Annotated in this window: 54 protein-coding genes and 1 pseudogene; 15 read left to right on the top strand and 40 right to left on the bottom strand. The window is 70.6% G+C overall.

The annotated features are described in order from the left end of the window. Positions 1-77: 77 nt before the first annotated feature. Genes AC3EO4_RS40635 through AC3EO4_RS40625 form a run of 3 tightly spaced genes read right to left on the bottom strand, consistent with a single transcriptional unit; the run spans position 78 to position 3,591 of the window. Complete coding sequence (locus tag AC3EO4_RS40635) at positions 78-839, bottom strand: alpha/beta hydrolase (RefSeq protein ID WP_379576021.1); 762 nt, start codon at positions 837-839, stop codon at positions 78-80. Between the two features lie 9 nt (positions 840-848). After that, positions 849-1,124, bottom strand: a complete 276-nt coding sequence (locus AC3EO4_RS40630; RefSeq protein WP_379576022.1) for a hypothetical protein — start codon at positions 1,122-1,124, stop codon at positions 849-851. 55 nt (positions 1,125-1,179) lie between these two features. Further along, complete coding sequence (locus tag AC3EO4_RS40625; RefSeq protein ID WP_431900815.1) at positions 1,180-3,591, bottom strand: ATP-binding protein; 2,412 nt, start codon at positions 3,589-3,591, stop codon at positions 1,180-1,182. A gap of 279 nt (positions 3,592-3,870) precedes the next feature. On the opposite strand from AC3EO4_RS40625, the gene AC3EO4_RS40620 reads away from it, so the two are divergent. Continuing rightward, complete coding sequence (locus tag AC3EO4_RS40620) at positions 3,871-4,458, top strand: TetR/AcrR family transcriptional regulator (RefSeq protein ID WP_379576024.1); 588 nt, start codon at positions 3,871-3,873, stop codon at positions 4,456-4,458. Here the strand turns inward: AC3EO4_RS40620 and AC3EO4_RS40615 are convergent. Continuing rightward, complete coding sequence (locus AC3EO4_RS40615; protein WP_431900812.1) at positions 4,439-5,302, bottom strand: hypothetical protein; 864 nt, start codon at positions 5,300-5,302, stop codon at positions 4,439-4,441. The two genes, AC3EO4_RS40620 and AC3EO4_RS40615, sit on opposite strands and share 20 nt — an antisense overlap. 117 nt (positions 5,303-5,419) lie before the next feature. On the opposite strand from AC3EO4_RS40615, the gene typA reads away from it, so the two are divergent. Next, positions 5,420-7,273, top strand: coding sequence for a translational GTPase TypA (gene typA, locus AC3EO4_RS40610; RefSeq protein ID WP_379576026.1), 1,854 nt, complete (start codon positions 5,420-5,422; stop codon positions 7,271-7,273). A 309-nt stretch (positions 7,274-7,582) separates the two neighbouring features. Further along, positions 7,583-10,138: a hypothetical protein gene (locus AC3EO4_RS40605; RefSeq protein ID WP_488186375.1), complete on the top strand. Its 2,556-nt coding sequence runs from the start codon at positions 7,583-7,585 to the stop codon at positions 10,136-10,138. On the opposite strand, the gene AC3EO4_RS40600 is transcribed toward AC3EO4_RS40605, so the two are convergent. The 7 genes from AC3EO4_RS40600 to AC3EO4_RS40570 all read right to left on the bottom strand — a co-directional run bounded on the left by AC3EO4_RS40600 (position 10,101) and on the right by AC3EO4_RS40570 (position 16,951). Beyond that, positions 10,101-10,871, bottom strand: a complete 771-nt coding sequence (locus AC3EO4_RS40600; RefSeq protein WP_431900806.1) for an FkbM family methyltransferase — start codon at positions 10,869-10,871, stop codon at positions 10,101-10,103. The genes AC3EO4_RS40605 and AC3EO4_RS40600 overlap by 38 nt on opposite strands. Before the next feature lie 108 nt (positions 10,872-10,979). Beyond that, positions 10,980-11,639 carry a response regulator gene (locus AC3EO4_RS40595; RefSeq protein WP_431900803.1) on the bottom strand — a complete coding sequence of 220 codons (660 nt, stop codon included), beginning with the start codon at positions 11,637-11,639 and terminating at the stop codon, positions 10,980-10,982. Positions 11,640-11,670: 31 nt separating this feature from the next. Beyond that, a complete protein-coding gene (locus tag AC3EO4_RS40590; protein WP_431900800.1) occupies positions 11,671-12,942 on the bottom strand; it encodes a sensor histidine kinase in 1,272 nt (423 codons plus the stop codon). A 5-nt stretch (positions 12,943-12,947) separates the two neighbouring features. Further along, on the bottom strand, positions 12,948-13,598 hold the full coding sequence (locus AC3EO4_RS40585; RefSeq protein WP_431900798.1) for a DUF2461 domain-containing protein: 651 nt from the start codon (positions 13,596-13,598) through the stop codon (positions 12,948-12,950). Between the two features lie 29 nt (positions 13,599-13,627). Next, positions 13,628-15,124, bottom strand: coding sequence for a helicase HerA-like domain-containing protein (locus AC3EO4_RS40580; protein ID WP_431900795.1), 1,497 nt, complete (start codon positions 15,122-15,124; stop codon positions 13,628-13,630). Beyond that, entirely contained in the window at positions 15,121-15,909 is a 789-nt protein-coding gene (locus AC3EO4_RS40575) for a polysaccharide deacetylase family protein (protein ID WP_379576033.1), read from the bottom strand. Before AC3EO4_RS40575 ends, AC3EO4_RS40580 begins: the two co-directional genes overlap by 4 nt. Positions 15,910-16,378: 469 nt before the next feature. Next, entirely contained in the window at positions 16,379-16,951 is a 573-nt protein-coding gene (locus tag AC3EO4_RS40570; protein ID WP_431900793.1) for a helix-turn-helix domain-containing protein, read from the bottom strand. A 47-nt stretch (positions 16,952-16,998) separates the two neighbouring features. Here AC3EO4_RS40570 and AC3EO4_RS40565 point away from each other — a divergent pair, with 47 nt between their 5' ends. Together AC3EO4_RS40565 and AC3EO4_RS40560 are read left to right on the top strand one after the other, a co-directional pair. Beyond that, the gene (locus AC3EO4_RS40565; RefSeq protein ID WP_379576035.1) at positions 16,999-17,832 is read left to right on the top strand and encodes an EamA family transporter; all 834 of its coding nucleotides are present in this window, start codon (positions 16,999-17,001) and stop codon (positions 17,830-17,832) included. 29 nt (positions 17,833-17,861) lie between these two features. Next, a complete protein-coding gene (locus AC3EO4_RS40560; RefSeq protein WP_431900790.1) occupies positions 17,862-18,746 on the top strand; it encodes an anti-sigma factor RsbA family regulatory protein in 885 nt (294 codons plus the stop codon). Here AC3EO4_RS40560 and AC3EO4_RS40555 read toward each other — a convergent pair. Continuing rightward, entirely contained in the window at positions 18,743-19,339 is a 597-nt protein-coding gene (locus AC3EO4_RS40555; protein ID WP_379576037.1) for a sigma-70 family RNA polymerase sigma factor, read from the bottom strand. The genes AC3EO4_RS40560 and AC3EO4_RS40555 overlap by 4 nt on opposite strands. 237 nt (positions 19,340-19,576) lie before the next feature. On the opposite strand from AC3EO4_RS40555, the gene AC3EO4_RS40550 reads away from it, so the two are divergent. After that, entirely contained in the window at positions 19,577-20,647 is a 1,071-nt protein-coding gene (locus AC3EO4_RS40550) for a PLP-dependent cysteine synthase family protein (protein WP_431900785.1), read from the top strand. Between the two features lie 61 nt (positions 20,648-20,708). Here AC3EO4_RS40550 and AC3EO4_RS40545 read toward each other — a convergent pair whose 3' ends face one another. Next, positions 20,709-21,701 carry an ABC transporter substrate-binding protein gene (locus tag AC3EO4_RS40545; RefSeq protein ID WP_431900783.1) on the bottom strand — a complete coding sequence of 331 codons (993 nt, stop codon included), beginning with the start codon at positions 21,699-21,701 and terminating at the stop codon, positions 20,709-20,711. Between the two features lie 47 nt (positions 21,702-21,748). Between AC3EO4_RS40545 and AC3EO4_RS40540 the strand changes: the two genes are divergently transcribed. After that, positions 21,749-22,795 (top strand): FecCD family ABC transporter permease, encoded by a 1,047-nt coding sequence (locus AC3EO4_RS40540; protein ID WP_431900780.1) that lies wholly within the window; start codon positions 21,749-21,751, stop codon positions 22,793-22,795. Further along, a complete protein-coding gene (locus AC3EO4_RS40535; RefSeq protein WP_379576041.1) occupies positions 22,792-23,835 on the top strand; it encodes a FecCD family ABC transporter permease in 1,044 nt (347 codons plus the stop codon). Before AC3EO4_RS40540 ends, AC3EO4_RS40535 begins: the two co-directional genes overlap by 4 nt. A 119-nt stretch (positions 23,836-23,954) precedes the next feature. Here AC3EO4_RS40535 and AC3EO4_RS40530 read toward each other — a convergent pair whose 3' ends face one another. Beyond that, on the bottom strand, positions 23,955-24,128 hold the full coding sequence (locus AC3EO4_RS40530; RefSeq protein WP_431900948.1) for a zinc ribbon domain-containing protein: 174 nt from the start codon (positions 24,126-24,128) through the stop codon (positions 23,955-23,957). 12 nt (positions 24,129-24,140) lie between these two features. Next, positions 24,141-24,758: pseudogene (locus tag AC3EO4_RS40525) on the bottom strand (RNA-guided endonuclease InsQ/TnpB family protein); the annotation flags it as partial. Between the two features lie 122 nt (positions 24,759-24,880). Between AC3EO4_RS40525 and AC3EO4_RS40520 the strand changes: the two are divergent. Further along, entirely contained in the window at positions 24,881-25,699 is an 819-nt protein-coding gene (locus AC3EO4_RS40520; protein ID WP_431900777.1) for an ABC transporter ATP-binding protein, read from the top strand. On the opposite strand, the gene AC3EO4_RS40515 is transcribed toward AC3EO4_RS40520, so the two are convergent. The 7 genes from AC3EO4_RS40515 to AC3EO4_RS40485 all read right to left on the bottom strand — a co-directional run bounded on the left by AC3EO4_RS40515 (position 25,665) and on the right by AC3EO4_RS40485 (position 35,511). After that, a complete protein-coding gene (locus AC3EO4_RS40515; RefSeq protein ID WP_431900775.1) occupies positions 25,665-26,864 on the bottom strand; it encodes an MFS transporter in 1,200 nt (399 codons plus the stop codon). The two genes, AC3EO4_RS40520 and AC3EO4_RS40515, sit on opposite strands and share 35 nt — an antisense overlap. A 3-nt stretch (positions 26,865-26,867) precedes the next feature. Further along, complete coding sequence (locus tag AC3EO4_RS40510) at positions 26,868-28,520, bottom strand: tetratricopeptide repeat protein (RefSeq protein WP_431900773.1); 1,653 nt, start codon at positions 28,518-28,520, stop codon at positions 26,868-26,870. A gap of 360 nt (positions 28,521-28,880) precedes the next feature. Further along, complete coding sequence (ftsY, locus tag AC3EO4_RS40505) at positions 28,881-30,053, bottom strand: signal recognition particle-docking protein FtsY (RefSeq protein WP_431900771.1); 1,173 nt, start codon at positions 30,051-30,053, stop codon at positions 28,881-28,883. A 64-nt stretch (positions 30,054-30,117) separates the two neighbouring features. Then, positions 30,118-33,798, bottom strand: a complete 3,681-nt coding sequence (smc, locus tag AC3EO4_RS40500; protein WP_431900768.1) for a chromosome segregation protein SMC — start codon at positions 33,796-33,798, stop codon at positions 30,118-30,120. A gap of 177 nt (positions 33,799-33,975) precedes the next feature. Beyond that, positions 33,976-34,170, bottom strand: a complete 195-nt coding sequence (locus AC3EO4_RS40495) for a hypothetical protein (RefSeq protein ID WP_183656443.1) — start codon at positions 34,168-34,170, stop codon at positions 33,976-33,978. A 191-nt stretch (positions 34,171-34,361) separates the two neighbouring features. Continuing rightward, positions 34,362-34,640, bottom strand: coding sequence for an acylphosphatase (locus AC3EO4_RS40490; RefSeq protein WP_379576047.1), 279 nt, complete (start codon positions 34,638-34,640; stop codon positions 34,362-34,364). Further along, positions 34,633-35,511, bottom strand: coding sequence for a LysR family transcriptional regulator (locus tag AC3EO4_RS40485; protein ID WP_431900766.1), 879 nt, complete (start codon positions 35,509-35,511; stop codon positions 34,633-34,635). The genes AC3EO4_RS40490 and AC3EO4_RS40485 overlap by 8 nt, the downstream gene beginning before the upstream one ends. Positions 35,512-35,590: 79 nt before the next feature. On the opposite strand from AC3EO4_RS40485, the gene AC3EO4_RS40480 reads away from it, so the two are divergent. Then, positions 35,591-36,751: an MFS transporter gene (locus AC3EO4_RS40480; protein WP_431900763.1), complete on the top strand. Its 1,161-nt coding sequence runs from the start codon at positions 35,591-35,593 to the stop codon at positions 36,749-36,751. Here the strand turns inward: AC3EO4_RS40480 and mutM are convergent. The 8 genes from mutM to AC3EO4_RS40440 form a co-directional block, all read right to left on the bottom strand. After that, entirely contained in the window at positions 36,699-37,526 is an 828-nt protein-coding gene (gene mutM / locus AC3EO4_RS40475) for a bifunctional DNA-formamidopyrimidine glycosylase/DNA-(apurinic or apyrimidinic site) lyase (protein WP_379576050.1), read from the bottom strand. The genes AC3EO4_RS40480 and mutM overlap by 53 nt on opposite strands. 1 nt (position 37,527) lies before the next feature. After that, positions 37,528-38,247, bottom strand: a complete 720-nt coding sequence (rnc, locus tag AC3EO4_RS40470; RefSeq protein ID WP_379576328.1) for a ribonuclease III — start codon at positions 38,245-38,247, stop codon at positions 37,528-37,530. 254 nt (positions 38,248-38,501) lie between these two features. Further along, the gene (gene rpmF / locus AC3EO4_RS40465; protein ID WP_183656428.1) at positions 38,502-38,681 is read right to left on the bottom strand and encodes a 50S ribosomal protein L32; all 180 of its coding nucleotides are present in this window, start codon (positions 38,679-38,681) and stop codon (positions 38,502-38,504) included. Position 38,682: 1 nt separating this feature from the next. Next, positions 38,683-39,252, bottom strand: a complete 570-nt coding sequence (locus AC3EO4_RS40460; RefSeq protein ID WP_379576329.1) for a YceD family protein — start codon at positions 39,250-39,252, stop codon at positions 38,683-38,685. A gap of 53 nt (positions 39,253-39,305) precedes the next feature. Continuing rightward, on the bottom strand, positions 39,306-39,782 hold the full coding sequence (gene coaD, locus AC3EO4_RS40455) for a pantetheine-phosphate adenylyltransferase (RefSeq protein ID WP_379576051.1): 477 nt from the start codon (positions 39,780-39,782) through the stop codon (positions 39,306-39,308). A 14-nt stretch (positions 39,783-39,796) separates the two neighbouring features. After that, a complete protein-coding gene (gene rsmD / locus AC3EO4_RS40450) occupies positions 39,797-40,360 on the bottom strand; it encodes a 16S rRNA (guanine(966)-N(2))-methyltransferase RsmD (protein ID WP_379576052.1) in 564 nt (187 codons plus the stop codon). 423 nt (positions 40,361-40,783) lie between these two features. Beyond that, positions 40,784-42,958: an ATP-dependent DNA helicase RecG gene (recG, locus tag AC3EO4_RS40445; protein WP_431900757.1), complete on the bottom strand. Its 2,175-nt coding sequence runs from the start codon at positions 42,956-42,958 to the stop codon at positions 40,784-40,786. Between the two features lie 34 nt (positions 42,959-42,992). Continuing rightward, positions 42,993-44,549 (bottom strand): DAK2 domain-containing protein, encoded by a 1,557-nt coding sequence (locus AC3EO4_RS40440; protein ID WP_431900754.1) that lies wholly within the window; start codon positions 44,547-44,549, stop codon positions 42,993-42,995. 194 nt (positions 44,550-44,743) lie between these two features. On the opposite strand from AC3EO4_RS40440, the gene rpmB reads away from it, so the two are divergent. Then, a complete protein-coding gene (rpmB, locus tag AC3EO4_RS40435; RefSeq protein WP_354909561.1) occupies positions 44,744-44,929 on the top strand; it encodes a 50S ribosomal protein L28 in 186 nt (61 codons plus the stop codon). Positions 44,930-45,198: 269 nt separating this feature from the next. Here the strand turns inward: rpmB and thiD are convergent, their stop codons facing one another. The 3 genes from thiD to AC3EO4_RS40420 form a co-directional block, all read right to left on the bottom strand. Continuing rightward, positions 45,199-45,987 (bottom strand): bifunctional hydroxymethylpyrimidine kinase/phosphomethylpyrimidine kinase, encoded by a 789-nt coding sequence (thiD, locus tag AC3EO4_RS40430; protein WP_379576055.1) that lies wholly within the window; start codon positions 45,985-45,987, stop codon positions 45,199-45,201. A 17-nt stretch (positions 45,988-46,004) separates the two neighbouring features. Next, positions 46,005-47,783 (bottom strand): hypothetical protein, encoded by a 1,779-nt coding sequence (locus AC3EO4_RS40425; protein WP_431900751.1) that lies wholly within the window; start codon positions 47,781-47,783, stop codon positions 46,005-46,007. A 101-nt stretch (positions 47,784-47,884) separates the two neighbouring features. Next, complete coding sequence (locus tag AC3EO4_RS40420; RefSeq protein WP_379576057.1) at positions 47,885-48,853, bottom strand: thiamine-phosphate kinase; 969 nt, start codon at positions 48,851-48,853, stop codon at positions 47,885-47,887. Positions 48,854-48,976: 123 nt separating this feature from the next. On the opposite strand from AC3EO4_RS40420, the gene AC3EO4_RS40415 reads away from it, so the two are divergent. Then, entirely contained in the window at positions 48,977-49,210 is a 234-nt protein-coding gene (locus AC3EO4_RS40415) for an Lrp/AsnC family transcriptional regulator (RefSeq protein WP_354909576.1), read from the top strand. Then, positions 49,207-49,629 (top strand): DUF3515 family protein, encoded by a 423-nt coding sequence (locus AC3EO4_RS40410; RefSeq protein ID WP_379576058.1) that lies wholly within the window; start codon positions 49,207-49,209, stop codon positions 49,627-49,629. Before AC3EO4_RS40415 ends, AC3EO4_RS40410 begins: the two co-directional genes overlap by 4 nt. A 71-nt stretch (positions 49,630-49,700) precedes the next feature. Here the strand turns inward: AC3EO4_RS40410 and AC3EO4_RS40405 are convergent, their stop codons facing one another. From AC3EO4_RS40405 to AC3EO4_RS40390, 4 genes are read right to left on the bottom strand one after another with little or no spacing between them, the layout of a single operon-like run. Further along, the gene (locus tag AC3EO4_RS40405) at positions 49,701-50,795 is read right to left on the bottom strand and encodes a D-alanine--D-alanine ligase family protein (protein WP_379576059.1); all 1,095 of its coding nucleotides are present in this window, start codon (positions 50,793-50,795) and stop codon (positions 49,701-49,703) included. An 11-nt stretch (positions 50,796-50,806) separates the two neighbouring features. Then, the gene (locus AC3EO4_RS40400; RefSeq protein ID WP_379576060.1) at positions 50,807-51,748 is read right to left on the bottom strand and encodes a PLP-dependent transferase; all 942 of its coding nucleotides are present in this window, start codon (positions 51,746-51,748) and stop codon (positions 50,807-50,809) included. Then, positions 51,745-52,755: an NAD(P)H-dependent glycerol-3-phosphate dehydrogenase gene (locus tag AC3EO4_RS40395; RefSeq protein ID WP_379576061.1), complete on the bottom strand. Its 1,011-nt coding sequence runs from the start codon at positions 52,753-52,755 to the stop codon at positions 51,745-51,747. Before AC3EO4_RS40395 ends, AC3EO4_RS40400 begins: the two co-directional genes overlap by 4 nt. Before the next feature lie 5 nt (positions 52,756-52,760). After that, on the bottom strand, positions 52,761-53,495 hold the full coding sequence (locus AC3EO4_RS40390; protein ID WP_431900745.1) for a lysophospholipid acyltransferase family protein: 735 nt from the start codon (positions 53,493-53,495) through the stop codon (positions 52,761-52,763). Positions 53,496-53,551: 56 nt separating this feature from the next. Here AC3EO4_RS40390 and cofC point away from each other — a divergent pair, with 56 nt between their 5' ends. Beyond that, on the top strand, positions 53,552-54,190 hold the full coding sequence (gene cofC, locus AC3EO4_RS40385) for a 2-phospho-L-lactate guanylyltransferase (protein ID WP_379576063.1): 639 nt from the start codon (positions 53,552-53,554) through the stop codon (positions 54,188-54,190). Here the strand turns inward: cofC and AC3EO4_RS40380 are convergent. Beyond that, positions 54,162-55,394, bottom strand: a complete 1,233-nt coding sequence (locus AC3EO4_RS40380) for an MFS transporter (protein ID WP_431900744.1) — start codon at positions 55,392-55,394, stop codon at positions 54,162-54,164. The two genes, cofC and AC3EO4_RS40380, sit on opposite strands and share 29 nt — an antisense overlap. 56 nt (positions 55,395-55,450) lie before the next feature. On the opposite strand from AC3EO4_RS40380, the gene AC3EO4_RS40375 reads away from it, so the two are divergent. After that, positions 55,451-55,654 (top strand): hypothetical protein, encoded by a 204-nt coding sequence (locus AC3EO4_RS40375; RefSeq protein WP_379576065.1) that lies wholly within the window; start codon positions 55,451-55,453, stop codon positions 55,652-55,654. Positions 55,655-55,740: 86 nt separating this feature from the next. Here AC3EO4_RS40375 and AC3EO4_RS40370 read toward each other — a convergent pair whose 3' ends face one another. Both AC3EO4_RS40370 and AC3EO4_RS40365 read right to left on the bottom strand, forming a co-directional pair. Beyond that, entirely contained in the window at positions 55,741-56,040 is a 300-nt protein-coding gene (locus tag AC3EO4_RS40370; RefSeq protein ID WP_358126422.1) for an HU family DNA-binding protein, read from the bottom strand. A 102-nt stretch (positions 56,041-56,142) separates the two neighbouring features. Continuing rightward, a partial coding sequence (locus AC3EO4_RS40365) for an SCO5555 family protein (protein ID WP_431900741.1) occupies positions 56,143-56,342 on the bottom strand: 200 nt, incomplete at its 5' end.

Below are 56,342 nucleotides of genomic sequence, written 5' to 3'. Positions count from 1 at the left end.
TGGCACCGTTGGCGATCCCCCTGCGGGTTCCTTCCTTACGTCATAGGTAGACGCCTTTAATACCGAAAAGGTTCGATCTATCTCTGCGCGGTGTTCGTGGTGATCCACTTCGCGATCCGGCGGACGAGTTCGGGCGTGGCGGCCGACTCGGCGTGCCCGAATCCGCGCTCGATCCACAGCTCCTTGGGCTCGCGGGCGACGTCGAAGATCTGGTGGGCGTGCTCCAGCGGGAAGAAGGTGTCGGCGTCGCCGTGCACGACGAGCAGCGGCGTCGGGGAGATCAGCGCGGCGGCCTCGTGGGGCGGCAGCGGGATCGGGTCCCACTGGCCGACGGCGATCCTGGTGCGCTTGACCACCCGCGCCGCCAACCTGCCGAACGGCCGCTCGATCGCCCAGTGCACCTGGCGCATCGGCCTGGTGCCCCGGTAGTACCAGCGGGCGGGGCCGCTGACGGCCGCCACCGCGTCCACGCCGCGGTGCAGGCCCGCGTGCCGGAGGGCCACGGCCGCCCCCATGGAGAAGCCGACGACCGCCACCGACGAGTAGCCGACGACCCTCGCGTGCCGCACCGCGGCCTCGATGTCGTGCACCTCCAGGTCGCCCACGGTGCTCTCACCGGCGGAGCGGCCGTGGCCGCGGAAGTCGAAGGCCACCACTCCGCCGAACCCGCTCAGCACATGGACGATCCTGCGGGCGGTGGGCTCCCTCCACGAACCCGTGAAGCCGTGCGCCACCACGATGCCCAGGTCGCTTCGCCCGCGCGAAGGGGTGTGAGCGGCGTCGATCCGCACGCCGTCGGCGGTTCTGAGCATGACGGGGAAGCTGGTGGCGAAAGGCATGGATCGAGCCTAAGGTCCCTGGAGTTCGGCGCTTCCGATGACCTGCCTGATACGGGAGTCCTCGGCGGCCTTGATGGCGTCGTCCGAGTCGGAGATCATGATGCGCGCGGCGCTCCCCCTGATGAGGTCGCCCGTCTCTAAACCGGCGGGCAGCACCGTGACGATGGCTCCCACGGCGATCGCGCCGTCCACTGCCGCGCTGAGGTCCGCTCCCCGGGGCAGGCAGACGACCACCCGGTCGCCGGGGCGCAGCCCACGGCTCCGGAGCAGGTCTTCTGTGCTCATGCGATCAGGCTAGGGAGCGTGCTTCGCCCGCACATGGGGCGGAATATGCAGACCGTTATGCAGAACCCAGGTCGTGCTCGACGGCCCAGAGAGCGATCTGCGAGCGCGAGGTGAAGCCGAGCTTCTCCATGATGTTGGCGATGTGCCTGGCGACGGTGGCGGGGCTGATGACCAGCTCGTCGGCGATGGCCCTGTTCGACAGGCCGCGGGTGAGCAGCCCGGCGATCTCCTGCTCGCGGGCGGTGAGCACGGGGTGCGGGACCTCGGCCACAGCGGGGACCGGCAGCCGACCGTTCCCGCCGCCCTCTCCTGCCAGCACCAGGCGCGCGACCTCGACAGGGTCGAGCTCCCTGCCCCTCGACCACTGCAACGCCGTACGGCCCTCGCCGAGCTTGTCGCGGGCGCGGGCGAGCAGCTCCTCGATCCGGCCCGAGACGGTCGGCTCGCCCATCTCCTCGGCCAGCGCGGTCGCCGCGCCCGAGGAGAGCACGGCCCCCGCGAGGTCGCCCTCGACGTCGGCCAGCCTCGACAGCACCCGCAGCACCCGCGCCATCCCGAGGCGCTGGCCTGTCTTTTGCGCCAGCTCCAGGCACTCGGCCAGCAGTCCCTCGGCCGTGGCGTGGTCGCCGCGGCCGATCGCGACCTTGGCCACCATCACCAGGCAGCGTTCCATCTCGACCCTGTTGTCGAGCTCGTCGAAGATCGCGGCGGCATCGCGGTAGTGGGTCACCGCCGCCTCGGTGTCGCCTCGCCACTCGGCCACGGCCGCCAGCTGGCTGGTCGCCATCGCGACGTGCCACGGGTGGCCGTTCTCCTTGGCGACGGCCAGCGCCTCGCCCGCGTGCCGCTGCGCCAGCCGCAGCTGTCCCCTGACCCCCGCCAGGACGGCCAGGCACGAGTGCGCGATGACTCTGTTGAAGGTGTCGTCCCACTCCCGCGTGGTCGCCACGACCTCCTCGAAGTGCCGCTCGGCCCGGTCGAACTGGCCGGTGCGCAGCAGCAGCACGCCCGCCACGTTCAGCGTGACGCCCTTGCCGAGGCTGTGGGGAACCTTCTCCTGCTCCTTGAGCGCCTCGGTGACCACCCGCTCGCAGCCTGCCAGGTCGTCCCTCGCCTCCAGCCCGTAGGCCAGCGCGCCCTTGCTCAGCGCGACCACCTCGGGCGGCACGCCCGTCAGGTCGAGCCGCAGCAGCCGCTCGAACCACTCGACGCCCTCGGCGATCTCTCCGTGGACGGCCAGCAGCGCCGAGGCCACGTACGCGAGCCGCAGCCCCAGCGGCGCGTTGTCCGACTCGACCGCCCAGTCGACCGCCGCTCTGCAGTCGTCGATCAGGGCTCTGCCCCTGACGAAGTACGGCAGGCGCTCGGGCCACGGCGCCCGGGGCGTGGCGAGGCCCGACTCGAAGCAGCGCTCCTGCACCTCGCAGATCACCTGCAGGTGCCGGTCGCGGAACCAGGTGCGCTCGTCCTCGTCCCGCAGGCGCTCCGCCGCGAACTGCTTGATCGTCTCCAGCAGGCGGTAGCGCCCTCCGTCGGCCAGCAGCAACGACTTGTCGACCAGCCCGCCGAGCAGGTCGAGAATCTCGTGCGAGGGCAGGTCCCCGTCGTCGGCGCACACCTGCTCGACCAGGTCGAGATCGAAGTGCCCGGCGAACACCGAGAGCCGCCGCAGCAGCACCCGCTCCTTGGGGGTGAGCAGGTCGTGGCTCCACTCCACGGTGGCCAGCAGCGTCCGCTGCCTGGCGGGCGCCGTACGGTCACCGCTGGTCAGAAGCCTGAAGCGGTCACCGATCCGATCGGCGATCTGCGCGGGGCTGAGCATCCTGGTGCGGGCGGCGGCCAGCTCGAGCGCGAGCGGCAGCCCGTCCAGCGCCACGCACAGCCTGGCCACGTCGTCGAAGTCGCCGCCGCTCAGCCTGGTGCCCACGGCCAGCGCCCGGTCGGTGAACAGCAGGACGGCCTCGGCGTCGGGATGGCGTGCGTCCGGCAGGTCGAGCGGGGGCACCCGCCACACCAGCTCGCCAGGAATGCGCAGAGCCTCCCTGGTCGTGAGGAGGATCCGCAGGTCGGGGCAGCCGGCCAGCAACTCGGACACGAGCTCGGCGCAGCGCTCGACGACCTGCTCGCAGTTGTCGAGGAGCAGCAGGGCCCTGGCGCCGCGCAGCCGGACGAGCAGCCCGTCGAGCGAGGGCCTCGAGCGCTCCTCACGCACCCCGAGCGTGTTGGCGATCTCGTGCGCCACCAGGTCGGCGCCGGTGATCCTGGCCAGTTCGACCAGCCACACCCCGTCGGGGAAGTCGGGCACGACCTTCGCCGCCACGCGCAGCGCGAGGCGCGTCTTTCCGATGCCGCCCACGCCGCAGAGCGTGACCAGGCGCTGATCTCGGAGCAGGCCGCACAGCTCATCGAGGTCGCGCGCGCGGCCGACGAAACGATTCGGTTCAACCGGGAGGTTATGCGATGTCATGCCTTCAACCGGGTTCATGGGGAAGCGTTACCGCGAGTGTGCAGGCGATCACTCGCCTGCACAAGCGGTCCGGGGTCGAGCAGCGGCGCGGTCCCATCTTCGCGCACATGGAGCGGTATCTCCTGGGATTCGATCCGTTCCCGCGAGACGAACTCGCTATGGCGGCGCAGGCGCAGATCACGGCGCTCACCGGCCGGGGCCCGCCGCCGCGCCCTTGCGGCCGCGCCTCGGCGATCACACCGCGGAGACGCGGTGGTACAAGACTCCTATTGTTGTCTCATGACGCTGGTGGAGCTCCTGCGCGCCGACGACGGCTCCGACTCGGCGAACGAGCGCATCCTCGACGCCGCCTACGAACGATTTCTGGCCTTCGGGGTGCGCAGGACCACCGTGGACGACGTCGCCAGGCAGGCAGGCCTGGCGCGTGTCACCGTCTACCGGCGCTTCGCCCGCAAGAACGACCTCGTCCACGGCGTCATGCTGAGAGAGCTGCGCCGGTTCCTGCGTGACTTCGAACGCGCGGTCGCGCCGCTGCCGACGGCCGCCGAGCAGGTGGTCGAGGGGTTCGCCCTGACTCTGCGCGTGGTGCGCGGCCACTCGCTGCTGGCCCGGCTGCTGGTCACCGAGCCTGAGACGATCCTGCCGCACCTGACGACGGGGGCGGCGCCGTACCTGGCGGTGGCCAGGGAGTTCGTCGCCGCCCACCTCGACTCGCCGGACGCGGAGGCGATCGCGGAGATGTTCGTCAGGGTCTCGCTGTCGTTCCTGCTGACGCCGTCCTCGGCGATCCCGCTGGAGACCGACGACCAGGCGCGCGCCTTCGCGCGCCGCCACCTGGTGCCCTTCCTCAGCTCAGGCGGGCGGTGATCCGCGCGATGAGCAGGGGCAGCCACCCGGCCAGCCCCCACACCAGCAGGTACGGCGCCGCGTCCCACCCGGGGGCGGCGAGCGTCACCGCCAGCCAGATCACGCCAAGCGCGGCGTTGAGCGACACGACCCAGCTCACCCGCAGCGCCCGCCGCACCGGTGCTGCCCCCATGACCTGCCACGCTCCCGCCGTCACCGCGACGAAGGCGATGACCGCGCCGGACCGCAGCGCCACCGCCTGGTCCTCGATCGGCAGCAGCCCGTAGGCCAGAGTCCCCACCAGCGCCACCGTCCACAGGAACCTGGCGGAACCGCCCACGTGGTGACGCAGCCCGGCGTCGTCCAGCCCGGCGTAGAAGGCCCTGGAGGCGTCCCTGCGCGCCCGCACGGCAGCGGGGATGTTCGACAGCCCCTCCCGCCGCCGGATCGTGAGCGCCCACAGGCCGCCGCGCACCGCCAGGAGGCCGGCCACGTAGACGACGACGAACCAGTCCCCCGGCCCGATGGCGGCCAGCCGCTCACCCTGCCACACCAGCGGCGCCACCAGCCCGCCGAGCAGGAGCGCCGCCACGATCTCCACCGCCCACCCGTCCCACCACGGACGCCGGGCATCCGAGGGAACAGGAACGCTGTTCCTCAGCGTTGTGTAGTCGCCACCCAGTTCCTCGGCCCGCCGTACCGCCTCCCCGTTCGGGCGGCCCTGGCGGTCGAGGATCAGCGCCCTCAGCAGCCACGGCTCGGGGTCGAGGGGCGAGTCGGAGATCAGCCGGTCGACGTAGGCGTGTGCCCAAGGAAAACGCCGCTCGTCGAGCAGGCGTCGGACATGCCGCAAGTGGGAGGACACAGGGTGAAGTCTGCCCTGTCATGCCCACTGCACCAAGGGTGGTAACGGGATCAACTAAACTGGTGGCGCCGCATCGTCCCGCGGCCAGCCTCCACGAACACAGAGTGAGACCTCATCATGCCTTTGAACAGCCGCGACGACCTGCGGAACATCGCGATCATCGCGCACGTCGACCACGGCAAGACCACTCTCGTGGATGCCATGCTCTGGCAGTCCGGAGCCTTCCGCGCCAACCAGGACGTCGATGACCGTGTCATGGACTCCAACGACCTCGAGCGCGAGAAGGGCATCACCATTCTCGCCAAGAACACCGCGGTCAAGCACGGCGACATGACCCTCAACATCATCGACACGCCGGGCCACGCCGACTTCGGTGGCGAGGTCGAGCGCGGCCTGTCGATGGTCGACGGCGTGGTGCTGCTCGTGGACGCCTCCGAGGGGCCGCTGCCGCAGACGAGGTTCGTGCTGCGCAAGGCGTTCGCCGCGAAGATGCCCGTCATCCTGTGCATCAACAAGGTCGACCGCCCCGACGCCCGCATCAAGGAGGTCGTCGACGAGGTCTACGAGCTGTTCATGGACCTCGACGCGACCGAGGAGCAGATCGACTTCCCGATCGTCTACGCCTCGGCGAAGGCCGGCCGGGCCTCGCTGGAGCGTCCCGACGACGGCGGCATGCCCGACTCCGAGGACCTCGAGCCGCTGTTCGATGTGATCAAGCGCACGATCCCCGCGCCGACCTACGACCCGAGCGCGCCGCTGCAGGCTCACGTCACCAACCTCGACGCCTCCTCCTACCTGGGCAGGATCGCGCTGTGCCGCATCCACCAGGGCACCATGAAGAAGGGCCAGCAGGTCGCCTGGTGCAGGACCGACGGCACGATCCAGCGCGTCAAGATCACCGAGCTGCTCATGACCGAAGCGCTGGAGCGCAAGCCGGCCGAGGAGGCGGGCCCCGGCGACATCATCGCGATCGCCGGCATCCCGGAGATCATGATCGGTGAGACCCTCGCCGACCCCGACGACCCGCGCCCGCTCCCGCTGATCACGGTGGACGAGCCCGCCATCTCGATGACGATCGGCACCAACACCAGCCCGCTCGTGGGCAAGGTGAAGGGCTCGAAGGTCACCGCCCGCATGGTGAAGGACCGCCTCGACAAGGAGCTCGTCGGCAACGTGTCGCTGCGCGTGCTCCCCACCGACCGCCCCGACGCGTGGGAGGTCCAGGGCCGTGGCGAGCTGGCGCTGGCCATCCTGGTCGAGCAGATGCGCCGCGAGGGCTACGAGCTCACCGTGGGCAAGCCGCAGGTCGTCACGAAGACCATCGACGGCAAGATCCACGAGCCGGTCGAGCGCCTGACCGTCGACTGCCCCGAGGAGTACCTCGGCGCGGTCACGCAGCTGCTGGCCGTCCGCAAGGGCCGGATGGAGCACATGACCAACCACGGCACCGGCTGGATCCGGATGGAGTTCGTGGTCCCGGCGCGCGGCCTGATCGGTTTCCGCACCGAGTTCCTCACCGAGACGCGCGGTACCGGCCTGGTCCACCACGTCTTCGAGGCCTACGAGCCGTGGTTCGGCGAGCTGCGCACGCGCAACAACGGCTCGCTGGTCGCCGACCGTTCGGGCCCCGTGACCGCGTTCGCGATGACGAACCTGCAGGAGCGCGGCATCCTGTTCGTCTCGCCCGGCACCGAGGTGTACGAGGGCATGATCGTCGGCGAGAACTCCCGCTCCGACGACATGGACGTCAACATCACCAAGGAGAAGAAGCTCACCAACATGCGCTCCTCCACGGCCGACGTGACCGAGACGCTCATCCCGCCGCGGGTGCTGTCGCTGGAGCAGGCGCTGGAGTTCATCCGCGAGGACGAGTGCGTGGAGATCACTCCGGAGACCGTGCGGATCCGCAAGGTCGTCCTCGACGCCGCCACCCGCGGGCGCGCCGCCGCCCGCGCCAAGCGCGCCAACTGACGCCCTGCCCCGACAGAGCCGTTCCCACCGGGAGCGACCCTGTCGAGGGTCCGCCGAAGACCCTGGTCATCCTGCCCATGTCGGGCATAGATGACCGGGGTCTTCGTGTTTTCGCAGGTAGGTCGCAAGCCAGGCACAACCGGACCTTTAGCGCACGCCAGGACGCTGGGGCGTGAGAGGAGGTGCCGTCATGGGTGTCGTGTCCTACCGGACGAATCTGACATATCTCGCCGCCTGGCTCGTTTTCGTCGCCATCGTGCTCCTGCTGGTGCGCTGAAGTAATCAGTCCGTTACCGACCGGCGTGGATCATGCTGGTTGTGGGCCGGCTGAGGAAGATCGTCGCGTACGCGCTCGCTGCGATCTCCGTGGGAGCCATCGTCTGGTGCGTCGCCGTGGCCAGGCCCGTCACCCGGTCAGCCCCGGGCCCCGAGCCTCCCTCCCCCTCCCTGCTCGAGGTGTACGGCGCGCAGGAACACTCCCCCCGCACCCCTCCCGAACTGACCACCGAGGTCACGATCGCCGACGCGACCGACGCCGACCTCGCGGTCGTCCCGCAGGGAAGGCTCGACGAGCGGGCCAGACAGTTGAAGATCACCGTGGTCCACCGCCTCGTACTGGACCGCACCGATCTGCTGGCCACGCTGCTCAGATCCGAGGGGCCCTTCCCCGACGACATCCAGGGATTCACCGACCGCAGGCTCGGCGCGGTGAAGGCCGACGGCGGCTCGGCCGTCCTCGCACCCACCAGCAGGCTCGCCCCCGTGCTCACCACCTCGGGCTCGCGGACCACCGTGCGCTTCACGATCACCATGCTGCGCCAGGTCGGCAACGACGCCCTGCCGCAACTCGACTTCGTGCCGCCGACCGAGCAGGGAGCGGTGTCCGCGCGCGAGATCACGCTGATCGCGCCCACGTGGACGGTGATCAGGGTCGAGCGGGTGACGCCCGACAGGGAGCAGGCGGGACGGCTGGTCTTCAACGCCTACACCGCGCCCGTGTCGGTCCGGCTCGCCCACGAGTCCTACGGCAGGCCGGACGCCGAGCAGACGGACCTGTTCTCCTGGACGCCGATCCTCAGCGTCTTCACCGCGATCGCGCTGACCGTCTTCCTCGGCAGGGCGCTCGGCGCATCATGGTGGCAGCGGACGCCCAACAGGGAACTGGCGACCGGGATCGCCCTGTGCGTGGTCGCGCTCCTGCTCGCCATGCTGCTGGCGCGCATGCCGTACCTGGGTCCTGTCATCCTGTTCGGCGCCGTGCCCGTGCTCGCGCTGCGTCACGCGCACAGGATCGTGCCCGACCGGCCACCGTGGACCTCGAAGGACGCGCTACTCGTCACAGGCCTCGGCGTGCTCGTGGCCAGCGGCATGCTGTTCTGGGCATTCGTCCACGGGCAGGTGCCGCCGCTGACCCTCGCCGTGGGCACGGTGACGGCCGCGCTGGCGGCGGCGGGTTCGGCCGTGGCCTTCGGCGCCGACCTCGGCATCGCCGTCCTGGTGGCCAGGCTGGCCGCGGTGACGGCGGGCGTCGCCGTGGCCGCGCTGGCGCTGGCGCTGTGGGTGCGGGCGCTGATGAGCGGCGGCTACTTCCCTCCCGACAGCGTCCGGCTGGTGCTGGCGCTGTGCTGGTCGCTGATCCCGATCGCCGGGATCGCGGTCGCCACCCGCTCCTGGTCGCGCGTCGCGATCGTGGTGGCCGTGCTGGGCAGCCTGCTGCTGCTCGGCTGGCCCACGGAATGGCTCGACGCCGGCTCGTGGAGCGTCCAGCCGGACCAGATCACTCCGACGACGCCGCCTCCGCTGGTGTTCGGTCAGCCGCTCAACGAGGTCACGCGCGGGGCGCTCGGTCTGCTGCTGCTGACGTTCGCGCTGCTCGTACTGAGGCTGCGGCGGCTGGGGGCGACGCCCGACGCCATGGCCAACCCGGCGGTGGTGGCCACGGTGATCGTCTGCCTGATGGTCCTGTACCTCACCCCGCGCACCGACCCCGACTCCACCGCGATCGACCTGCCGCTTCCCTCCCTCGCGATCACCTCGCTGGTGGCGTGGGCCGCCGCCATCTGGCTGCTGTCGGGGCCACGCCCCGAGATCGCCGAGCCGTCCTCCCGCGCCGAACACCGTGAGCTGATCAGGAACGCGCTGCACCGGCGGGTGCTGCACGGCTCCGAGCAGGAGCTCTACCGGCTGAGCAGGGGCAAGCTGGGATCCGGCGAGCTCACGATGGAGGACTTCGAACGCCAGCGCCTCGACCTCGACCGCGCCCTCACCCTCGACCCGCCGCACACCGAGACCGCCTTCGCCACCTCGGCCGGCTGCACGCCATGGCAGAACGGCCTGGCGGCGTTCGTGGTCAGCCTGCTGCTGTCGCTGCCCTTCGCGCTCATCTACGGCTGGCCCGACGGGCCCGAGCTGACCACCTGGGTGTTCGACGCGCGGTTCATGTTCACGCTGCCCGCCTTCGGGTTCTTCTACGGCTACTTCTATCCCCGCCTGCGCGGCACGCAGCCGGTCACCAAGGCGCTCTACGTGATGAGCGTGGCGCTCGTCACCGAGCTGTCGGCCTACGTTCCCTCGCTCGTCGACCCCGACATCGGCGGATTCGACAAGCTGCAGGTCGTCGCGATCGTGGTGGGGCAGGGCGCGCTGGTCTTCATCGGCCTCGGGCTCTACTGGGAGTGGCGGATCATGTTCGCCGCCGGCGAGCCGTGGGCCAGGGTGCGCAACGTCCGCAGCGTCCGCAGCCTCGCCACCCCGCTGGTCGCCGTCGTGATCGCCGCCGGCACCACGGCCGCCACCTCCGCCGCCGGCCAGACCGTGGACCGCATCCTCAAGGGCGACACCGCGACCAGCCAGGGCGGCCCGTGAGCCGGCCCTCTTCGGCGAACAGGTAGTTACGCCGAGCGGTCGTCACCGCCCTGACCCTGGCCCACCCGCGGCGCGACCACGCGTACATGAGATAGCCGCTCTTCAGGAGCGGCTCCACCAGATCCTCGGAGCGCATGCCGTACTTGTCGAGGTGACGGTCCTCGATCTCCAGCAGCAGCGAGGGCCTGTCCCTGCCGATGATCTCGGCCGCGCCCTCCAGCACCCTGGCCTCGAAGCCCTCGACGTCGACCTTCATGAAGGCCACGCGGTCGATGCCGGCCGCGGCGCAGTACTCGTCGATGCCGCGGACCTCCACCGTCAGCGTCTTGGCCGAGGAGAAGGAGACGTGCCTGCCCGCCCGCTGCTGCCCCGTGCGCAGGTGAGCCCAGCCGTGGATGGGCAGGCCGAAACGGAAGGGCAGCGTCATGCGCTCGGCGCCCGGCTCGGGGCCGAGCGCGGCGTTGGTGGCGCGGATGCGCGGGGCGGCCGCGACCCGGCACCCCGCCGCCAGGATCCGGTAGGGGTTGGGCAGCGGCTCGAAGCTGTGGACCTGCCCGGCCGGGCCGACGAGCGCGGCCAGCGGGTAGGTGTACATGCCGTAGGCGGCGCCGATGTCGAAGCAGACGTCGCCCGCCCGGATGAGCTGGGGCAATCCCAGGATCTCCGGCTCACTGAGCGCCAGCGCGGCACCGGCGCGGAAAGCGCCGGCTATGAGCTCCAACCTCGTCGACATGATCTCCCCGTCCTTGTGGTGACGGGGAGACGGTAGGAAGGCGATGGGTGCGGCTGGATCCCGCCACGGAGCGCATTCGGCCGCTGCCTTCTCACCCCGTGGGGGCAGTCAGCGGCCGGGGACCACCAGCCCGCTCTCGTAGGCGAAGATCACCGCTTGGGCGCGGTCGCGCAGGCCGAGCTTGCCGAACAGACGGCCGACGTGGGACTTCACCGTCTCCTCCGCGACGGTGAGCTCTGCGGCGATCTCGGCGTTGGCGAGCCCCCCGGCGATGAGCCTGAGCACGTCGGTCTCGCGGGCGGTCAGCGCGTTGAGCCTGAGCGCCTCACGACCGTCGGTCTGCTTCCTGGCGGCGAACTCCTGGATCAGCCTGCGCGTCACCGACGGCGCGAGCAGCCCCTCGCCCGCGGCGACCACCCGCACCCCGTTGATCAGGTCGGACGGCGGAGCGTCCTTCAGCAGGAATCCGCTGGCCCCGCCGCGCAGCGCGGCGTAGACGTAGTCGTCGGCGTCGAAGGTGGTCAGGATGAGCACCTTCGACGAGGCCCGGGCCATCCCGAGGATCTCCCTGGTGGCCTGCAGGCCGTCCATGCGCGGCATCCTGATGTCCATGAGCACGACATCGGGTCGCAGCTCACGTGCCGCCTCCACCGCCGCCACCCCGTCGGCCGCCTCGCCCGCGACGCGCATGTCGGGCTGCGCGGCCAGCAACGCGGCGAACCCGGCGCGGACCATGCCCTGGTCCTCGGCGATCAGCACCGAGATCATCCAACTGTCCTCTCCACGCGAGCCGCCGAGATCATCCGACTGCCTTCTCCCCACGAGCCGACGGGCTCGTCCGATGATCTTCTCCCGCGGCGGTCGTCGAACCCACGGGCAGCACCGCCCGTACGGCGAAGCCGCCGTCGCCGTCAGGGCCGGCGGCGAAGGAGCCGCCGAGGGCGGACGCCCGTTCGCGCATGCCCTCGAGCCCATGGCCCGAGGCCGCGGGCGATACCGCCGACGGCGGCCGCTCGTTCGTCACCTCGATCACCAGCCTGCCGCCTTCCTCGTCCAGCCGCGCGCACACGGTGGTCGGGGCCCCGGTGGCGTGCCGAACGACATTGCTCAGCGCCTCCTGGACGATCCGGTAGGCCGCCTGCGACACCTCGGGCGGCAGGGCGGGCGGCGGCTCGGGAAGCTCCAGCCGCAGGGGAAGTCCCGCGCTGCGGACCGAGGCGGCCAGCGCCGGCACCTCGGCGATGCCCTGCCACCCCGCCGAGGGGTCGCGGAGCACGCCGAGCAGCTGCCGCAGCTCGCCCAGCGACGAGCGGGCGGCGGCGTTGATGGCGTCGAACTCGGCCGCCACCGCCGCCGACATGTCCTCGCCCAGCCGGTAGGGCGCCGTGGCCGCCTGGACCGCGATAACCGACATGTGGTGGGCGACGACGTCGTGCAGGTCACGGGCGATCCTGGCCCGCTCTTCGAGCACGTCGCGCAGGCCGCGTTCTTCGGCGATCCGAAGCGTCGCCTTACTGCGAGCCCTGCGTGTGTGGCCGAGGACCACAGTGAGGATCAGCTCGAGGCTCCAGATCAGCGCGCCCTGCGTCAAGGCGACGGTGTCGTGGGCGCCGCCGATGAGCGCGACAGCGAGGACGCCTGCGCTCAGCGTGACGGCCAGCGCAGGGATCACGACACCGAGCGGCACCGACAGGGCGAGCGCGTAGAGCACGGGAAGCTGCGCCGCGGACAGGTTGAGGAACCACGGCGGCAGGGCGTCCTGGCCGACGATCATCGTGAACGGCGTGGCCACGAGGAGTCCCGTGAGCATCGCCCACCACGCCGCCATCGGCCGGTACGGGCACAGCCCCACAGGCAGCGCGACCAGCGCGGCCACGCCTACCCCTGCGGGACCGCCGCCCGCCCCGACGGCCAGCATCAGCGCATTCAGCAGGAACAGCACGCCCGCCGCGGCCGCGAACGGCCGGCGCCACAGCATCGGCCTGACGGGACCATGCCGCAGCGAGGAGGGGATCCGCGCCCGGTGCGCGGCCCGCAGTGCCGCCCAGCTCGGAGACAGGAGGGAGGGCACGCGGGTCAGCGGCGCGGCAGCTCGCTGCCCCTGACGTGGGCGCAGAGCCAGTCGACCAGCGGCGCGTAGTCGCGCCAGGTGGCGCGGACCCGGTCGGCGACCTCCTCGGTGTGCACCCACGGCTCGGGCTCGAAACGTCGCCCGAAGTAGAGGGAGCGATGGCGCAGCAGTTCGAGGCGCGGGTGGTCCTCGGGCACCCCTCGCGGCCTGGTCTTGAGCCTGTCGCCCCCCGCGACGTAGCCGGCCCCGGTCAGCCTGTCGGTGATGCGCTGCAGCGGCTTGCCCGACACGTCCTCGTCGACGGCCGCCCGGTAGCGGGCCACCTGGTCGGCGGCGGTGCTGTAGAAACCGCCGGCGGTGTAGAGGCCGGAGGCGTCGAGCTGGACGTAGAGGCCGATGCCCGGCATGACGTCGACGAAGGCGCCCTGGTGGGTCTTGTACGGCGACTTGTCCTTGGCGAAGCGGACGTCTCGGTACGGCCTGAACAGCTGGGCGGCGCCGAACTCGGCGCCGAGCTCCTCAGTCAGGGCGAGCATGGGCGCCCTGACCGCCTGCTCGTAGAGCTCCTTGTGGCGCGAGAAGTAGACCTTACTGTTGTCAGCCTCGAGGCCCTCGTAGAAGAGGAAGGCCTCGTCGGGGAAGCCGGTGAATCCCATCTTCACAGGGTGCCATGCGGCGCCGACACTCAGCGCCGCCGTCTGGCCGTGCCGAAGATCGAGCGGCTGAGCTCCCTGCCCAGCGAGCTGGCGGCGGACCGCGCGAACGACTTGAAGATCGACGATCCGAACACCGCCTCCAGTACCGTGGGCTCCTGCCTGCGCGGCGGCTCGGCCGGAGCCGGGACGGGGGCGGGAACCGCAGGCGGCGGGGCCATCTTGGCGGCCAGCAGCTCGTAGGCCGACTGCCTGTCGATGGGCCGGCCGTACTTGGGCAGCAGCGGAGAGGCCGACACGATGCCGCGCACCACGGCCGGGTCCGACGGCGCCATCAGCGAGCGGGGCGCGAGCAGCCTCGTCCACGCCACCGGCGTCGGCACGCCCCTGTCCGACAGGACGGTCACGACCGCCTCGCCGATGCCGAGCTGGGTGAGCAGCTCCTCCAGGTCGTAGTCGGAGTGCGGGAAGGTGGAGACCGTGGCCTTCAGCGCCTTGGCGTCCTGCGGGGTGAAGGCGCGCAGCGCGTGCTGGATCCGCGCCCCGAGCTGGGCCAGCACGTCGGCGGGCACGTCCTTCGGCGTCTGTGTCACGAAGAAGACGCCGATCCCCTTCGACCTGATCAGCCGCACCGTCTGGGTGATGGAGCGGAGGAACGGCTTGGAGGCGTCGGTGAACAGCAGGTGCGCCTCGTCGAAGAAGAACACCAGCTTCGGCTTGTCCGGGTCGCCGACCTCGGGCATGTCGCCGAACAGGTCGGCCAGCAGCCACATCAGGAAGGTGGAGAACATCGCGGGCCGATCCTGTACGGCGGGCAGCTCCAGGATGGAGACCACTCCCCTGCCGTCGGGGGTGACCCGCATGAGGTCGCGGGTGTCGAACTCGGGCTCGCCGAAGAACTGGTCGGCGCCCTCGGACGACAGGTTGGTCAGCGCCCGCAGGATCACCCCTGCCGTCTGCTTCGACAGCCCGCCGACGCCCTTCAGCACCTCGGGGGTGTCGATGAGGTACTGGATGACCGCCCGCAGGTCCTTCATGTCCAGCAGGGGCAGTCCGTTGGTGTCGGCGAAGTGGAAGATCAGTCCGAGCGAGGACTCCTGGGTGTCGTTGAGGTCGAGGACCTTGGACAGCAGCGTGGGGCCGAACGCGGTCATGGTGGCGCGCAGCGGTACTCCCTCGCCGAGCCCGCCCAGCGCGTAGAACTCCACCGGGCAGGCGGCGCCCGACCAGTCCTGGCCGATTCCCTGCGCCCGCTTCAGCAGTCCTTCCGACGGCTGGCCAGGCGAGGCCATGCCCGACAGGTCGCCCTTGATGTCGGCCAGGAAGACCGGCACGCCCTGGGCCGAGAGCTGCTCGGCCATCAGCTGCAGCGTCTTGGTCTTGCCGGTGCCGGTCGCGCCCGCCACCAGCCCGTGCCTGTTGAACATCCGCAGCGGCATGCCGATGAACGAGCCCGGCTGCGGCTCCCCTTCGGCCATGAGCACGCCCAACTGGATCGTGGGCCCTTCGAAACCGTAGTCGTTTGTCATAGTTCGGAGTACTTCCTGCCGGGAGCGGGCGGCTTGCCGTACAGCTCGGAGATGGTGACGAACCGGTAGCCCTTGTGGGCGAGGTCGGTGACCACGGCGGGCACCGCCTCGACCGTGCTGCGGTGGATGTCGTGCATCAGCACGATCGACCCGCGCGTGGCCTTGCAGGCGCGCCTGGCCACCACCGTGGCGACGCGGTCGCGCCAGTCGAGGGTGTCGACGCTCCAGAGGATCTGGGCGAGCCCCAGCCTGCGGGCCTCCGCCGTCACCCTGGCGTTCGTCGACCCGTACGGCGGGCGCATCACCTTCATCAGCACGCCGGTGAGTTTGTGGACCAACTCCTGGGTCCGCCCGAGCTCCCGCTCGATCCCCGCGTCCGTCAGCCTGGGCAGTTCGGCGTGGCTCCAGGAGTGGTTGCCCAGCTCGTGCCCCTCGGCGACCATGCGGTGCAGCGTGTGATGACTGTCGGCGGCCACCATCTGCCCGACGACGAAGAACGTCGCCTTCACGTGGAGGCGGCCGAGCTCGTCGAGCAGCCGCTGCGTGTATTCACCGGGACCGTCGTCGAAGGTCAGCGCGACGCACTTGACCTTCCTGCAGTCGGTCGTGACCGGGGGACGCGGCCAGCCGGGCTGGATCGACGCGAGAGATCTGGCCAGTGTGGCGAGGTCGACGCGGGCGGGCGCCCTGGCGCTGAGGCGCACGACGTCGACGGGCTCGACCGCCGCAGGCGCGCCACACCCGGCCACCAGCGCAACGGCCAGCAACCCTGACCACACCCGCATGCTTCCCCCCGAAAGCGGCTCGGGGGATCACATCACGGATAGTCCTGGACCGAGCCCCCCCGAAGCCCTTTCGCCAGGTCTTGCCACCAGACTGGGATATCAGCCTGCAGTTCCGTGTAGCGACGCGCCACTCTGATGGCACATCCAACGGGATCCGTACCCAAATGCCGACGTTTCACCGAGCTCTCTTGCCATCGGTAGAACCCGTCGCGGTAGCGCACGACAAGCCCTATCCAGACCGAGAGAGTGGCGTCGTCACCCACCTCGTAGGCACTGGTCACACCCAGGCCCGTCAGCTCCGCGTGTAGCTTCTCGATCGCCGCACGGGACTCAGTCAACGCGCAACCCCCTGTCGAGGACGTGTCGCACAAGGGGGATGTACCCAGCTTGGGGGCGATCGAGTGCCTCCAACGCAAAACACATACGGTAATCATGGAACCGCGGACCGTTTCGTGGAGGCGGTTCGCCGCTATTGGTCGGGCGTCTCCCGCGGCTCGCTGACGACCATGACGAACCGCAGCTCCTCCTCGCCCCTGTTGGCGTAGCGGTGCGGGCGGTCGGCGGTGAAGACCACGGCGCCGTCGACGTGGACGACGTGGCTCTTGCCGTACACGGTGAGGGTCAGCTCGCCCTGGAGGACCGTGAGCATCTCGCGGGTGCCGGGCGGGTGCGCGTCGCCGTCGTGGTGCTCGCCGGGCGCCAGCCGCCAGTCCCACAGTTCCAGGATCGCGGGCGCGTCGGTGCCGACCAGCAGCCGCGCCGAGCCCTCGCCCTGCCGGAAGGTGACGATGTCGCCAGGGGGCACGACCCGCACCAACGGGGTCTCGGAGACCTCGACGAGCCTGGTGACGCTGACGCCGAGGGCGTCGGCGATGCGCACGAGCGTCGTGATGCTGGGGTTGGTCCTGCCCTGCTCGACCTGGACGAGCATGCCGCGGCTCACCCCTGACCTGGCGGCGAGGGCGTCGAGCGTCAGGCCGCGGTGGGCGCGCTGGGCTCTGACGTTGGTGGCGATCGCCGCGGTGATCGTCTCAGGATCCATGTGGTCCAGTGTAGTGAACACTCTTGGCAATGTGTTGTACTAGGCCCATGACAGCGGTGATTCTGGCCACGGCATGCGCGATCGTTTACGGGACGGCGGACTTCTGCGGCGGATTGGCGACCCGACGATCCCGCGTGCTCTCCGTCGTGACGCTGTCGCAGATCGCCGGACTCGCGCTGATTCTCGCGATGCTGCCGTTCCTGCCCGGCGTCTTCTCCGAGGGCGCGATCGTCTGGGGTCTCGGCGCGGGCGTCGCGGGCGCGGCCGGCCTCGTGCTCTTCTACCGGGCGCTGGCCACCGGCGTCATGTCGGTCGTGGCGCCCACGACGGCGGTCACCTCGGCGGCGCTGCCCGTGTTGTTCGGCCTGGCCAGCGGCGAGCGCCCGGAGGTCATGGCGCTGGCGGGCGTCGGCCTGGCCCTGCTGGCGGTGCTGCTGGTGAGCAGGAGCCCGGCCAAGGAGCAGCGGTCCTCGGCCTCGTCCATCGTGGCGGCACTCGCCGCCGGCGCGGGCTTCGGCGGGTTCTTCGTCCTGCTCGCCCAGGCACCCGACGAGAGCGGGCTGTGGCCGCTGGTCGGGGCGAGACTCGCCTCGGTGACCATGGTGGTGCTCGTGGCGGTCGTCACCCGCCGCTCGCTGCGGCCAGGAGAGGGCGCGCTCGGCATCATCGCGGTGGCGGGCCTGCTCGACATGGCCGCCAACGTGCTCTTCCTGCTGGCCCAGCAGCACGGGATGCTCAGCCTGGTCGCCGTTCTGGTCTCCCTCTACCCCGCCAGCACGCTCGTGCTGGCCCGCTACGTGCTCGGCGAGCGGCTGCACGCGGTACAGGTCGCGGGTGTCGCCTTCGCGCTCGGCGCGGTGGCGTTGATTGCCGTTGCGTAGGCAGTCAAGCGCTTGTTACGTTCTGGTCCGTGCACCCGGAGTGGGCGCCCCTCGCCGCCGAGTCGTTCAGGCACGTCGCGGTGCCGTACGCCTCCGATGAGGGTTTCCTCCGGCTGATCGTCCCCCAGGTCGCGCGCGCCCTCTCCGAGGGCAGGCAGGTGCTGGTGATCACCGACGCGGCCAAGCTCGCGCTGCTGGACGTGGCGGCGGAATCCCGGCTCTCCTCCGAGTGGTACCGGCACCCGCACCGCACGCTCGCGGCCTTCCACGAGTACATGCGGGGGCGGCGCACGCTGGTCGTCGGCGAACTGCCGTGGGCGGGCTGGAGCGAGCGGGAGACGACCGAGTGGATCCGCTACGAGTCGATCATCAACGTGGCCATGGCCGGAGCGGACGCCACCATGCTCTGCCCCTACGCGACCGAGTCGGCGGGAAAGGCCTGGCAGACCCACCCCTCGGTGCTGAACGAGCGGTACGTGGAACCGTACGCGCTGGTGCTGGACGGTGACCTGGCCCCGCTGACCGAGCCGCACAGCTCGGCGACCACGGCCTCGTTCAGCACGCGGACACTCAAGAGCCTGCGCAGGGCGGTGAAGGAGTTCGCCGCCCGGGCGGGGATGGACCGCCAGCTCGTGGCCTCGCTCGTGCTCAGCGTCTCCGAGATCGCCGCCAACAGCATCGAGCACGGCGCGGGCCACGGCACGGTCACCATGTGGAGCGAGGCGGGCGAGGTGGTGTGCGAGATCGTCGACCCGGGCGGCGGCCCGCTCGACGATCCGTTACCCGGCTACATACCGCCAGAGCCCGAATCCCTCAGGGGATACGGGCTCTGGATAAGTCGTCAGTTGTGCGACCACGTCTCTGTGCGGGCCGGTGGAGGCGCACTTCGCGTGCGCCTGCACATGAAGCTCTAGGCGGCGACGCGCTGCTCCGGCAGGCGGAGGGCGCCCTCCTCGCGGGCGTACTCCTGCAGCATGCCGCGCAGCTGGCGGCGGCCGCGGTGCAGCCTGGACATCACGGTGCCGATGGGGGTGCCCATCCGCTCGGCGATCTCCTTGTAGGCGAAGCCCTCGACGTCGGCCAGGTAGACGGCGACGCGGAAGTCCTCGGGCAGGGCGCGCAGCGCGTTCATGACCGCGCTGTCGGGCAGCCGCTCAAGTGCCTCGGTCTCAGCGGACTTCAGGCCGCTGGACATGTGCGACTCGGCCGCGTGCAGCTGCCAGTCCTCGATCTCCTCGGCGGCCGAGAGCTTCGGGGAGCGCTGCTTCTTGCGGTAGTCGTTGATGAAGTTGTTCGTCAGGATCCGGTGCAGCCAGGCCTTGAGGTTGGTGCCCTCACGGAACTGGTGATACGAGGTGTACGCCTTCGCCACCGTCTCCTGGACGAGGTCCTCCGCGTCGGCGGTGTTCCGGGTAAGTCGCATCGCGGAGGCGAACAGCTGCGAGGTCACGGGCACGACGTCGCGCTCGAACCAGTCCTGACGCTGCTCTTCGGTCATAGTGATCATGTACATTCCCCCTCGTGCTCTCCCCCCGGTTGCCTGTTGAACGCCCAGGCTTCACCATCCTCGCAAAGCCCACGTAAAGGCGGCGTTAGGAGTTTTACCTGGTCAGGGGGCCGATCGGTCCGTATGCTCGCGGCGTGCACCATCACGTCCACGGCCGGACAAGTCTCATTAGTGTAACACTCTTTACTCAATTGCACCCTAACTGTGTGCAGAGTCACATGAGATAGCGTATGGCGCATGGAATACGTGGATCGTCACGACAGCCGAGTCCGGCGCTGGGTTGCGGAGGCCATCCGAAAGGTGGAAGCCGACGCCAACCGCAGCTCTGACACTCACCTCCATGTGTTCCCGCTTCCCCCGCACTGGGGCGTAAACCTCTACCTGAAAGACGAGTCGGTGCACCCCACCGGTTCACTCAAGCACCGGCTGGCCCGCTCGCTCTTCCTGTACGGCCTGGCCAACGGCTGGATCGGCCCTCTCACCACGATCATCGAGGCCTCCAGCGGTTCCACGGCGGTCAGCGAGGCCTTCTTCGCCAGGCTCCTCGGCCTGCCGTTCGTCGCGGTGATGCCCGCGACCACCTCACCCGAGAAGATCTCGCTCATCGAGTTCTACGGCGGCAAGTGTCATCTCGTGGACGATCCCTCCTCGATCTACGAGGAGTCGCGCAGGATCGCCACCGAGACCGGCGGCCACTTCATGGACCAGTTCACCTACGCCGAGAGGGCCACCGACTGGCGCGGCAACAACAACATCGCCGAGTCGATCTACGCGCAGATGTCCATGGAGCCCTACCCCGAGCCCGAGTGGATCGTGGTCGGCGCCGGAACCGGCGGCACCTCCGCCACCATCGGCCGCTACATCCGCTACCGCTGCTACAGCACGCGGCTCGCGGTCGTCGACCCCGAGGGCTCGGCCTTCTACCCCTCATGGACGTCGGGCGAGGAGGAGGGCGCGCAGGGCTCGCGGATCGAGGGCATCGGACGGCCGCGCGTCGAGCCGTCGTTCCTGCCGGGCGTGATCGACAGGATGATCAGGGTGCCCGACGCCGCCTCGATCGCCGCCATGCGGTGGGTACGACAGATCACCGGGCGGGACGTCGGCGGCTCGACGGGGACGAACGTGGCGGCGGCCGTCCAGCTCATCAGCGAGATGCGGGCGGCGGGCGAGCAGGGCAGCGTCGTCACCCTCATCTGCGACAGCGGCGACAGGTACCGCGGCACCTACGGCGACGACGCGTGGCTGGCCGCCCAGGGCATCGACATCCACCCGGATCTCGCCGCCTTCCGGGCCTTCCTGTCCTCCTGACCCCGGGACGGCGGCGGCCCCGCGCCAGGAGTGACGCGGGGCCGTACGGAGAGCGGGAGGGTCAGGCGGACCGCGCCGGATCCACCTCGAAGATCTTCGCGAGGTCGTCCAGGATCGCGTGGGCGCCCTGGATGCCGACGGCGCTCATCCACGTGATGTCGGTCACGTCGTGCTTCTGCCCCTTGAGCTTGCCCCACAGGGGGTTGTTCACGAACTGCTTCTTCGGCTCCTCGGCCGCGGGGTCGGCGTAGGTGGAGACGAAGATGTGGTCGGCGTCGAACTCGGCGATGCGTTCCTGGCTGATGTCGACCGCGATCGCCTTCGGGTCCTTCGGCTGGTTCTCGGGACGGGGGAAGCCGACGTCCTTCAGCACAATGCCCGAGTAGGAGTTCTCGACGTACAGGCGCGTGGTCGGCTCACCGGCGAAGCGGACGACGGAGACGGTCGGCAGCTTGCCGTCCTTCGTCTTGATCTCCTCGCCGATCTTGGCGGCGCGCCCCTCGAAGGCCTTGATCGTGGTGTCGGCGAGGTCCTCCTTGCCGAGCGCCTGGCCCATGAGGCGGATGTTCTCCTTCCAGATCGCGCCGGTGGTCTCGCTGAACACCGTGGGGGCGATCTGGGACAGCTTGGCGTAGAGGGCCTCGTGCCTGACCTTGGCCGAGACGATCAGGTCGGGCTTGAGCGCCATGATCTTCTCGAGGCTCGGCTGCTCCAGCGTGCCGACGGGCGTGGCCTCCTTGCCGTACGTCGCGGCGACCGCGCCGAGGTAGTCGGGCAGCTTGTCGTCGATGGAGCGGTAGGTGGTGTAGCCGACGACGGGTGTCTCCAGCGTGAGAACCGCGTCCACGAAGCTCTGGTCCAGCGCCACGACGCGCTTGGGCTGGGTGGGGATCTTCGTCTCGCCCATCGCGTGCTTGATCACACGGAAGGGCGCCGCCGCCGACTGCGTCCCGGCGGTCTGGTCAGCGGCGGTGGTGGTCGAGCCGCAGGCGGCCAGGCCCAGGCTCAGGACGGCTCCCGCCACGCCCACGGCCATAGCGCGCAACGCATTCATCGGATCCCTCTCGCGTTTAGGTAAGGCAAACCTCATTTAGATTAGCTATGCCTAAGCTGGCATACTTCACCGGGTCGGGCAACAAGGAAGGAAACGTGGTGGGACGACGCAGTGCCGTGTTCTGCGGACTTCTCACCGTCGTCACCGTCGCCATCGTGATGAGCATCACGATCGGCTCGAAGGCCGTTCCGCTCGCCGACGCGTGGCATGCGCTCTTCTCCCCCACCGGCACCGAGAACGACATCGTCATCCGCTCCCTCCGGGTGCCGAGGACCGCGCTCGGAGTCCTCGCGGGGGTCGCACTCGGCGTGGCGGGCGCGCTGATGCAGGGTCACACCCGCAACCCGCTGGCCGATCCCGGCCTGCTCGGCATCACCCAGGGCGCGGCGTTCGCGATGGTGGCGAGCATCATCTTCCTCGGCACGACCAGCCTGTACGCCTACATCTGGTTCGGCCTCGCGGGCGCGCTGATCGCCAGCGCCGGCGTGTTCGCGCTCGGCATGGTCGGCGGTCGCGGCGGGCCCACCCCTGTCACACTCGCCCTCGCGGGCACCGCCGTCAGCGCCTTCCTCTACGCGCTCACCTCCGCGCTGGTCCTGGTGGACGAGCAGGCCATGGACGTCTTCAGGTTCTGGCAGGCGGGCTCGATCGCCGCCAGGGGCGCGGACGTCGTCTGGCAGGTCGTGCCCTTCATCCTCGTCGGGCTCGTCCTCGCGATGATCAACGCACCCGGGCTCAACGCGCTCTCCCTGGGCGAGGACGTCGCCCGCAGCCTCGGCCAGAACATCGCGCTGACCAGGGGCGTCGGCATCGCCGCCGTCACCCTGCTGTCCGGCGCGACGGTCGCGGCCTGCGGCTCGCTGTCCTTCATCGGGCTCATCGTCCCGCACCTGGCCCGTCCGCTGTCCGGCACCGACCACCGGTGGCTGCTGCCGTTCTCCGGCCTCGTGGGCGCCGCGCTGCTGCTGGTGGCCGACGTCATCGGACGGGTGGTCGCGCCTCCGGGCGAGCTGGAGGTCGGCGTCGTGCTCGCGCTGATGGGCGCTCCCTTCTTCATCGCGCTGGTGCGGCGCAGGAAGCCGGTGCGGCTGTGACGTCTCTCGCGCTCAGGATCGGTGGCCTGTCCTGGCGGGTACGGCCGCGCGGCGTCGCGGTGACCGTTCTCGGGCTCGTCCTGGTCGTCCTGCTCATGGCGCTCAACATGCGCATCGGCGACATCCCCATGTCCCTGGCCGAGGTCCTCCGCGCCGTCGTCGACACCGGCAGCGCCAACCACTTCGTCGTCATGGACCTGCGCCTGCCCCGCGCGCTGACCGGCGCGCTGGTCGGCGCCGCGCTCGCGCTCGCGGGCGCGATCACGCAGTCCATCGCCCGCAACCCGCTGGCCAGCCCCGAGATCCTGGGCGTCACCACCGGTGCCTCCGTCACGGTCGTCGCCGGCGTCGTGGCCTCCGGCAGCGTCTACGGCGGGGTCAGCGGCCTGCTCGCCACCGTCGGCATCCCGGCACTCGCCCTGCTCGGCGGCCTGCTGGGCGCGGCGATCGTCTACTCCCTGGCGTGGCGGCGCGGCCTGGACGGCTACCGCCTGGTCCTGGTCGGCATCGGCGTGGCCGCGGTGTTCACCAACATCAAGTTCTGGCTGCTGACGGTCGGCGACGTCAACGACACCGGCAGGGCCATGGTCTGGATCAGCGGCTCGCTCAACGGGCGCGGATGGGAACACGTCACGCCGGTCGCGATCGCGGTGGCCCTGCTGATCCCCGTGACGCTGCTGGGCACCCGCTCCCTCGACGCGCTGCGCTACGGCGACGACACCGTCACCTCGCTCGGCGTGCGGATGAACCTGGCGCGCGGCCTGATGATCCTGGCCGCCGTGCTGCTGGCCGCGGTCTCGACCGCCTCCGCCGGCCCGATCGCCTTCGTCGCGCTGGCGGCGCCCCAGATCGCGCTGCGCCTGACCAGGTCAGCCCAGCCGCCGCTGCTGTCCTCGGCGATCGTGGGCGCGCTGCTCACCGCCGCCGCCGACCTGATCGCCAGAGTCGCCTTCTCCCCCATCGAGCTGCCCGTCGGCGTCGTCACGGCGGTGCTGGGCGCGCCGTATCTGATCCACCTCATCTGGAGGGCACGCAATTGACCTCCTCCCCACGGCTGAAGCCGGGGGACTCCAACCCTCGCGGGTCGGGTTTCCTGCTTCACCGCCGGCCGCCCGCCCAGCTTGCGCTGCTTGGGTCTCACGCCGGCTCCACAGGCGTTTCACCTCTCGGCCGGCCCGGCCGCGAGGATGTTCTTGGCCGCGTTCACATCCCGGTCGTGGGACGCGCCGCACACGCATTCCCGGCTCCGGACGTTCAGCGGCATCGTGTCTTGCAGAAGGCCGCACGCCGAGCACAGCTTGGAGCAGGGAAACCAGCGGTCGATCACGACCAGCTTCCGCCCACCAGGGTTGACGACCTTCTCTCCGGTCGACAGCGTCACCAGGGCGGTGATACCCGCGTCCACGCCGACCGACCGCGCCACGGGATCGAGCGGCCGGATCGCGTCCTCGCAGAGGACGGACAAGAACCAGCGTCCGGCCGTGTCCTTCGACACCGTCACCGTGGACGGCTCGACGCCCTCGGGAAGCGGACGCGACCACACGATGTCCAGCGGCCCGTCCATCTTGGCCAGGGTGAGCCGCCCGTCGCGGAAGGTGAACGCAGAGCGGGTGTACTCGGCCGACAGCCGCGACTTCTTGCGGGACTTGAACGCCGGGTATCCGGCCCGCTTGGCGAAGAAGTCGGCGAAGGCGGCCTGCAGGTGACGCAGCGCCTACTGGAGCGGGACCGAGGACACCGCGTTCAGGAACGCGAGCTCGTCGGTGCGTTTCCACTCGGTCAGCGCGGCCGACGACTCCACGTAGGAGATGCGGCGCCCTTGCTGGGTGTAGGCGCGGGTGCGCTCCTCCGGCGCCTTGGTGTAGACGAGGCGGGCGCGGCCGAATGTCCGGGCAAGCTCAGAGGCTTGCTCGGGCGTCGGGTAGAAGCGGTACTTGAATGCCCGCTTCACGCTCTGCGCCACGTCTCGCATTCTACCGAACGATCAGCTAAGTATCGCGTGTTTGTTCGAACGGAAGGTGTGGCACCGTGCCGCGTTTCCTCCCCAGGGCTGAAGCCCGGGGTCTCCACGCTTCAGGGGTTCCGATGAGGCTCCAGGCCGTCAACGTCAGGCTCGCGTACGGCGAGCGCGTCATCGTGGACGGACTCGACCTGGGCGTCGAGGCGGGCACCGTGACCACGATCATCGGGCCGAACGGCTGCGGCAAGTCCACGCTGCTGCGCGCCCTCGGCCGGCTGCTGAAGCCCTCGGGCGGCGAGGTGCTGCTCGACGGCAAGCGCATCGACAGGATGCCCACCCGCGAGGTCGCCAAGGTCCTCGGCATGCTGCCCCAGTCGCCCACGGCGCCCGAGGGGCTGACCGTCTCCGACCTGGTGTCCAGGGGCAGGCATCCGCACCAGACCTGGTATCGCCAGTGGTCGTCCGACGACGAGTCGTCGGTCGTGCGGGCGCTGGCCATGACCGGCCTGGCCGACCTGGCAGAACGGCCGCTGGACGAGCTGTCGGGCGGGCAGCGGCAGCGCGCCTGGATCTCCATGGCCCTGGCCCAGGGCACCGACCTGCTCCTGCTGGACGAGCCGACGACCTTTCTCGACCTGGCCCACCAGGTGGAGGTCCTCGAGCTGGTGCGGCATCTGCACGCCGAGGCGGGCAGGACCATCGTCATGGTGCTGCACGACCTCAACCTCGCAGCCCGCTACGCCGACCGCCTGGTCGCCATGCGCGAGGGCAGGGTCGTCGCGGCGGGCACGCCGCACGAGGTGCTGACGGAGGATCTCCTGAGCGAGGTGTTCGACCTGGACGCCATGGTCATCGCCGACCCGGTGGCGGGCACCCCGCTCGTCGTCCCCATCGGCACCAGGGCGCCGGTCAGGGAGCGGCTGGCTCCAGAACCACGTTCCTGAGCGACGAGCGCCCCGCCGCCACGGCGATCGTGAGGCCGGCCACGCCCGCGAACGCCATGAGCGTGTAGGCGTTGTGCACGACGGACTCGAACGCCCCCGCGGCCAGCGCCGCCATCGGGATGGCCAGGAAAGCGATCATGCGGGCCGTGCCCAGCACCCTGCCAAGCAGGTGGTCGGGGATGAGACGCTGCCGGACGGTCATGATCGCCACGATCCCGACGCCCGCCGCGGCGAACTGCCCCATCCAGGCCAGCCCGATCAGCAGCGGCCCTCGGGCGGGGATCATCGCCAGGATGGACACGCCCTCCATCAGCATGCTCGCGCTGATCAGCGTGACGGGTCTCACCTTCGGCAGCAGGCGTGAACCGAGCAGGCCGCCGACCACCGCGCCCGCGCCCTGGAAGGCGTAGACGAGGCCGATCTGCGCAGGGGTGAAGTGATGGTAGGAGGTCAGGTAGAACACCATGTTGGCCAGCAGCAGCCAGACCCCGAAGTTGCCCGCGAAGGCGTAGCAGGCGAGCGTCAGAACCGTCCGCTCCTGCCTGAACAGGAACCTGAGCCCCTCCCGCAGATCGGCGAGCACCGGCCTGCTCGCCCTCGCCGCGGCGGGCACGGTCCTGATCAAGCCGATCAGCGCCGCCGACACCACGAACGTGCCCGCGTCGACGTAGATCGCTACCTGGTGGCCGAAGGCGACGACCAGCGCGCCGCCGAGCACGGGCCCCACCATGTTCACCGCGTGCTCGCCGATGTGGATGCGCGCGTTCGCCGGGGCCAGCCGGTCGACGGGCACGAGCGAAGGCATGATCGCCCGGAACGCGGGCTGGTAGAGCGGGTCGACGCAGGCCAGCAGGAAGGCCATCACATAGATCAGCCAGAGCGGCGGCGCGCCCAGCGTCACCGTCACGGCGAGCACGAGGGCGAGCGCGCCCGCGGCCAGGTCGCCCGTCACGAGGATCAGCTTGCGGCTGTGCCGGTCGGCCAGCACGCCGCCGACCATCGCCAGGGCGAGATAGGGCAGGTACTCCAGCACGTAGACCAGCCCGGTGCCGAGCGCGGAGCCGGTCAGCTCCAGGACCATGAGCGGCAGGGCGAGCCGGTAGATCCACGTCCCGAGCGAGGAGACCAGGAATCCGCCCAGCAGCAGCCAGAACCTCGTCCCCACCGCTCACTCCCCCGACAGCGCGGCTCTGACATCCTCGTCGCCCGGCGCGAGTTCGGCCGCCCTGCGCAGATCCGCCATGGCCCGCTCGGTACGGCCGGCGGCCCGCAGCGCCATCGCCCTGTTGAACAGCAGCTCGGGACTCTCCTTCAGCTCGACCGCCCGGGAGAGGTCGGCGACGGCCTCGCCGTACCGGCCGAGCTCGAACGACAGCGCTCCCCTGCTCGCCCACGCCTCCACCAGCGCGGGCTCCGTCTTCAGCGCGGCGTCGAAGGCGGCCCGCGCCTCGGCGGGCCTTCCTTCGGCCGCCTCGACCTGGCCCAGCACGCACAGCAGGTGCGGGTTGCCGGGATCGAGTCCGAGTCCGAGCTCCACGTCGCTCCTGGCCAGGCCGTACTCCCCTGTCGCGGCTCTGAGCCCGGCCCTGTTCACGTAGGCGGGAGCGAACTCGGGATCGAGCTCCAGCGCGTAGTCGAGGTCCTCGAGCGCGCCCGCCAGATCGCCCGCCTCGTATCGCAGTTCGGCCCTGTTGTAGTGCGGCTCGGGCCACGGCGGGCTCAGCCGCATGGCGTTCTCGAAGTCGGCCAGCGCCTGTCCCGTCCGGCCCAGCCTGCGCAGCAGGTCACCCCTGTCGAGGTAGTAGTCGGGGTAGCCGGGGTCGGCCTCGATGGCCCGCGTGTAGTCGGCCAGGGCCGCATCGGGCTCGCCCGACATGGCCCTGAGCTGGGCCCTGTTGGCGTAGAGCACGAGCCGATGGATCGGGTGGACGTCGGCGAGGTCGCGCTCGGCCAGGTCGATGGCCTCCTGGACCAGGCGGGCCGACTCGCCGAACCGCCGCCTGCGCACCTCGACCAGCGCCTTGGCGTTGAGGTCGAAGCCCAGGTGGAAGGCGCGCTCGCGCGGCTCCCTCAGCAGCGAGGTGATGGTGATCGCCTCGTTGATCCAGGCCACGGCCGCCTCGGGGTCGCGCCGTACCGGGTCGTGGTGGCGCACCAGCAGGGTCGCCAGCGAGCAGGCCACCGAGGCCCGGTGCCTCGGGTCGACGGTGTGCCGCCTGGCCAGCTCGTAGAGGGCCAGCGCCTCGTCCTCCCGCTCGATCGCCTCCAGCGCTCCGGCCGTCCGGTGGACGAGCGTCATCCAGCGCTCGGGGTCATCGTCGTGCCGCAGGCCGTCGAGCGCCGCCAGCCCCGCCTCCGCCATCGCGTGGTGGAACCCCTCGTCGCGGTAGCGATCGAAGTCGGCGGGCACGGGTCCCCCTGGCCGCGACTCGCCGGGGACGACGGTCAGGTCAGGTACCCGCCTGCGCAGCACCTCGACGAGCTCGGCGTCGGTCTGGTCGGCCGCTTCGAGGTTGTCGACCGTCACCGTGCGCGGCTCGCCGTCCAGGCACGAGCGGACGAACTCGGCCAGCCCGTTGGCGATCCGCAGCGTACGGCGGGCCCCGGGGATGAGGATGCGCTCGGCCTGCGGCAGGGCGTCGGCCAGCGAGAGCCTGCTCCTCGGGATCTTCAGGTGCGGCGCCGCGACGGCGATCTCGATGTCGTGCCCGGCCACCAGGTCGGGCCGGCGCTCGAGCGCCTCAGGGACGAAAATGTCGAGGAGGGCGGAGGCGAGCGTGTACGGCCCGCGAACACGCCGGTCGGCGTCGATGACGGTCACGTGTACCTGATCCCCCGGGGGCTTCCTGCGCGGTTTCGTCGTCCGGACAGCAGCATGGCCGGCACCCCGTCAGGGGGCACCGGCCACGCGCCGATCAGCCCTTGTGCCGCGGAGCGGCGGAGCCTGCCGGCTTGACTGAGCCGCTCTTGTACACGACAACCTTTTTCATGTCCACCTTCTTCATCGGACCATGCGAGGAGACCGCGGACGTTTGCGCAGCCGCCCGCGATCTCCAATGACCGACCCATGTGAACACGGATGACTATCGAGATCAAGAGAAAGTCCGATAAGGGACATTTCCCTAGTTATACGGACAGGCCCCACGCTGTTGCGCAGAGCGTCCGAAAACGTGTTTGAACGTCAGTCGCCCAGAATCGCGTCGACGAACACCTCGGGGTCGAACGGCGCGAGATCGTCAGGACCCTCGCCGAGGCCCACGAGTTTCACCGGCACGCCCAGCTCACGCTGCACCGAGATGACGATGCCGCCCTTGGCCGTGCCGTCCAGCTTGGTCAGCGCGATGCCCGTGATGTTGACCACCTCGGCGAACACCTGCGCCTGCCGCATGCCGTTCTGGCCGGTGGTGGCGTCCAGGACGAGCAGGACCTCGTCCACGGTGCCCTTCTTCTCGATGACCCGCTTCACCTTGCCCAGCTCGTCCATCAGGCCGGTCTTGGTGTGCAGGCGGCCCGCCGTGTCGACGATGACCACGTCCACCTTGTCCTCGATGCCCTTGGCCGCGGCGTCGAAGGCCACGGAGGCGGGGTCGCCCCCCTCGGGGCCGCGCACCACCTCGGCGCCGACCCTCTCACCCCAGGTCTGCAGCTGGTCGGCCGCGGCCGCGCGGAAGGTGTCCGCCGCGCCGAGCACGACCTTCTTGCCGTCGCCGACGAGGGATCGGGCCAGCTTGCCCGTGGTGGTGGTCTTACCGGTGCCGTTGACGCCGACGACCAGCACGATGGCAGGACGCTCGCCGTGCTTGCCCACCTGGAGGGTGCGGTCGAGCTCGGGGTCGATCTGCTTGAGCAGCTCCTCGCGCAGCAGGCCGCGCACCTCGTCGGGGGTGCGGGTGCCGAGCACCTTGACCTTGGTGCGCAGTTCCTCGACCATCGTCTGGGTCGGCGAGATGCCGACGTCGGCGGTGATGAGGCTCTCCTCGATCTCGTCCCATACCTCGTCGTCGAGCCTGTCGCGCGACAGCAGCTCCAGCAGTCCCTTGCCGAGGGCGCTCTGCGAGCGGGCGAGGCGTGAGCGCAGCCGCACCATACGGCCCGCGGACGGCGGAGGAACCTCCACCTCGGGCTTCTTGATGATGGTCTCGGCCGGCTTGACCGGGGGCGGCACCGTGGTCGTGGTGCCCTCTTCCTCCGGCTGGGCCCGTTCGGCCTCGGGCTCGGGGGCGGGCTTGACCTCGGGCGCCTCGACCGGCGGCGGCACGGCCTTGCGCCCCGGCCTGTACAGGAAGAACATGCCGCCGATCGCCAGCAGGGCGACGACGATCACGATCACGATGATGCCGAGGTATTCGCTCACAGCAACCCAGTTTTCCAGATCGTCCAGGATGGTCACGCCCCGCAATGCCGCGTGCCGTACAAAATCAGACGTTCTCCCTTAGACGCTGGGAGACCACCTGGGTGACGCCGTCGCCGCGCATCGAGACGCCGTAGAGCGCGTCGGCGATCTCCATCGTCCGCTTGTTGTGCGTGATGACGATGAGCTGGGAACTCTCCCTCAGCTCCTCGAACAACGTCAGCAGCCGCTGGGTGTTGGTGTCGTCGAGGGCCGCCTCGACCTCGTCCATCACGTAGAAGGGCGAGGGCCGCGCCTTGAAGATGGAGATCAGGAAGGCGACCGCCGTCAGCGACCGCTCGCCGCCCGACAGCAGCGAGAGCCGCTTGACCTTCTTGCCCGGCGGCCTGGCCTCCACCTCGATGCCCGTGGTCAGCATGTCGCTGGGGTCGGTCAGGATCAGCCGCCCCTCCCCGCCGGGGAAGACACGCGTGAAGATCTGCTCGAACTCCCTGGCCACGTCCTCGTAGGCGGAGGAGAACATCGCCTCCACCCGGTTGTCGACCTCCTGGACGACGGTCATCAGCTCGCGCCGCGTCTTCTTGAGGTCCTCGAGCTGGGAGGTCAGGAACGCGTGGCGCTCCTCCAGCGCCGCGAACTCCTCCAGGGCCAGCGGGTTGACCTTGCCGAGCTGCGTCATCTGCCGCTCGGCGGCCCTCATCCGCTTCTCCTGCTCCTCCCGCACATACGGCACGGGCGGGTCGCCGGGAACGGCCGCCGTCGGGCCGTACTCGGAGATCAGCGCGTCGGACGAGACGCCGAACTCCTCCAGCGCCCGCTCCTCCATCTGCTCGAGCCGCATCCGCTGCTCGGTGCGGGCCATCTCGCTGCCGTGCACCCTGTTGACCAGCTTGTCGAGCTCCTGGCCCAGCTCCCTGACCCGCAGCCGCACCTGCTTCAGCTCGGCGTCGACGGCGACCCTCGCCAGGTCGGCCTCGTCGCGCTCGCGCGCGGCCAGCTCGATCGAGGCGGCCAGGGCGCGCAGCACCTGCTTGGCCCCCCGCACCACCGACTCGGCCACCGCCGCCTGCCGCCTGCGCCGCTCGCGCTGCGCGGCGGCCGTCAGCCGCTCCTGGCGCTCGCGCTCGGCGGCCCGCACGAGGCCGTCCGCCCTGCCCGCGATGCCCTTGACCCGCTCCTCCGACGTGCGGACCTGCAGGCGGGTCTCCATCTCGGCCTGCCTGGTCAGCTGGCACGCCGTGGCCAGCTCGTCGCGCGCCTCCGTGGTCGGCTCGGTCTCCAGCTCCTGCGCGTACTCGGCCTCGGCGAGCTCGATCTCCAGCTCGGACAGCTCGGCCAGGCCCTCCTCGCGCGCCTCCTGCGCCGCCCGCACGCTGCCTGCCAGGCGCTCGGACTCGTCGGCCGCCGCCTTGGCCGCGGCGCCCAGCTGGGCCAGCCGCCTGGCCGCCGCGGCACTGGCCTGGTCGGCCTCTCGCTGCCGCGCCCTGACCTGGTCGAGCACGCCCTGCGCGGCGCTCACCCCCGCCTGCGCGCTGCCGGCCGCGCTCTGCGCCTCGTTGACGTGGGACTGCGCGGCCTCCAGCGCCGCCTGTGCGGCCGTCTCGGCCGCCGCGGACTCCTCCATGACGACCACGGTGCTCCCGGCGCGCTCCTTCGCCTCCTCCAGGTCGGCGATCGCGTCGTCGAGCGCGGCCCGCACCTGCAGCACGGAGGTGCCGCCCTCGGAGCCGCCGCTGGCCAGGTGCGCGCCCACGAGGTCACCTCCGCGCGTGACGGCCCGCACCTCCGGGTGCCGCTCGACGAGGTCGCGCGCCTGGTCGAGATCGGCCACGACGGCCACGTCCGCGAGGAGGCGGTCGACGGCCGCCCTGAGGTGGCCGGGGACGCCGACCAGCTCGGCCGCCCACCGCCCCTCGGCGGGCAGTACGGCGCGCGCCCCGCTGTCCGCCCCGCCGGGCGCGCCCGCCACCAGCAGCGTCGCCTGGCCCGCCTCCTTGGCCCGCAGATGCTCCAGCGCCTCCACCGCCGCGCCGAGCGACTCGACGGCGACCGCCTCGGCGACCTGCCCGAGCACGGCCGCGATGGCGACCTCGAACCCCGGCGTGACGGTCATCGAGGCGGCCAGCGGCCCGAGGACTCCCGGCAGACCGGCCGCCACCAGCGCGGCGCCTCCGTCAGCGCCCTTGGCCAGGCCGAGCTCCAGCGCCTCACGACGGGCCTGGAGCGCGGCGACCGACCGCTGCGCCTCCTGGTCGGCGGCGCGTGCCGTACCGACCGCGGCCTTGGCGGCCCGCAGCGCGGCCTGCGGTGCGGCCAGCGCCTCCTTGGCCTGTTCGACGGCCTCGCGCGCGGCGTCGGCGACAGATCTGGCCTCCTCGACCGCCGCCTGGGCGGTGAGCAGTTCCTCGGCCAAGGCGGGATCGACCGCCGGCTCGTCGACCTCCTGGGCCCGCAGCTCCTCGCCGGCCCGCGCGGCCCGCTCGTCGGCCTCCGCGACGGCCCTGCTCAGCCTGCCGATCTCCTCCTCGGCGGCGCGGGCCCTGCTGCGCGCGGAGTCGACCCGTCCACGCAGCCTGGCCAGCCCCTCACGCCGATCGGCTGCCGCCCTCGCGGCCATCGCCAGGCGCTGCTCCTCCGCCTTGAGCGCGGTCTCGGCCTCCTCGCGCCTGCCCACGGCCGCCTCCAGCAGCTCCTGGGCCTGCTCCAGCGCCGCGGCCAGCTCCAGCTCCTGCTCGCGGACCTCGGCCGCCTCCCGCTCCAGCTCCTCGGGATCGCGCCCGCGCCGCTCGATCGAGGCGGCGTCGAGGGCGTGGCGGTGCCGCTCGGCCGCCAGATGCTCCAGGCCCGTGAACCGTTCCCTGAGCGAGGCGAGGCGGAAGTAGGTCTCCTGGGCGGCCGTGAGCCTGGGCTGCGCCTCGGCCTCCGCCGCCTCCAGCGCCTCCTCGCGGCGCTGCCCCTCGGCCAGCTCGGCCTCCACCTGCGCCCTGCGCGACAGGATCGCCGCCTCGTCGGCGGCCTCCCGCTGGAGGGTCTCCCTCAGGATGCAGACGTCGTCGGCCAGCAGCCGCAGCCGCGCGTCGCGCAGGTCGGCCTGGATGACCGCGGCCTTGCGGGCGATCTCCGCCTGCCTGCCCAGCGGCTTCAGCTGGCGGCGCAGCTCGGTGGCGAGGTCCTGGGCGCGCGTGAGGTTGGCCTGCATCGCGTCGAGCTTCCGCAGCGCCTTCTCCTTGCGCTTGCGGTGCTTGAGAACGCCGGCGGCCTCCTCGATGAAGGCCCGCCGGTCCTCGGGGCCCGCGTGGAGCACCGCGTCGAGCTGCCCCTGCCCGACGATGACGTGCATCTCACGGCCGATGCCCGAGTCGGACAGCAGCTCCTGGATGTCGAGCAGGCGGCAGGTGTCGCCGTTGATCGCGTACTCGCTCTGTCCCGACCTGAACATCAGGCGGCTGATCGTCACCTCGGTGTAGTCGATCGGGAGCGCGCCGTCGGTGTTGTCGATCGTGAGCGTGACCTCGGCCCTGCCCAGCGGAGGGCGGCTGGAGGTGCCGGCGAAGATGACGTCCTCCATCTTGCCGCCGCGCAGCGACTTGGCGCTGTGCTCGCCCATGACCCAGGCCAGGGCGTCGACGACGTTGGACTTGCCCGAGCCGTTGGGGCCGACCACACAGGTGATGCCGGGTTCGAGACGGAGGGCGGTGGCGGAGGCGAAGGACTTGAAGCCGCGCAGCGTGAGGGTCTTCAGATACACCGAACGCTGCCCTCCCTGAACCGACTTCCGGAAAGCCTACTGGGCCGCGGAGCCCGCCGCTGGTCACCGCGCTTCTGCCACCGTGAGGACAGTAAAAACGCCTCCAAGAAAAGGAGGCGGAGAAAATAGCAAGGGACGCCTCTCCGAGACGTCCCTGAATGTGGCGCTCCCGATCTCTCAGGTGAGAGCCGGCTCGCGCTCCTGCAGACGGCTGAACGCCTCATCGCGTGTCTGCGCCGCAAGAGCGTCATTTTGTGCCTGGAGCCGGGTGAGTTCTGCCTCCAGGTCGCGGATCCGCTGCTGCAAGCGGCGCATCTCCGAGACCATCCGAGGGTCAGGACCGCCGACGTGGCCGAGTAGAGCCTTCGCCATGGTAAAGGGTCCTCCACGCTGAGTGACCAGACTGGTTCGCGCACTTCTTGTTCTGCGGGAGGGGTGCGCGTGGTACCTAACAAGAGTCGCATCGGCAGTGTGGGCGGTCAAGTCGAACGCACCGCATGGGCCTACCGATGGGCACTCCCGACATACAAATATACCCTATTTGGGGCGTTTGAAGGAAGGCGCTACCGCTCTACAAACCCGCTCAAACTACCTCGTGCTTCACTCCAGCGCTCCACAACTCCATCCACTCTGCCCGGTGTGTCGCAACCCCTGAGCAGCTCGACCAGCTTGACGCCGGCCGCCTTCGGCCCCTCGGCGACCACTTCCACCCGCCCGTCGGCAGTGTTACGGGCCCAGCCGACCAGCCCGAGCTCCAGCGCCCGCGCCCGGGTCCACCAGCGGAACCCGACGCCCTGCACACGGCCGCGCACCCATGCCGTCAGCCGCACGTTCTCACTCATGACTCACTCCTGCCCGTTGGAAGGCGCGCACCGCCGCCGTCTCCGCCTCCTTGCGCCAGACCAGCCCGAGCACCGAGTCGGGCAACCCCACGACCGGCACGAACGTGACATCGTCACGTCCGTGGTAGGCGGCCGTCGGGGTGCAGAACAGCATGGCGCCCCTGTTCAGCGCGACCTGCGTGAGGCCTTCCTGGCTCGTGGAGACCGTACCCGCCGAGGGAATCGGCCGCCCGAGCGGCGTGGTCGTGGGCGCGGTGAGCTCGCGCCACCGGCGAGGGGCCGGGCCGTCGAGCCCCACCAGCGGCAGCTCCGCCAGCTCCTCCGCCTCGATGCGCGCCCTGCGGGACAGCGGATGGCGCGGCGAGAGCGCCACCTGCAGGGGGACCTTGTTCAGTCCCGCGCCCGTCTCCAGGTCGGGCTCGTCCACGGGCAGCAGCGTGAAGCTCACGTCCACCTTGCCCTCGCGCAGCTTGCCGAACGGGTCGGCCATCGGCACCTCCACCAGCTCCACCTCGCACGCGGGATGGAGCCGCTCGAACTCCCTGACCGTGCCGGTGACGATGTCCGTCGGCGTGCCCAGGAAACCCACGCGCAGCACACCCTCGACCATCCTGGCGGCCGACCTGGCCCTGCCGACCGCGGCCGCCAGGCCGTCATAGGCGGGGCGCAGGTCGACCAGGAAGCGCTCGCCCAGCGGCGTCAGCCGTACGCGCCTGCTGGTGCGCTCGAACAGCCTGGCCCCGATCCTGGTCTCCAGCGCGCGCACGAGCTGGCTGACCCTGCCGGGCGACAGGTAGAGGCGCTCCGCGGCCCTGGCGAAGTGCAGCTCCTCGCTGAGCACGACGAAGCACTCCAGTTCCCTGAACTCCATCACGACTCCTTAGCCTGACTAAACCAAGGCTTCGATCTTCGTCATTGTTCCCGCAGGTGGGGGCCAGAAGGCTCGGAGCATGACGACTATCGACACCGCCGCCGACACCTCCCGTGTGCCCTGGCTCGCCGTATCCGCCGTCGCGGTCGGCACCTTCACCATCGTGACCAGCGAGATGCTCCCCGTCGGCCTGCTGACGCCCATGGGGACGGCGCTCGGCGTCTCTCCGGGCGTGGCGGGGTTGACCATGTCCGCGCCTGGACTCGTGGCCGCCCTTTCCGCGCCCCTGCTGGCGGTGGTCGCGGGACGGCTCGACCGGCGGGTCGTGCTGGTCGCGCTCATGGCTCTGCTCGCGGGCGCCAACCTGCTGGCCGCCCTCTCCCCCTCCTACGCGGTCATGTTGACGGCCAGGGTGCTGGTAGGGGTGAGCATCGGCGGGTTCTGGGCCTTCGCCGCCAGCCTCGCCGGACGGCTGGTCCCCGAACGGCACATCGGCAGGGCGGCCGCGATGATCGCCGGCGGCGTCTCCGTGGCCTCGGTGCTCGGCGTGCCCGCCGGCACGCTGATCCTGTCCATGGCGGGGTGGCGGGCGGCCTTCGTGGCGGTGGCCGTCCTCGCCGTCGCGGTCATGGCCGGGCTCGCCCTCCTGCTGCCGCCACTACCGGCCACCCGCGCGGTACGGCCCGCCGAACTGCTCGGCGTGTGGCGCGACGGCCCGCTCAGGACCGTCCTCGTCGCCACGGCCCTCGTGGTGACCGGTCACTTCGCCGCCTACACCTACATCCGCCCGTTCCTGGAGCAGGTCTCCGGCGCGGGCCCCGGCCTGATCAGCCTCCTCCTCCTCGCGTACGGCATCGCGGGCGTCGCAGGCAACTTCGGCGCCGGCGCGAAGGCCGCCCACCGGCCGAGGGAGGTCATGGCGGTGCTCGCCATCCTGATCGCGGTGTCGACGGCCGGACTACCGCTCGCCGGCGCCTTCATGCTCCTGCTGTGGGGCGTCTCCTACGGAGGCGTGTCGGTGACCGGTCAGCTCTGGGTCGCCAGGGCCGGCTGCGGCGAGGCGGGCATGGCCATGCTGTCGTCGGTCTTCAACGCGGCCATCGCGCTGGGCGCGCTGCTCGGCGGCAGGATCGTGGACGCCTCCTCACCGAGCGCGACGATGTGGTTCGGGGCCGTCCTCGCCCTGCTCACCGCGGCTTACGCTGGCATCTGGGGCAGGAGAACGACGATCGGTTCATGAACGCGTCCCGCCTGATCGGCGTGCCGCACCGCGAGCACGGCAGGTCGCGCCTGCCGTAGGCCTCCAGCGAGCGGTCGAAGTAGCCGCTCTCGCCGTTGACGTTCACGTACAGGCTGTCGAACGAGGTGCCGCCCTGCACCAGGGCGGCACTCATGACCTGGCGCACGGCCGCCAGAAGCTCAGCGATCTTGGCCTTGGTGAGGGTCTCCGTGGGGCGCGCCCAGTGGAGCCTGGCCAGCCAGAGCGCCTCGTCGGCGTAGATGTTGCCGACACCGCTGATCAGCGACTGGTCGAGCAACGCCCGCTTGATCTCGGTGCGCTTGGCCCGCAGCCTCCTGGTGAACAGCTCCTCGTCGAAGGCGGCCTCGAACGGGTCGGGCGCGATGTGCGCGATCGGCTCGGGCACCCCGTCGACGAGCGCGGTGAGCATCACGTGGCCGAACGTGCGCTGGTCGACGAAGCGCAGGTCGTTGCCGCCATCGGCGAACGACAGCCGCACCCTGAGATGCTTCTCCAGCGCGGACTCTGGAGAGACGACGAGCAGCTGCCCGCTCATCCCGAGGTGGGCGAGGATCGCCTCGTCGCCGTCGAGCGGCAGCCACAGGTACTTGCCGCGCCGCTCGGCCGAGACGATCACGCGGTGGGCGACGTCGAAGACACCGAGCTGCCGCCGCACGGCACGCGGATGCAGGACCTCACTCGCCGCGATCGTCCGCCCCGTGACCCACTCCGCCAGGCCACGGCGGACGACCTCGACCTCCGGCAGCTCAGGCACGTCAGCCCGCCGGCTGGCTCTCGCGCTGTTCCCTGCGTGCCCTGATGCGGGTCCACGCAGCCTCGGCCGCCTGCTGCTCGGCCTCCTTCTTGCTGCGGCCCTTGCCCGAGCCGTAGGACTCGCCGCCCACCCGCACCTCGGCGGTGAAGGACTTGGCGTGGTCGGGGCCGCTCTCCTCGACGTGGTACTCGGGCACGCCGAGCGCCTCGGAGGCGGTGAGCTCCTGCAGCGAGGTCTTCCAGTCGAGACCGGCGCCGAGCGAGGCCGAACGGGTGATCAGCGGGTCGAACAGCACGTGGACGACCCTGAAGGCCTCGTCGAGGCCCTGGTTCACGTAGATCGCGCCGATCAGCGCCTCGAGGGTGTCGGCGAGGATCGACGACTTGTCGCGCCCGCCCGTGCCCTCCTCGCCCCTGCCCAGGCGCATGAACCTGCCCAGGCCGAGATGCCTGGCCACGTCGGCCAGGGCGCGCATGTTGACCACGGCCGCCCTGAGCTTGGCCAGCTGGCCCTCGGGCAGGTCGGGGTGGTTGCGATAGAGGGTGTCGGTGACCACGAGGCCGAGCACCGAGTCGCCGAGGAACTCCAGGCGCTCGTTGGTGGGCAGGCCACCGTTCTCGTACGCGTAGGAGCGGTGCGTCAGCGCCCGCTCGAGGATGTCGGCGTCGAGCCTGACGGAAAGAACCCGCTCAAGCTCGTCTCTGGCGACCTCGACAGCCACTGGCTTGGGACCTGTGCCCACGTTTTCTCCTCCTCAGAGCATCTCTCCAGAACGCGTGGGCGATGGAACTGAGAGATGCCCGAAAACGTGGTGGGCGTCGGGGACCAGCCCCGGCGTCCACCACGACCGCGGGCGAACCGCCGCCGCACGCACCTGAGACGGTGACGCCGACCGGGCGCCATCGCATCCGGTCGGCACTCCGTCAACAGCCGTTGGGAAGCGCGATCGCTCGCGCTCCTTGCTGGAATGTGCGATCAGGCAGACGGCTCGATGACCTGACGGCGGTTGTAGGTGCCGCAGGTCGGGCACGCGATGTGCGGCTGCTTGGGCGAACGGCACTGCGGGCAGCTCACCAGCGCGACAGCAGACGTCTTCCACTGGGCGCGGCGGGAGCGGGTGTTGCTCCGCGACATCTTCCGCTTCGGGACGGCCACGTCACTTCTCCTGATCGTTATCGTTCTCGGAAAACAGACCCTGCAACGACGCCCAGCGAGCGTCGATCATCTCGTGCCCGTGGTCAGGGCCGGCCTCGGCCAGCTTGACCCCGCACTCCGTGCATAGCCCCCGGCAGTCTTCACCGCAGACGGGACTGAGCGGCAGTGCGAGCACCACCGCGTCACGGAACGTCGGCTCGAGGTCGAGAAGTTCACCGTCGAGCAGTGAGTCCTCCTCCGAGGCGTCCTCGTCGGAGTAGAAGAACAGCTCCTGCAGGTTGACCCCGATCTCCGAGGTCAACGGGTCGAGACACCGAGCACACTCCCCCACGAGCGGAGCGTGTGCGGTGCCCGAGACGAGCACGCCTTCCATCACTGCTTCGAGCCGAATGTCCAGCTCGACTTCGGCGTCCTTGGGGACACCGATCATGTCGACGCCGAGATCTGCCGGTGCCGGGAGGGACAGAGTCATCTGCCGCATCGAGCCCGGCCGCCTGCCCAGGTCATGAGTGGAGATCACCCACGGGGCGCGGGGGTCGAGGTGCTGAGTCATCCTGCTCTCGCTAGGCATGGCGAAATCGTCGCCGTCGTACAAGGCCAGATAGCAACGATACCAGGCACCGGTCAGCCCCTGAGCCGTTCGATCAAGAGCTTGTGCACGAGATCCGGGACGAGTCCCGACACATCGCCGCCGTAGCGGGCGATCTCCTTCACTCGGGACGAGGACAGGAACGAGTATTCCGGATTGGTCGGCATGAAGAGCGTCTCGACACCGGACAGCCGGTAGTTGAGCTGCGCCATCTGCAGCTCGTAGTCGAAGTCGCTGACCACGCGGATGCCCTTGACGATCGCGGGGATGTCGTTCTGGCGGCAGAAGTCCACGAGCAGCCCGTGGAACTTCTCGACCCTGACGTTGGGGTACTCCTTCGTCACCGTCTGAAGGATGTCGATGCGCTCCTCGACCGTGAACAGGCTCTTCTTCTCGACGTTGATCAGAACGGCGACCGTCACCTCGTCATACAGCCGGGCTGACCGGCCGATGATGTCGAGGTGTCCGTTGGTGATGGGGTCGAACGACCCCGGGCACACTACGCGGCGCACATCGCCTCCCACGTTTACGGGTTCCCGGCGGCGCGACCGTACCAAACGGCCGCTTCGCCGTAACGACGGACCCTCTCCTCTTCGTAGCCCGGGGGCCACACCAGGTCCTTCCCCCTGCTCTCGCGTTCCACCGCGACGAGCGCGTCGGGCGCGAGCCACCCGTTGTCGCGCAGCGACTCCAGGACCCTCGTGACGTCCTCGTCGGTCACCGCGTAGGGCGGATCGGCGAACACGATGTCGTACGGCTCTCCCGGTTTGGCCAGCAGCCGTTCCACCCTGTCGGCCACCACCGTGGCCGTCTCGAAACCCAGGTCCTTGACGTTGGCCTTGATCGTCCTGACCGCCCGCGCGTCCGCCTCGACCAGCAGCGCGTGGGCCGCGCCCCTCGACAGCGCCTCGAGCCCGACCGCACCCGAACCGGCGTACAGGTCGATCACGCGCGCGCCCTCGATGCCGTGCAGCGAGTCGAGGGTCGAGAAAACCCCTTCTCTCGCCCTGTCGCTGGTAGGCCGCGTCGTCCGGCCCGGCGGCACCGCCAATCGCCTGCCACCCACGCTTCCCGCGATGATCCGCGTCATGCCGCCCATTCTTCCGCATGTCCACGCAGGTCAAGAGTGGACAAGTGTCTGCCTCGATCACGCAAGGGTCGTAGCCATGCCCTCCGGTGCCCAGCATGATGATGACTGCGACCTTCGAGGTGACCCACATGAAGGTCGACCGGCGTGATCGTGAGCCCTTCCGCACGCCGGTTCCCTCGGCACCTGACCCGAGGGTGGGCCCAGCCGGGGACGGCATTCGGGGGGAGGCCGTCCCCGGCGCTGGGCGACTTTGGGGGTCATCGTGTACGGCGACGCCGGGCCACGGCCACCGTGGTCACCGGTCACCGTCCTTCCTTCACGCCACTCCGGCTCACCGGCGCGCCGCCGCGCTCGCCGACCGCCTTCTTCGGCTCCCGCCTTCGAGCGGCTCGGCCCGCCTCCCCTGGATCTCGTGCTCGGTCGTCAGGTCTTCTCCAGGTAGTCGGCCTTCTCGTCGCCCAGCAGCCGGTCGATCTCCGCGCGCAGCCCCTCGTGGGACGACAGCGAGGGGTCGGCCGCCAGCAGCGCGGCCGCCTCCTCCCTGGCCGAGACGATCACGTCCTCGTCCCTGAGCAGCTGCAGCATCTTCAGCGACGACCGCTTGCCCGACTGCGCCGCGCCCAGCACGTCGCCCTCCCGCCGCTGCTCCAGGTCGACGCGCGACAGCTCGAACCCGTCGAGCGTCGAGGCCACCGCCTCGAGGCGCTCCCGCGCGGGCGTGCCCGCCGCGAACTCCGTCACGAGCAGGCACAGCCCCGGCAGCCCGCCTCGCCCGACGCGGCCCCTGAGCTGGTGGAGCTGGGAGACTCCGAACCTGTCGGCGTCCATGATGATCATGACGGAGGAGTTGGGGACGTCGACGCCGACCTCGATCACCGTCGTCGCCACCAGGACGTCGACCTCACCGCGCGAGAAGGCCCGCATGATCGCGTCCTTCTCCTCGGGCGGGAGCTTGCCGTGCAGCACCTCGACCCGCAGGCCGCGGAGCGGCCCCGAGGCGAGCATCTCGGCCACCTCCAGCACCGCGAGCGGCGGACGCTTGTCGTCGTCGGAGGCGGTCAGGTCGCCCTCGTCGCCCTCCAGCTCGCCGATGCGCGGGCACACGATGTAGGCCTGGCGGCCCAGGCCCACCTCCTCGCGCACGCGCTCCCACGTGCGCTCCAGGTAGTGGGGCTTCTCGGCGGCGGGAACGACGTGGGAGGTGATCGGCGCGCGGCCGGACGGCAGCTGCGAGAGCGTCGAGACCTCCAGGTCGCCGAAGACCGTCATGGCGACCGTGCGCGGGATCGGGGTGGCCGTCATGACCAGCACGTGGGGCCTGCCGCCCGCGACCTTCTCGCGCAGCGCGTCACGCTGCTCGACGCCGAACCTGTGCTGCTCGTCGACGACGACCAGGCCGAGGTCGGCGAACTGCACGTGCTCCTGGAGCAGGGCGTGGGTGCCGACCACGATGCCGGCCGTACCCGAGGCGGCGTCGAGGAGGGCGGCGCGGCGCGCGGCCGTGCCCATGGAGCCGGTGAGCAGCCCCACGGCGGTGCCGCCGAACATGCCGCCCGCCGCCAGGTCGCCCAGCATCGCGGTGATCGATCGGTGGTGCTGCTGGGCCAGGACCTCGGTGGGCGCGAGCAGCACCGCCTGGCCGCCCGCGTCGACGACCTGCAGCATCGCGCGCAGCGCCACGACCGTCTTGCCCGCACCGACCTCGCCCTGCAGCAGCCGATGCATCGGGTGCGCCAGGGACAGGTCGGCGGCGATCTCCTCGCCGACCGCCGCCTGCCCCTCCGTCAGCGAGAACGGCAGCCGCTCGTCGAAGGCCGCCAGCAGGCCGTCCGCCATCGGAGGACGGGCCTTGGCCGGCCACGCGACCGCCGCCTGCCTGCGCTGGAGCAGGACGGACTGCAGCACGAACGCCTCGTCGAACTTCAGCCGCTTCTGGGCCCGCACCACGTCGCCGAAGTCCTTCGGCCGGTGGATCGAAACCAGCGCGTCGGCCAGGTCGGGCAGCTTGTGCCTGCGGCGCAGCTCCAGCGGCAGCGGGTCGTCGAGCGGGCCCAGCGTGTCGAGGATGACTCCCACCGCCCTGCGGATCGCCCACGGCGTGACGTCCTTGCCCGCTGGATAGATCGGCACAGGCGCGGCGGCGAACTCCTCCGCGCTCTCCTCGCCCTCGTCCTCGAACAGCTCGAACTCGGGGTGGCTGAGCTGCCAGCGCGGGGTGCCGCGGGCGCCGAACAGGCCGACCTTGCCGGCGAACATGCCGCGCCGCCCCGTCTTCAGCCGCGACTCGGCCACGTGGGAGCCCTTGCCGAAGAACGACAGGTAGATCTTCTTGCCGGTGCCGTCGACGACCTCGACCTCGAGCCAGGTGCCGCCCCTGTTGCGCATCGGCTTGCGCATCAGCCGCGTGACCTCGCCGACCACGGTGACGTGCTCGTCGACCTCCAGCGCGTCGAGCGAGGTGAGCTCGCCCCGCTCGGCGTAACGGCGCGGGTAGTGGCGCAGCAGGTCGCCGACCGTCTCCAGCTCCAGGACGCTCTGCAGCAGCTTGGCGGTCTTGGGATCGAGCGCCTTGGACAGCGGCTCGTCGAATCGACTCACGTCAACCAGTTCTACCGCCTGCGACCGACAGGAATCACTCGACACCGATGAGCAGCGGGTAACCGCCCTGCTCTCCCTCGTAGACGACGACCTCCACGTCGGGCCTCGTCCGTGCCAGGAACTCCGTCACGGCCTGCGCGAGCCTTTCAGGCGCGCCGGTCCCCGTGACCAGCGTGACCAGCTCGCCGCCGCCCGCCACCATCCTGTCGACGATCAGCACCGCGACCTCGGGCAGCGTGTCGCCGATGACGGCGACGTCGCCGTCGATCATGCCGAGCACGTCACCTGGCCTGCTCAGTCCCGCGCTGGTGAGCACCTGCCTGTCGGCGACGGTCACGTGCCCGTAGCGGGTGTGCCCCGCCGCGTCCGTCATGGCCACCACGTCGTCGTCGAAACGGCGCAGCGGATCGTGGACGGCCAGCGCCGCGAGACCCTGCACGGTCGCCTTGGTCGGCAGCACGCTGACGACAACGCCGTCCTCGCGCGCGATCTCCGCCGCCGCGACGGCGACCGCGCGGACGCCCTCGTCGTTCGGCAGGACAGCCACCTCGCTGCCCGACTCGCGGATCGCCGCCAGCATCGCGGGCAGGGAGGGGCTCGAGCCGGGCTCCCGCCGTACGACGACGGCCCCGCACTCCTCGAACAGCGCCGCGATCCCGTCGCCCGCGGCCACCGCCACCACTCCCCTGCCGCCTGCCGCCCGGTGCGTGCGGGCGGGCGCGGCCAGGTAGGTGACCCTGATCCGGTGCGGCCTGCCCACACGCAGCGCCGCCTCGATCGCCTGACCCGCCTCGTCGACGTGGACGTGCACGTTCCAGAGCCCGTCGCCGCCGACCACCACCAGCGAGTCGCCGAGCGTGTCCAGCTCGGCGCGCAGCTTGCCGACCGCCTCGTCCTCGGCGTCGAGCAGGTACATCACCTCGTAGCCTGCGCCTGACTCGGTCATCGGCGCGACCCGCCTGCTCGGCGCAGGAACGTCGTAACGCTGGGTGTAGGAGTCGGTGACGACCTCGGCGAGCGCCTCCATGATGATCGCCACGCCCGCGCCGCCCGCGTCGACCACCCCGCTGCGGGCCAGCACGTCCAGCTGGTCGGGAGTACGGCGCAGCGCCGCCCTCGCCTCCGCGGCCGCCTCGCGCGCGGTCGCGTCGAGATCGCCTTCGCCGGCGCCCGCGGCGACCGCCTCCAGCACGCTCAGCACGGTCCCCTCGACCGGCCTGGCCACCGCGCCCCTGGCCAGCAGGGCGGCCTTCGCGAGCCCCTCCCTCAGGTCGGTGGCGGTGCCTTCGCGCTCCTTCAGCACCTCGGCCATGCCCCTGAGCGCCTGGCTGACGATCACGCCCGAGTTGCCCCTCGCGCCGACCAGCGCGCCGTACGCCAGGGTCTGCCACACCACGGCCGCCCCCACGTCCTCCGGCAGCGCCTCGACCGCCTCGGCCGCCGAGATCATGGTGAGGTGCAGGTTGGTGCCCGTGTCGCCGTCGGCCACAGGGAAGACGTTGAGCGCGTCGATGTCCGCCCTCGCCGTCCCCAGCGCGTCGGCGGCCAGCCTGACCCAGCGGCGTACCGCGGGCGGGTCGAGAACCTCCATATGTGCTCCCTCGCAGCCCCGATGCGCTAGCGTTTCTTGCGGAGAATATCCCCAACATCCACTTGCCGCCGCGCGAGTTCGCGGTCAGGGGTGCGGATCGGATATCCTCGTCTGGCTGGCCGGTTGTCCCCGGCATGCCCTCCGCCCGAAACACCAATGCGGATTGGGCTTATCGACTGAAAAGGAGCGATACCGTGGCTTCCGTCTGCGATGTCTGCCGCAAGGGCCCGACCTTTGGTAACAACGTGTCCCACTCCCACCGTCGCACCCGTCGTCGTTGGAACCCCAACATCCAGACGGTTCGCGCGGTCGTGGGCGGTACGCCGAAGAAGCTGAACGTGTGCACCTCGTGCATCAAGGCCGGCAAGGTCGCCCGCTAGTCTTCACGACTTTCCGAAAGCCCGGCGCTCGGTTGAGCGCCGGGCTTTCGGCGTTCCCGGGATCATCGGGCTACGTTCCGGTGTGCGTCGGAGTCCATCCGCTGGCGCCCGATCGCGTCGCCGAGCCAAGGCCGGGCTGGTCGTCACCGCACGACTACTGGAGGAGCCCGGTGAGTACTGGAGGAGCCCGGCGAGGGGCGGAAGCGGCAGCACGCCTGCCTCCCGGCCCGCGAGAGAGGCTGAGCCGAGGTCCGGAGGGGCCAGAAGGCTCAGGAGCGCCACATCCACGCGTGGTCGACGGGGCCGATGCCGTCGCCCAGAGGGAAGCCGCGGCCGATCGCGCCCGTGACGTACTCCTTGGCCCTGCCCACCGCCGTCGGCACGTCGTCGCCGTACGCGAGGCGGGAGGCGATGGCCGAGGCGAGCGTGCAGCCCGTGCCGTGAGTGTGCCTGTTGTCCAGCCGCCGCGCGGTGAAACGGTACTCCTCGGTGCCGTCGGTCAGCAGGTCGACGGGTTCGCCAGGCAGGTGTCCGCCCTTGATGAGCGCCCACGTGGGGCCGAGCTCCAGGATGGAGTCGGCGGCGCGGCGCAGGCCGCTCTCGTCCTCCACCTTGACCGAGGTGAGCTGCTCGACCTCCCACAGGTTCGGCGTGACCACCGTGGCGATCGGCAGCAGCCGCGTCTTGAGCGTGCCGACCGCCTCAGGAGCGAGCAGCGAGTCGCCGTGCTTGGAGACCCCGACGGGGTCGACGACGACGGGCGCCCCCGCAGCGGCGAGCGCCTCGGACACCGTCTCGACCAGGATCGGCGATGCGAGCATGCCGGTCTTGATGGCCTGCGCGCCGATGTCGCTCAGCACCGAGTCGAGCTGGGCGCGCACCGCCTCGGGCGGCAGCTCCCAGTACCCCTGGACGCCCATGGAGTTCTGAGCGGTCACGGCGGCGATGACGCTCATGCCGTGGACGCCGAGCGCCAGCATCGTCTTGAGATCCGCCTGGATGCCAGCGCCGCCGCCGGAGTCGGATCCGGCGACGGTGAGTACGCGAGGAGGGGTCATGCCGTCCATCCAACCACTCAGCCGACCGTGCACTCCCCGCCGACCAGGCCACAGGACTCGGGGTTGTCAGGGCGGCCCAGCGCGGTGAAGGTGACCTGCACGGACTCGCCCGCCGCCAGCGTCGTGCCGGGCTGGATGACCAGCAGGCCGCCGTCCTGCATCCACTGCGCGCCCTGCACCGCGGAGACGGTGCCGACCACGGGGACGCTGACGGTCCAGTCGGTCAGCGCTCGGGCCGACTCGTTCACGACCTGCAGCTCGGCGGTGTAACCGGCCAGGCGCTGCCTGACGACGTCGAAGGTGACGTTCACCGCGGCGCCGCCGCTGCCGGTCGAGCCTGAGCCGGATCCGGTGCCGGAGGTGGAGCTGGTGACGGGGTCGGGGACACCCGGCTGGCCGGTGGCGTCCGCCTCCTGCATGTTGGAGGGGTCGGCCGACGGCGTGGGCTCCTCGGTGGGATCGCCGTCCTCGATGACCGGCGGCTTGGTGGGCCGGGTCGTCGGCCGCGGCGTGGTGGTACGGCGGGGCTCCCGCTCGGCGGCGGTGGCCGTCGGTCGGGGCCGGGAGACGACCTTGGTGGCCGACGGCTCCTCGGACGGCTCCTCGGTGGGCTCCGCGACGGCGCCGTCGTCGGTGGCCGGCTCGCTCACCTCGACGCCCGGTTCGGGTTCGGCGGTCTCGGAGACGGATGGAGCGGGCTTGCTGGACGACACCGCGCCGGCCTTGGGCGCCTCGCCGGAAGAGCTCACCATCCGCACGCCGACGACGGTGCCGCCGAGCACGATGGCGACGGCCGCGACCGACAGCAGCGCGATCTTGCCGCGCCCCTTCTGCCCCGGCTCGCGGGTCTCGGCGTCGGGACGGCGCCTGCCGCGTCGCCTGCGCGACGACTTGTCCTCGGGATCGTCGTCCCAGCCGGCGTTGTCGTCCCCCCATCCGGCCGAGCCGAGGAAGGCCGTCTCGTTGGGTTCTGGGGCCTCTTCCCATGCGGCCACGGGCTGCCTGGGCGGCCCTGTGGCCACGAGCCGGTCGTTGGGCGAGCTGTGGACGGCCGTCGGCGCCATCGCGGGCCCGGCCGCATCGTCGAAGCCCTGCCCGCCGTACGGCGTCCCGCCGGAGGGCGGCTCGCCTGTCCCTGACCCGCCGAAGGCGGCGTCGCCGTAGCCCTGATGTCCTGGGCCGCGCCCCGCGGCGGGCTCTCCGAAGCCGGGATCGCCGAACGCCGCGCCACCGTGACCCGGATCGCCGAACGCCGCGCCGCCGTGACCCGGATCGCCGAAGGCCGAGCCGTGGCCGGGATCGCCGAGCGCCGGGCCACCGTGGCCGGAGCCGGCGAAGGCCGAGCCGCTGTGGCCAGGGTGGCGAAAGCCGTGGTCGCCGAACGCGGCGTCGTCATAGTCCCCGTCGTCGAAACCGCGACGCCCCTCGAAGCCCCGGCCACCGGTGCCCCGGTCGTCGAAGGGCGAGGGTCCGCCGGCCGAAGGGCCGCCGCCGAAGGCGGACACGGGACCGCCGAAAGCGTCATGAGCCGACATGGGTCCCGTGGCCGGTCCGCCAGGGACGTCGGGCTGCTGCGGCGGCATGGCCCACTCCCCCGTCGAGGGGCCCGCCTGGAACTGCTGGTCGATCTGGTCGGGCGGCGCGGGCCACCCTGCCTGATCGGCCACAGGCGCCATGAAGGCCCCCGTGGCGATGGGGTCGTCGAAGGAGCGAAAGTCCGCCTCCCGGGGGTCTTCCGAGTCGCGTCCCCCCTGGTTCCACGCGTTCTCTGGTTCGCCGGTGCCGTGGCGGGCCATGTCTGCCCTTCCTGCCGGATACATGGGCCGCCCATCTTAATAACATCTTTAATACGCGTTTGTCACAACTTTCCCGGGGGTATCTTCTCGGAACGGCTCTTTCACGCTCTGAAGTGGTCCCATCCACCGGGCCCTGTCGCGCGCCCGCTGACCTTGACATTCGCCCCGTCGCTCACCCGCCCGACGACGGTCCAGTGGGGCGGCAGCCGTACCTCTGGCGGGTAGATCGCCGCCAGTGCGTGATCTTCGCCACCCGTGAGAATCCAGTCGAGCGGATCGGTCCCGAGCTCCTTGGCGGCGGCCGCCACCGGTTCTCCGACGGGGAAGGCGGCGGGATCCAGCGAGATGCCCACTCCGCTCGCCTCGGCCACGTGCCCGAGGTCCTGAAGCAGCCCGTCGCTGACGTCCAGCATCGCCGTGGCGCCCAGGCGCGCCGCCTCAGGCCCCTGCCCGTACGGCGGCCGCGGCCTCCTGTGCGCCTCGACGGCCTCCAGGAGCGGCCCGTCGGCTGGAACGATCCCGGCACCCAGGAGGGCGAGCCCGGCCGCCGCGTAGCCCAGCCGTCCCGCGTAGGCGACCACGTGGCCGGGACGCGCCCCCGAACGGGTGACGGGCGCGTGCCCAGCGAGATCGCCGAGGGCCGTCACACCGATCACCACGAGCTCGGAGCCGGCGATGTCACCGCCGGCCACGCTTGCCCCGACCAGCGCGCACTCGTCCCTGAATCCGTCGGCGAGCCCGTCGACCCACTCCACGGGAACGTCAGCCGGCATGCCGAGCCCCACCACGAGCGTGGTCGGAATCGCCCCCATCGCGGCGATATCGGAAAGATTCTGTGCTGCAGCCTTCCTACCTACGTCATAGGCGCTGGACCAATCGCGACGAAAGTGCCTACCCTCGATCAACAAGTCCGTTGTCACCACGACGCGCCCGTCGGGCGCTTTCACCACTGCGGCGTCGTCACCGGGACCGAGGAGCACACTCTCGCCCTGTGGCAGGCGCCGCGCAATGCGCGCTACAACTCCGAACTCGCCGAGATCTCCGACTGTGATGACGCACCTCCTGCTCATGAGAGACATTCCCGCCAAACCGCCAGCCACCGTATGGCATGAATACAAACCCACATTTCTCATGAGGTGGCACACAGGGTACGGTGGCCCTTCGGCGCTGATCCAATCGCCCGGGAGGACGTAATGGTGCAGGCGTACATCCTTATCCAGACCGAGGTCGGCAAGGCCGCCGCGGTGGCCCGTGAGATCTCCGGCATCACCGGGGTCACCCAGGCCGAGGACGTGACGGGGCCCTACGACGTGATCGTGCGCGCCGAGGCCCGCAACGTGGACGAACTCGGCAAGCTGGTCGTCGCGCAGATCCAGGCCGTGGAAGGCATAACGCGTACGCTGACGTGCCCTATTGTCCATATATGAAACGAGGCGTTGCCATCCTGGCGCTGTTCCTCCTCGCCGGGTGCGGCGGCGCCGTGCAGGTCGAACCGCCCGTCCCCGAGGGGGAGGCCGTCGCGGCGTGCACGAAGCTCTCGGGCCTGCTGCCGCAGAAGGTCGACGGCGCGGGCCGCATGGCGTCCACGCCCGAATCGCCGTACGTCGCGGTGTGGGGGTCGGCGGAGATCGCGCTGCGGTGCGGGGTGCCCCGGCCCGCGAGGATGGCGGCCACCGACCAGCTGGCTGAGCTCGATGGGGTCGGCTGGTTCGCCGACCCCTCTGCGCCGACCCTGTTCACGGCGGTGACGGACACGGCCTACGTCGAGGTGACGATCGCGAAGACGCACGAGGCGACCAGCGTGCTGATCGACCTGGCCGAGCCGATCAAGAAGGCCACCGGCTGACTCGTCAGGGCCGCCCACTCCTCGGGGACCGGCCGGCGGTCGTACGACGCGCGGGTGACGCGCCGTACGGCTCAGCGGAGGCCGGCGCGGCGACTGAGCGCGAGCTGGATGAGGCGCTCCACCAGCTGCGCGTAGCTGAGCCCCGTGGCCGCCCACAGCTGCGGCGCCACCGACAGCGACGTGAAGCCCGGCATCGTGTTGATCTCGTTGAGGATCAGCCGCCCGTCGGGCGTGTAGAAGAAGTCGACCCGCGACAGCCCCTCGCAGCCCAGCGCCTCGAAGGCCCGCACCGCCATCGCGCGCAGTTCCTCGGTCTTGTCGGCAGGGATGTCGGCCGGCACGGCCAGCGACATCTGGTCCGGATAGTACTTCGCCTCGAAGTCGAAGAACTCCTGGCCGCCCTCCACGAGCACCTCGCCCGGCACGGAGGCGGCAGGCGGCTCGTCGCCGAGCGACTCCAGCACCGCGCACTCGATCTCGCGCCCCACGATCGCCGCCTCGACCAGGATCTTCGGGTCGTGCGCCTGGGCGACCTCGATGGCCGCCTCCAGCGACGCCAGGTCGTGCGCCTTGGAGATGCCCTGACTCGACCCCGCTCGAGCCGGCTTGACGAACACGGGCCAGCCGAGCTCCTCGACCTCCTTGACCACGCGGTCCCTGTCGAGTCGCCAGTCGCGCTCGCGCACCACCACGTAGCGGCCGATGGGCAGCCCGGCGGAGGCGAGGATGGTCTTCATGTAACCCTTGTCCATGCCGACCGCGCTGGCCAGCACGCCGGAGCCGACGTAACGCACTCCCGCCATCTCCAGCAGCCCCTGGATCGTGCCGTCCTCGGCGAAGGGGCCGTGCATGACGGGGAAGACCACGTCGACCGAGCCCAGCTCGACGGGGATGCTGCCCTGCTCGTAGGCGACCAGCGCCGCCTCGCCGGACGGCAGGGCGAGCTCGGCGCCCGAGGTGTCGACGACGGGCAGCTTGCCGTCCTCGATCGCGAACTGCTGGTCGCTCGCCGCGAGCACCCACCGGCCGTCCTGGGCGATCCCGATGGGGATCACCTCGTACTTGGACCTGTCGATCACCTCGAGCACGCTGCCCGCCCCCATGAGGGAGACGGCGTGCTCAGAGTTGCGACCACCGAAAACGACCGCGACGCGTGGCTTGCTCATGTCGCCCGAATCTACCCTGCTTGGGAGTCAAGGGCTCGTGTCACGTCCGCGACCAGATCCTCGACGTCCTCGAGCCCGATCGTGAAGCGGACCGCGGCCCCTCGCCTGACGGCCGTCGTGCTGTTGCCGATCAGCCTCAGCGACTTGACGAGGTCGTCGGCGTCTCCGCGTGGCGTGATGCTCACGCGCGAACCGAACCGCGTGCCCTCGGGGCCGGAGTCGAACAGCAGGCGTCCCAGCCGGTGTCCCGGATGGTGGGGAAGGCCCGGGTAGCCGACGGCCGCGACGGCGGGATGCTTGGCCACGGCGGCGACGAACTCCATGGCGGTCGCGCACCTGCGCCTGACCCGCAGCGTGAGCGTCTCCAGCGCCCCGAGCAACGCGCGCTCGTCGGCGGCAGAGAGCGGCGCGCCGAGGTCGTCGGTGAGCCTGTGCATGAGGTCGTGCCGGCCGACGACGACACCGCCGTCACGATCGCCGAGGAGCGGGGCGGTCGAGTGGAGGACCAAATCGGCGCCGTGTTCGAGCGGGCGGCAGACGACGGGTGTGGCCAGCGTGGAGTCGACCACGAGCATCGCCCCCGCCTCCCTGGCCAGGCGGTACAGCCCGCGCAGGTCGGCCACGGCGGTGTCCGACAGCGTCTCCACGTAGATGATCTTCGTGTTGCCGCGGATCGCCTGCCGTACGGAGGACAGCTCGCCTGTGTCGACGAAGTCGGCGCTCACGCCGAACCTGCCGAGCACGTTGGCGATCACGCCGGCCCCCGGAGCGGGGGCGATCACGTGCGCGCCGCCGCGCAGGAACGTCAGCAGGACGGCGGCCAGGGCCGCGTCGCCCGTGGCGAAGGCCCTGCCCGCCACGTTCTCTGGTGCGGCCGCGCCCTCGAGGGCCGCCACCGCCGCGGCGTATCCTCCCTCGGCGGGCGCGCGGACGCACCGGGTGTTCTCTCTCACACGCCGTATCTCTCCGGCTTGGGGGTGCGCGACATGAGCAGCACCCCTGCTTCCTCGGGAGTCATGCCGTCGTGGACGACGCCCACCACCACCTCGGTGATCGGCATCTCCACGTCGTGCTTTCTGGCCAGCTCGAGCACCGACTCGCAGGACTTGACGCCCTCGGCCGTCTGCTTGGTGACCGCGACGACCTCGGCCAGCGTCATGCCCTTGCCCAGGTTCTCGCCGAAGGTGCGATTGCGCGACAGCGGCGAGGTGCAGGTGGCGACCAGGTCGCCCATCCCGGCCAGGCCCGCGAAGGTGTGCGGGTCGGCGCCGAGCGCCGCGCCCAGACGGGAGATCTCGGCGAGGCCGCGGGTCATCAGCATGGCGCCGACGTTGTCGCCCATGCCCATGCCCGCCGCCACCCCCACCGCCAGCGCGATCACGTTCTTGACCGCGCCGCCCAGCTCGACGCCCACGACGTCGGGGTTGGTGTAGGGACGGAACCACGGCGGCACGTGGCAGGCCTCCTGCAGGCGTTCGAGGGTCCGCTCGTCCGGGCAGGCCACGACCGTCGCCGCGGGCTGACCCCTGACGATCTCACCGACCAGGTTGGGACCTGACACGACCGCGACCCGCTCCTGCGGCACCTCGGCCACCTCGCAGATGACCTCGCTCATCCGCTTGGTCGTGCCGAGCTCGATGCCCTTCATGAGGCTGACCAGCACGGCCTCTTCGGGCAGGTACGGCTTCCACAGGGTGAGGTTCTGCCTGAGCGTCTGCGAAGGGACGCCGAGGACCACGAAGTCCGCGCCGTCGAGCGCCTTCGCCGGGTCGGTCGTCGCGCGCAACGTCTCCGGCAGCAGGATGCCGGGCAGGTAGTCGGGGTTCTCGTGGCGGCTGTCGATCGCCTCGACGATCTCGGCCCTGCGGCCCCACAACGTGGTGCGCACCCCGGCCCGCGCCAGGATCATGGCGAACGTGGTGCCCCACGAACCGGTGCCGAACACGGCGGCCTTGGTCATCCGCTTCACCGCCTCGCCGGGTCGTAAGGGGTCTCAGGAGCTTTCTCTCCCCTGATTTCCGCGAGCTGAACGGTGATCGCGGCCATGATGTCGGCGGTCGCCTCGTGCAGCACCGGCCCTCGCAACGGCTGCCCCTTGTATTTCGACAGGTCGACGGGTGGTCCGACCCTCACGGAGAACGTCTTGCGAGGAAAGAGTCTCGGCTTCTTTTCCCCGTAGGGCAACAGTTCGTGCGCGCCCCAGTGCGCCACGGGGATCACCGTCGCGCCCGTCTGCAGCGCCAGCCGGGCCGCGCCCGTCTTGCCGACCATGGGCCACAGGCCGGGATCGCGCGTGACGGTGCCCTCGGGATAGAACAGGATCACGCCTCCGTCGCGCAGCCGCTGCTCGGAGATCTCCAGCGACCTGGCCGCCTCACTGGTGCCCCTGTCCACGGGGATCGCCAGCAGCGAGCGCACCGCGACCTTCAGCAGTGGGACCCTGAACAGGGCGGCTTTGGCGAGAATGATCGGCCAGCGGCCGTTGTTGTAGAGGAAGTGCGACAGCAGGACAGGATCGGTCCATGACAGATGGTTGGTCGCGATGATGATGCCGCCGGTCTTGGGGATCAGCTCGCCCTTGCGCCAGTCCTTCTTGACAAGCAGCCACGAGAGCGGCTTCACGATCACGACGGCGAACGTCTCCCAGAAGCGCGATGGTCGGCCGGGGCGGCTCATGAACTCCTCCAAGAGAGACGGCATGCGCCCCAAGTCTCCCGGTTGGCCGCGCGGGATGTCGAGACGAGATGCTTAAGCCTATGAGCATCCGCTGGTCACTCGTCATCCCGGTGAAGACGCTGGTAGCGGCCAAGACCCGGCTGGCCGCGGCGACGGGACCGCACAGGACCGCCCTGGCGGTCGCGGTGGCCGGTGACACGCTCTCCGCGGCGCTGGCGAGCGCCCCTGTGGCCCGGGTCATCGTGGTCACGGCCGACCCCGCGGCCGCGGGACCCCTCGCCGAGCTGGGAGCCGTGGTCGTCCCCGATCCTGACCGGGGTCTCAACACCGCGCTCCGCGCGGGGGCCGCCCATGCCGTACGGCTGGCTCCCGGCGACGCGATCGGCGCGCTCCAGGCCGACCTGCCCGCGCTGCGCGCCGCCGAGCTGGCCACGGTGCTGGAGGCGGCGGCCGAGTTCGACCAGTCGTTCGTCCCCGACGCGCTCGACATCGGCACGACCTTCTACGGCGTACGGCCCGGCCTGCCGTTCACCCCTCGGTTCGGCGGCGAGTCGAGGGCGAGACATCTGGCCGGCGGCGCCAAGGAGCTGACCCTGGAGGGGATCGAGTCGGTCAGGCGCGACGTGGACACCCCTGACGACCTGCGGGCGGCCATCGCGCTGGGGCTCGGCCCGCGCACCGCCGAGGTGGTCAGGCGGCTTCGACTCTCAGACGCCTGATCCACGGCGACACGACGACCGGCAGGTGGGCCGCGGCCGAGCCGAGGCAGGCCACCCAGAGGAGCGGGCCCACGCTCACCTGCTCGGCCAGCAGTCCGCCGAGGACGCCGCCGACCGGCATCGCGCTCCACATGAGGAAGCGCATGCTGGCGTTCATCCTGCCGCGCAGGTGGTCGGGGGTGACGGCCTGGCGGTAGCTGCCCTGGGCGACGTTGAAGACGACCGAGGCGGCCGTCAGCAGGCACAGGCCGAGCGGGTAGAGCAGCACGCGCCACCCCTCGGCGGCGAACCCGCCGATCAGCGGGAACAGCCCGGCCAGGAGCGCGCCGCCGTACATGGCGCCGCCGTTGCCGTACCTGTCGACGATCTTCGGGGCGAACGCGCCGCCCAGCACGCCGCCCACACCCATGGCCGAGACGATCAGGCCGTAGACCCCCGCGCCCAGGCCGAGCTCCCGTACCAGGAACAGCGGCTGGACGATGGCCCACAGGCCGTTGGTCAGCATGTTCAGCGCGCCCACCAGGGCGACGCGGCGCAGCACGCGGTGCCCGAGCACGTACCTCAGCCCCTCGGCGACCTCGGTTCTGAGACTCCCTCGCCGCTCCTGGGGTGCCGCGCTCTCCTCGGCCCCGATCGTCGACAGGATCAGTGCCGAGCAGGCGTAGGAGATCGCGTCGGCCAGCAGCGCCAAGGGCGCGGTGAGCACCTGCACCAGCCATCCGCCGAGCCCTGGGCCGGCCAGCCACGCGCTGCTGCGCAGCGTCTCCAGCGTGCCGATCCCTCTGGACAGGTCGTCCGTGCGCACGATCGACGGCAGGAGGCTCATGTGCGCGACGTCGAAGAAGACCGTTCCGATCCCGATGACCAGCGCGACCACGTACAGCTGGACGAGCGTCAGCACGCCCGCGAAGGCGGCCAGCGGAACGCTGAGCAGCGCCAGCGCCCGTACGGCGTCGGCCGCGACCAGGATCGGGCGGCGGCGCATCCGGTCGGCCCACACCCCGGCGGGCAGGCCGATCACCAGGAAGGCCGCCATCTCCGCCGCGGTGAGCAGGCCGAGCTGGAACGGGCCCGCGTTCAGCACGAGCAGGGCGGTGAGCGGTAACGCCACCAGCGTCACCTGGGTGCCGAACTGGCTGAGGACGTCAGCGCCTACCAAGCGCTGGAAGGCGGAGTTACGCCACACGTTTTGCTCGACGGGCACGAATCGTGATCCTGACCGGATCCCTTCACGAGGGTCAAACCATTTACTCTGGGCTCGTGCAGGCGACCGTGCGGAGTTTCGATCCGGCGACCCGTTCGGGGTCGGTGTTCCTCGACGACGGAAGCGTGCTGGAGTTCGGCACCAGGGCGTTCGACGCGGGGCCGCTCCGGCTGCTGCGTTCGGGGCAGCGGGTCAATCTCGTCGTTTCCGGAGGCGAGATCACCTACGTGACGCTGTCGACATTCCCCGTGCCCGGCTGAGCCGGCCGCCGTGCCCAATACGACCCGCCGTCCCAATGAAAAACGCCCGGACCCCCTCATCGGGTGTCCGGGCGCTCCACACTGACTTACTTCTTCTTGGCGGCCTTCTTGCCCCCGGCGTTGACCAGCTCCTTGAAGTCCGAGCCTGGACGGAACTTCGGCCCCCAGCTTTCGGCGACCTTGATCTCCGCGCCGGTCGACGGGTTCCTGGCCGTGCGCTGCGGCTTGTGGACCATCTCGAACGCGCCGAAGCCCGTGATCGAGACCTTGTCGCCGCTGGCGACGGCCTTCTGAATGGCTTCGAGAATCGCGTTCACGGCCTCCGTGGCCGTCTTCTTGTCGCCCACCCGGTCCGCGATGGCGTCGACGAGTTCCCGCTTGTTCATGTAGGTTTCGCTCCCCCTGTTACGGCTCGGGGTTCCAGCAGACGAGTCCAACGGTCGAGAAACCCCTTACGGGTTGAATCTAAAGGGGGATTGCGAAGGAACTCAATCACCGGACGCGTTTTTTTGGGCACCCGGCGTGTCGGATTCGCTGTTCAGGTCGGCCAAGAAGGCCTCCATCCGGATCGCCGCACGGTCCGGATCACGCTTTGCGAGATCACAGATCGCCAGATATCGGCGCGCGAACCGCTCCCTGTCGGCGGCGGGAAGCATGCGGACGCGGCGGTGGGGTTCTCGCAACCCCC

The sequence above is a fragment of the Nonomuraea sp. bgisy101 genome, from assembly GCF_057708945.1.
Note: the sequence above shows the minus strand (reverse complement) of the source record. Positions and strands in the feature narration are given on the sequence as shown.

Coding starts and splice junctions, on each gene's coding strand:
- AC3EO4_RS40460 (WP_379576329.1), bottom strand. CDS start 39,252: ATGCCTAGCGAGAGCAGGATGACTCAGCACCTCGACCCCCGCGCCCCG.
- AC3EO4_RS40395 (WP_379576061.1), bottom strand. CDS start 52,755: ATGACCAAGGCCGCCGTGTTCGGCACCGGTTCGTGGGGCACCACGTTC.
- AC3EO4_RS40485 (WP_431900766.1), bottom strand. CDS start 35,511: ATGGAGTTCAGGGAACTGGAGTGCTTCGTCGTGCTCAGCGAGGAGCTG.
- AC3EO4_RS40575 (WP_379576033.1), bottom strand. CDS start 15,909: ATGCGGGTGTGGTCAGGGTTGCTGGCCGTTGCGCTGGTGGCCGGGTGT.
- AC3EO4_RS40585 (WP_431900798.1), bottom strand. CDS start 13,598: ATGGGATTCACCGGCTTCCCCGACGAGGCCTTCCTCTTCTACGAGGGC.
- AC3EO4_RS40545 (WP_431900783.1), bottom strand. CDS start 21,701: ATGAATGCGTTGCGCGCTATGGCCGTGGGCGTGGCGGGAGCCGTCCTG.
- AC3EO4_RS40420 (WP_379576057.1), bottom strand. CDS start 48,853: ATGAGCAGGAGGTGCGTCATCACAGTCGGAGATCTCGGCGAGTTCGGA.
- AC3EO4_RS40565 (WP_379576035.1), top strand. CDS start 16,999: ATGACAGCGGTGATTCTGGCCACGGCATGCGCGATCGTTTACGGGACG.
- AC3EO4_RS40605 (WP_488186375.1), top strand. CDS start 7,583: ATGCTGGTTGTGGGCCGGCTGAGGAAGATCGTCGCGTACGCGCTCGCT.
- AC3EO4_RS40410 (WP_379576058.1), top strand. CDS start 49,207: ATGAAACGAGGCGTTGCCATCCTGGCGCTGTTCCTCCTCGCCGGGTGC.
- typA (WP_379576026.1), top strand. CDS start 5,420: ATGCCTTTGAACAGCCGCGACGACCTGCGGAACATCGCGATCATCGCG.
- AC3EO4_RS40520 (WP_431900777.1), top strand. CDS start 24,881: ATGAGGCTCCAGGCCGTCAACGTCAGGCTCGCGTACGGCGAGCGCGTC.
- cofC (WP_379576063.1), top strand. CDS start 53,552: ATGAGCATCCGCTGGTCACTCGTCATCCCGGTGAAGACGCTGGTAGCG.
- AC3EO4_RS40570 (WP_431900793.1), bottom strand. CDS start 16,951: ATGGATCCTGAGACGATCACCGCGGCGATCGCCACCAACGTCAGAGCC.
- AC3EO4_RS40580 (WP_431900795.1), bottom strand. CDS start 15,124: ATGACAAACGACTACGGTTTCGAAGGGCCCACGATCCAGTTGGGCGTG.
- AC3EO4_RS40490 (WP_379576047.1), bottom strand. CDS start 34,640: ATGAGTGAGAACGTGCGGCTGACGGCATGGGTGCGCGGCCGTGTGCAG.
- AC3EO4_RS40370 (WP_358126422.1), bottom strand. CDS start 56,040: ATGAACAAGCGGGAACTCGTCGACGCCATCGCGGACCGGGTGGGCGAC.
- AC3EO4_RS40635 (WP_379576021.1), bottom strand. CDS start 839: ATGCCTTTCGCCACCAGCTTCCCCGTCATGCTCAGAACCGCCGACGGC.
- AC3EO4_RS40495 (WP_183656443.1), bottom strand. CDS start 34,170: ATGGCGAAGGCTCTACTCGGCCACGTCGGCGGTCCTGACCCTCGGATG.
- AC3EO4_RS40540 (WP_431900780.1), top strand. CDS start 21,749: ATGCCTAAGCTGGCATACTTCACCGGGTCGGGCAACAAGGAAGGAAAC.
- AC3EO4_RS40595 (WP_431900803.1), bottom strand. CDS start 11,639: ATGATCTCGGTGCTGATCGCCGAGGACCAGGGCATGGTCCGCGCCGGG.
- AC3EO4_RS40625 (WP_431900815.1), bottom strand. CDS start 3,591: ATGACATCGCATAACCTCCCGGTTGAACCGAATCGTTTCGTCGGCCGC.
- AC3EO4_RS40480 (WP_431900763.1), top strand. CDS start 35,591: ATGACGACTATCGACACCGCCGCCGACACCTCCCGTGTGCCCTGGCTC.
- AC3EO4_RS40440 (WP_431900754.1), bottom strand. CDS start 44,549: ATGGAGGTTCTCGACCCGCCCGCGGTACGCCGCTGGGTCAGGCTGGCC.
- AC3EO4_RS40600 (WP_431900806.1), bottom strand. CDS start 10,871: ATGTCGACGAGGTTGGAGCTCATAGCCGGCGCTTTCCGCGCCGGTGCC.
- AC3EO4_RS40390 (WP_431900745.1), bottom strand. CDS start 53,495: ATGCCGTCTCTCTTGGAGGAGTTCATGAGCCGCCCCGGCCGACCATCG.
- AC3EO4_RS40550 (WP_431900785.1), top strand. CDS start 19,577: ATGGAATACGTGGATCGTCACGACAGCCGAGTCCGGCGCTGGGTTGCG.
- AC3EO4_RS40630 (WP_379576022.1), bottom strand. CDS start 1,124: ATGAGCACAGAAGACCTGCTCCGGAGCCGTGGGCTGCGCCCCGGCGAC.
- rsmD (WP_379576052.1), bottom strand. CDS start 40,360: ATGACGCGGATCATCGCGGGAAGCGTGGGTGGCAGGCGATTGGCGGTG.
- thiD (WP_379576055.1), bottom strand. CDS start 45,987: ATGACCCCTCCTCGCGTACTCACCGTCGCCGGATCCGACTCCGGCGGC.
- AC3EO4_RS40620 (WP_379576024.1), top strand. CDS start 3,871: ATGACGCTGGTGGAGCTCCTGCGCGCCGACGACGGCTCCGACTCGGCG.
- AC3EO4_RS40425 (WP_431900751.1), bottom strand. CDS start 47,783: ATGGCCCGCCACGGCACCGGCGAACCAGAGAACGCGTGGAACCAGGGG.
- AC3EO4_RS40405 (WP_379576059.1), bottom strand. CDS start 50,795: ATGAGCAAGCCACGCGTCGCGGTCGTTTTCGGTGGTCGCAACTCTGAG.
- AC3EO4_RS40555 (WP_379576037.1), bottom strand. CDS start 19,339: ATGATCACTATGACCGAAGAGCAGCGTCAGGACTGGTTCGAGCGCGAC.
- AC3EO4_RS40415 (WP_354909576.1), top strand. CDS start 48,977: ATGGTGCAGGCGTACATCCTTATCCAGACCGAGGTCGGCAAGGCCGCC.